General features: G+C 65.2%; 44 protein-coding genes and 1 other RNA gene (1 of these 45 running past the window's edge). 32 read left to right on the top strand and 13 right to left on the bottom strand.

Features of this window, described 5'->3' with window-relative positions:
* Nucleotides 1-161: 161 nt before the first annotated feature.
* Complete coding sequence (locus ACOOHP_RS00210) at nucleotides 162-9,578, top strand: type I secretion C-terminal target domain-containing protein (protein ID WP_420464454.1); 9,417 nt, start codon at nucleotides 162-164, stop codon at nucleotides 9,576-9,578.
* A 115-nt stretch (nucleotides 9,579-9,693) separates the two neighbouring features.
* Nucleotides 9,694-10,050, top strand: a complete 357-nt coding sequence (locus ACOOHP_RS00215; RefSeq protein WP_420464455.1) for a tryptophan synthase subunit beta like protein — start codon at nucleotides 9,694-9,696, stop codon at nucleotides 10,048-10,050.
* A 293-nt stretch (nucleotides 10,051-10,343) separates the two neighbouring features.
* On the opposite strand, the gene ACOOHP_RS00220 is transcribed toward ACOOHP_RS00215, so the two are convergent.
* A complete protein-coding gene (locus ACOOHP_RS00220) occupies nucleotides 10,344-12,275 on the bottom strand; it encodes a bifunctional diguanylate cyclase/phosphodiesterase (RefSeq protein ID WP_420464456.1) in 1,932 nt (643 codons plus the stop codon).
* A 46-nt stretch (nucleotides 12,276-12,321) separates the two neighbouring features.
* The gene (locus ACOOHP_RS00225) at nucleotides 12,322-13,029 is read right to left on the bottom strand and encodes a transglutaminase-like cysteine peptidase (protein WP_420464457.1); all 708 of its coding nucleotides are present in this window, start codon (nucleotides 13,027-13,029) and stop codon (nucleotides 12,322-12,324) included.
* Between the two features lie 417 nt (nucleotides 13,030-13,446).
* Here ACOOHP_RS00225 and ACOOHP_RS00230 point away from each other — a divergent pair, with 417 nt between their 5' ends.
* The 4 genes from ACOOHP_RS00230 (at nucleotide 13,447) to ACOOHP_RS00245 (ending at nucleotide 18,999) form a co-directional block, all read left to right on the top strand.
* On the top strand, nucleotides 13,447-15,309 hold the full coding sequence (locus ACOOHP_RS00230) for a TolC family outer membrane protein (RefSeq protein WP_420464458.1): 1,863 nt from the start codon (nucleotides 13,447-13,449) through the stop codon (nucleotides 15,307-15,309).
* Nucleotides 15,310-15,620: 311 nt separating this feature from the next.
* Nucleotides 15,621-16,964, top strand: coding sequence for an NAD(P)-binding protein (locus tag ACOOHP_RS00235; RefSeq protein ID WP_420464459.1), 1,344 nt, complete (start codon nucleotides 15,621-15,623; stop codon nucleotides 16,962-16,964).
* The gene (locus ACOOHP_RS00240; protein ID WP_420464460.1) at nucleotides 16,961-17,893 is read left to right on the top strand and encodes an SAM-dependent methyltransferase; all 933 of its coding nucleotides are present in this window, start codon (nucleotides 16,961-16,963) and stop codon (nucleotides 17,891-17,893) included. Before ACOOHP_RS00235 ends, ACOOHP_RS00240 begins: the two co-directional genes overlap by 4 nt.
* A gap of 68 nt (nucleotides 17,894-17,961) precedes the next feature.
* Entirely contained in the window at nucleotides 17,962-18,999 is a 1,038-nt protein-coding gene (locus tag ACOOHP_RS00245; RefSeq protein ID WP_420464461.1) for an AraC family transcriptional regulator, read from the top strand.
* A gap of 12 nt (nucleotides 19,000-19,011) precedes the next feature.
* Here the strand turns inward: ACOOHP_RS00245 and ACOOHP_RS00250 are convergent, their stop codons facing one another.
* From ACOOHP_RS00250 to ACOOHP_RS00275, 6 genes are all read right to left on the bottom strand, one after another.
* Nucleotides 19,012-20,466 (bottom strand): pyruvate carboxylase, encoded by a 1,455-nt coding sequence (locus ACOOHP_RS00250; protein ID WP_420464462.1) that lies wholly within the window; start codon nucleotides 20,464-20,466, stop codon nucleotides 19,012-19,014.
* A gap of 139 nt (nucleotides 20,467-20,605) precedes the next feature.
* Complete coding sequence (locus tag ACOOHP_RS00255; RefSeq protein ID WP_420464463.1) at nucleotides 20,606-21,961, bottom strand: acetyl-CoA carboxylase biotin carboxylase subunit; 1,356 nt, start codon at nucleotides 21,959-21,961, stop codon at nucleotides 20,606-20,608.
* Between the two features lie 115 nt (nucleotides 21,962-22,076).
* Nucleotides 22,077-22,556 (bottom strand): acetyl-CoA carboxylase biotin carboxyl carrier protein, encoded by a 480-nt coding sequence (gene accB, locus ACOOHP_RS00260; protein ID WP_420464464.1) that lies wholly within the window; start codon nucleotides 22,554-22,556, stop codon nucleotides 22,077-22,079.
* Nucleotides 22,553-24,076, bottom strand: coding sequence for a pyruvate, phosphate dikinase (locus ACOOHP_RS00265; protein ID WP_420464465.1), 1,524 nt, complete (start codon nucleotides 24,074-24,076; stop codon nucleotides 22,553-22,555). The genes accB and ACOOHP_RS00265 overlap by 4 nt, the downstream gene beginning before the upstream one ends.
* 4 nt (nucleotides 24,077-24,080) lie before the next feature.
* Nucleotides 24,081-24,683, bottom strand: a complete 603-nt coding sequence (locus ACOOHP_RS00270) for a hypothetical protein (protein ID WP_420464466.1) — start codon at nucleotides 24,681-24,683, stop codon at nucleotides 24,081-24,083.
* A gap of 172 nt (nucleotides 24,684-24,855) precedes the next feature.
* Nucleotides 24,856-26,325 carry a class I adenylate-forming enzyme family protein gene (locus ACOOHP_RS00275; RefSeq protein ID WP_420464467.1) on the bottom strand — a complete coding sequence of 490 codons (1,470 nt, stop codon included), beginning with the start codon at nucleotides 26,323-26,325 and terminating at the stop codon, nucleotides 24,856-24,858.
* Nucleotides 26,326-26,514: 189 nt separating this feature from the next.
* Here ACOOHP_RS00275 and ACOOHP_RS00280 point away from each other — a divergent pair, with 189 nt between their 5' ends.
* The 6 genes from ACOOHP_RS00280 (at nucleotide 26,515) to ACOOHP_RS00305 (ending at nucleotide 30,375) form a co-directional block, all read left to right on the top strand.
* Entirely contained in the window at nucleotides 26,515-26,766 is a 252-nt protein-coding gene (locus tag ACOOHP_RS00280; protein WP_420464468.1) for a hypothetical protein, read from the top strand.
* Complete coding sequence (locus ACOOHP_RS00285) at nucleotides 26,763-27,116, top strand: type II toxin-antitoxin system PemK/MazF family toxin (RefSeq protein WP_420464469.1); 354 nt, start codon at nucleotides 26,763-26,765, stop codon at nucleotides 27,114-27,116. The genes ACOOHP_RS00280 and ACOOHP_RS00285 overlap by 4 nt, the downstream gene beginning before the upstream one ends.
* Nucleotides 27,117-27,277: 161 nt before the next feature.
* On the top strand, nucleotides 27,278-28,768 hold the full coding sequence (locus ACOOHP_RS00290) for a flavin-containing monooxygenase (RefSeq protein ID WP_420464470.1): 1,491 nt from the start codon (nucleotides 27,278-27,280) through the stop codon (nucleotides 28,766-28,768).
* 256 nt (nucleotides 28,769-29,024) lie between these two features.
* A complete protein-coding gene (locus tag ACOOHP_RS00295; protein ID WP_420464471.1) occupies nucleotides 29,025-29,285 on the top strand; it encodes a hypothetical protein in 261 nt (86 codons plus the stop codon).
* Between the two features lie 251 nt (nucleotides 29,286-29,536).
* Nucleotides 29,537-29,749: a cold-shock protein gene (locus ACOOHP_RS00300; protein WP_420464472.1), complete on the top strand. Its 213-nt coding sequence runs from the start codon at nucleotides 29,537-29,539 to the stop codon at nucleotides 29,747-29,749.
* A gap of 89 nt (nucleotides 29,750-29,838) precedes the next feature.
* A complete protein-coding gene (locus ACOOHP_RS00305) occupies nucleotides 29,839-30,375 on the top strand; it encodes a hypothetical protein (protein WP_420464473.1) in 537 nt (178 codons plus the stop codon).
* A gap of 135 nt (nucleotides 30,376-30,510) precedes the next feature.
* Here ACOOHP_RS00305 and ACOOHP_RS00310 read toward each other — a convergent pair whose 3' ends face one another.
* Nucleotides 30,511-32,067, bottom strand: a complete 1,557-nt coding sequence (locus ACOOHP_RS00310) for a hypothetical protein (protein WP_420464474.1) — start codon at nucleotides 32,065-32,067, stop codon at nucleotides 30,511-30,513.
* Nucleotides 32,068-32,217: 150 nt separating this feature from the next.
* Complete coding sequence (locus tag ACOOHP_RS00315; RefSeq protein WP_420464475.1) at nucleotides 32,218-32,955, bottom strand: PEP-utilizing enzyme; 738 nt, start codon at nucleotides 32,953-32,955, stop codon at nucleotides 32,218-32,220.
* Nucleotides 32,956-33,076: 121 nt separating this feature from the next.
* Here ACOOHP_RS00315 and ACOOHP_RS00320 point away from each other — a divergent pair, with 121 nt between their 5' ends.
* The 17 genes from ACOOHP_RS00320 (at nucleotide 33,077) to ACOOHP_RS00400 (ending at nucleotide 51,915) form a co-directional block, all read left to right on the top strand.
* Nucleotides 33,077-33,856: a tyrosine-protein phosphatase gene (locus ACOOHP_RS00320; protein ID WP_420464476.1), complete on the top strand. Its 780-nt coding sequence runs from the start codon at nucleotides 33,077-33,079 to the stop codon at nucleotides 33,854-33,856.
* A 134-nt stretch (nucleotides 33,857-33,990) separates the two neighbouring features.
* On the top strand, nucleotides 33,991-34,785 hold the full coding sequence (locus ACOOHP_RS00325; RefSeq protein WP_420464477.1) for a DUF1295 domain-containing protein: 795 nt from the start codon (nucleotides 33,991-33,993) through the stop codon (nucleotides 34,783-34,785).
* 78 nt (nucleotides 34,786-34,863) lie between these two features.
* Nucleotides 34,864-35,907 (top strand): SAM-dependent methyltransferase, encoded by a 1,044-nt coding sequence (locus ACOOHP_RS00330; protein ID WP_420464478.1) that lies wholly within the window; start codon nucleotides 34,864-34,866, stop codon nucleotides 35,905-35,907.
* Nucleotides 35,908-35,975: 68 nt separating this feature from the next.
* Nucleotides 35,976-36,728 carry a hypothetical protein gene (locus ACOOHP_RS00335; RefSeq protein WP_420464479.1) on the top strand — a complete coding sequence of 251 codons (753 nt, stop codon included), beginning with the start codon at nucleotides 35,976-35,978 and terminating at the stop codon, nucleotides 36,726-36,728.
* A gap of 7 nt (nucleotides 36,729-36,735) precedes the next feature.
* Entirely contained in the window at nucleotides 36,736-38,061 is a 1,326-nt protein-coding gene (locus tag ACOOHP_RS00340) for a thioredoxin family protein (RefSeq protein WP_420464480.1), read from the top strand.
* Between the two features lie 136 nt (nucleotides 38,062-38,197).
* Nucleotides 38,198-39,097, top strand: coding sequence for a formyltetrahydrofolate deformylase (gene purU, locus ACOOHP_RS00345; RefSeq protein ID WP_420464481.1), 900 nt, complete (start codon nucleotides 38,198-38,200; stop codon nucleotides 39,095-39,097).
* 27 nt (nucleotides 39,098-39,124) lie between these two features.
* Entirely contained in the window at nucleotides 39,125-40,696 is a 1,572-nt protein-coding gene (locus tag ACOOHP_RS00350) for a hypothetical protein (RefSeq protein WP_420464482.1), read from the top strand.
* A 47-nt stretch (nucleotides 40,697-40,743) separates the two neighbouring features.
* Nucleotides 40,744-43,020 carry a glycosyltransferase family 2 protein gene (locus tag ACOOHP_RS00355; RefSeq protein WP_420464483.1) on the top strand — a complete coding sequence of 759 codons (2,277 nt, stop codon included), beginning with the start codon at nucleotides 40,744-40,746 and terminating at the stop codon, nucleotides 43,018-43,020.
* Nucleotides 43,008-44,183, top strand: a complete 1,176-nt coding sequence (locus ACOOHP_RS00360; RefSeq protein ID WP_420464484.1) for an ABC transporter permease — start codon at nucleotides 43,008-43,010, stop codon at nucleotides 44,181-44,183. Before ACOOHP_RS00355 ends, ACOOHP_RS00360 begins: the two co-directional genes overlap by 13 nt.
* A gap of 7 nt (nucleotides 44,184-44,190) precedes the next feature.
* Nucleotides 44,191-44,856, top strand: coding sequence for an ABC transporter ATP-binding protein (locus ACOOHP_RS00365; protein ID WP_420464485.1), 666 nt, complete (start codon nucleotides 44,191-44,193; stop codon nucleotides 44,854-44,856).
* Complete coding sequence (locus tag ACOOHP_RS00370; RefSeq protein ID WP_420464486.1) at nucleotides 44,853-45,959, top strand: hypothetical protein; 1,107 nt, start codon at nucleotides 44,853-44,855, stop codon at nucleotides 45,957-45,959. The genes ACOOHP_RS00365 and ACOOHP_RS00370 overlap by 4 nt, the downstream gene beginning before the upstream one ends.
* A 2-nt stretch (nucleotides 45,960-45,961) precedes the next feature.
* A complete protein-coding gene (locus ACOOHP_RS00375) occupies nucleotides 45,962-47,782 on the top strand; it encodes a polysaccharide biosynthesis/export family protein (protein WP_420464487.1) in 1,821 nt (606 codons plus the stop codon).
* A gap of 163 nt (nucleotides 47,783-47,945) precedes the next feature.
* Nucleotides 47,946-48,563: a ubiquinol-cytochrome c reductase iron-sulfur subunit gene (petA, locus tag ACOOHP_RS00380; RefSeq protein WP_420464488.1), complete on the top strand. Its 618-nt coding sequence runs from the start codon at nucleotides 47,946-47,948 to the stop codon at nucleotides 48,561-48,563.
* A gap of 16 nt (nucleotides 48,564-48,579) precedes the next feature.
* Nucleotides 48,580-49,830 (top strand): cytochrome b, encoded by a 1,251-nt coding sequence (locus tag ACOOHP_RS00385; RefSeq protein ID WP_420464489.1) that lies wholly within the window; start codon nucleotides 48,580-48,582, stop codon nucleotides 49,828-49,830.
* Nucleotides 49,827-50,597 carry a cytochrome c1 gene (locus tag ACOOHP_RS00390; protein ID WP_420464490.1) on the top strand — a complete coding sequence of 257 codons (771 nt, stop codon included), beginning with the start codon at nucleotides 49,827-49,829 and terminating at the stop codon, nucleotides 50,595-50,597. The genes ACOOHP_RS00385 and ACOOHP_RS00390 overlap by 4 nt, the downstream gene beginning before the upstream one ends.
* A gap of 220 nt (nucleotides 50,598-50,817) precedes the next feature.
* The gene (locus tag ACOOHP_RS00395; RefSeq protein WP_420464491.1) at nucleotides 50,818-51,489 is read left to right on the top strand and encodes a glutathione S-transferase N-terminal domain-containing protein; all 672 of its coding nucleotides are present in this window, start codon (nucleotides 50,818-50,820) and stop codon (nucleotides 51,487-51,489) included.
* Between the two features lie 9 nt (nucleotides 51,490-51,498).
* Entirely contained in the window at nucleotides 51,499-51,915 is a 417-nt protein-coding gene (locus tag ACOOHP_RS00400; RefSeq protein WP_420464492.1) for a ClpXP protease specificity-enhancing factor, read from the top strand.
* Between the two features lie 90 nt (nucleotides 51,916-52,005).
* On the opposite strand, the gene ACOOHP_RS00405 is transcribed toward ACOOHP_RS00400, so the two are convergent.
* The 3 genes from ACOOHP_RS00405 to ACOOHP_RS00415 form a co-directional block, all read right to left on the bottom strand.
* Complete coding sequence (locus tag ACOOHP_RS00405) at nucleotides 52,006-53,484, bottom strand: FAD-binding oxidoreductase (protein WP_420464493.1); 1,479 nt, start codon at nucleotides 53,482-53,484, stop codon at nucleotides 52,006-52,008.
* Between the two features lie 216 nt (nucleotides 53,485-53,700).
* Nucleotides 53,701-54,045: a YraN family protein gene (locus ACOOHP_RS00410; RefSeq protein WP_420464494.1), complete on the bottom strand. Its 345-nt coding sequence runs from the start codon at nucleotides 54,043-54,045 to the stop codon at nucleotides 53,701-53,703.
* 1 nt (nucleotide 54,046) lies between these two features.
* Nucleotides 54,047-55,777 (bottom strand): penicillin-binding protein activator, encoded by a 1,731-nt coding sequence (locus tag ACOOHP_RS00415; RefSeq protein WP_420464495.1) that lies wholly within the window; start codon nucleotides 55,775-55,777, stop codon nucleotides 54,047-54,049.
* A gap of 50 nt (nucleotides 55,778-55,827) precedes the next feature.
* Here ACOOHP_RS00415 and rsmI point away from each other — a divergent pair, with 50 nt between their 5' ends.
* The 3 genes from rsmI to mraZ all read left to right on the top strand — a co-directional run.
* Nucleotides 55,828-56,727, top strand: coding sequence for a 16S rRNA (cytidine(1402)-2'-O)-methyltransferase (gene rsmI / locus ACOOHP_RS00420; RefSeq protein ID WP_420464496.1), 900 nt, complete (start codon nucleotides 55,828-55,830; stop codon nucleotides 56,725-56,727).
* A gap of 10 nt (nucleotides 56,728-56,737) precedes the next feature.
* An RNA gene (gene rnpB, locus ACOOHP_RS00425) (RNase P RNA component class A) lies at nucleotides 56,738-57,118 on the top strand.
* Between the two features lie 308 nt (nucleotides 57,119-57,426).
* Nucleotides 57,427-57,671, top strand: partial view of a division/cell wall cluster transcriptional repressor MraZ gene (gene mraZ / locus ACOOHP_RS00430; protein WP_420464497.1) — the 5' portion only. It continues 196 nt past the right edge of the window; 245 of the gene's 441 nt are visible here — the first part of the coding sequence; the start codon lies at nucleotides 57,427-57,429; its stop codon lies off the right edge, out of view.

Raw genomic sequence — 57,671 nt, forward strand, 5'->3', positions numbered from 1 at the left:
ACACCCCCAATCCGGGCACCAGCGGCGTCGACACCTTCAGCTACACCATCAGCGACGGCAACGGCGGCACCGATACCGCGACGGTCACGGTGATCGTGAATTCGCCTCCGCCACCTCCGCCACCTCCGGCTGCCCCGACGGTCGAGTCGGTGTCCGATGCGATGGCCACGGAAGGTGACGACCTGGTCCACACGGTGACACTGACGGGGACGACGTCGAATCCGACGACGTACGACTTCTCGCTGGTCGGTGTGACGGCGACCGAAGGCGACGACTACACCAACGCGCCGGTCTTCAGCGATGGCGTGATGTACGACGGCGTGGCGGGTCAGATCACCGTGCCGGCGGGTGTCACCAGCTTCACCGTGACCTACCCGACGCTGATGGATGCGATCACCGATCCGGGCGAGACCACGACCGTGACGGTGGGCGGTGAGACGGGCACCGGCACGATCAACGATCCGGCTGCCCCGACGGTCGAGTCGGTGTCCGATGCGATGGCCACGGAAGGTGACGACCTGGTCCACACGGTGACACTGACGGGGACGACGTCGAATCCGACGACGTACGACTTCTCGCTGGTCGGTGTGACGGCGACCGAAGGCGACGACTACACCAACGCGCCGGTCTTCAGCGATGGCGTGATGTACGACGGCGTGGCGGGTCAGATCACCGTGCCGGCGGGTGTCACCAGCTTCACCGTGACCTACCCGACGCTGATGGATGCGATCACCGATCCGGGCGAGACCACGACCGTGACGGTGGGCGGTGAGACGGGCACCGGCACGATCAACGATCCGGCTGCCCCGACGGTCGAGTCGGTGTCCGATGCGATGGCCACGGAAGGTGACGACCTGGTCCACACGGTGACACTGACGGGGACGACGTCGAATCCGACGACGTACGACTTCTCGCTGGTCGGTGTGACGGCGACCGAAGGCGACGACTACACCAACGCGCCGGTCTTCAGCGATGGCGTGATGTACGACGGCGTGGCGGGTCAGATCACCGTGCCGGCGGGTGTCACCAGCTTCACCGTGACCTACCCGACGCTGATGGATGCGATCACCGATCCGGGCGAGACCACGACCGTGACGGTGGGCGGTGAGACGGGCACCGGCACGATCAACGATCCGGCTGCCCCGACGGTCGAGTCGGTGTCCGATGCGATGGCCACGGAAGGTGACGACCTGGTCCACACGGTGACACTGACGGGGACGACGTCGAATCCGACGACGTACGACTTCTCGCTGGTCGGTGTGACGGCGACCGAAGGCGACGACTACACCAACGCGCCGGTCTTCAGCGATGGCGTGATGTACGACGGCGTGGCGGGTCAGATCACCGTGCCGGCGGGTGTCACCAGCTTCACCGTGACCTACCCGACGCTGATGGATGCGATCACCGATCCGGGCGAGACCACGACCGTGACGGTGGGCGGTGAGACGGGCACCGGCACGATCAACGATCCGGCTGCCCCGACGGTCGAGTCGGTGTCCGATGCGATGGCCACGGAAGGTGACGACCTGGTCCACACGGTGACACTGACGGGGACGACGTCGAATCCGACGACGTACGACTTCTCGCTGGTCGGTGTGACGGCGACCGAAGGCGACGACTACACCAACGCGCCGGTCTTCAGCGATGGCGTGATGTACGACGGCGTGGCGGGTCAGATCACCGTGCCGGCGGGTGTCACCAGCTTCACCGTGACCTACCCGACGCTGATGGATGCGATCACCGATCCGGGCGAGACCACGACCGTGACGGTGGGCGGTGAGACGGGCACCGGCACGATCAACGATCCGGCTGCCCCGACGGTCGAGTCGGTGTCCGATGCGATGGCCACGGAAGGTGACGACCTGGTCCACACGGTGACACTGACGGGGACGACGTCGAATCCGACGACGTACGACTTCTCGCTGGTCGGTGTGACGGCGACCGAAGGCGACGACTACACCAACGCGCCGGTCTTCAGCGATGGCGTGATGTACGACGGCGTGGCGGGTCAGATCACCGTGCCGGCGGGTGTCACCAGCTTCACCGTGACCTACCCGACGCTGATGGATGCGATCACCGATCCGGGCGAGACCACGACCGTGACGGTGGGCGGTGAGACGGGCACCGGCACGATCAACGATCCGGCTGCCCCGACGGTCGAGTCGGTGTCCGATGCGATGGCCACGGAAGGTGACGACCTGGTCCACACGGTGACACTGACGGGGACGACGTCGAATCCGACGACGTACGACTTCTCGCTGGTCGGTGTGACGGCGACCGAAGGCGACGACTACACCAACGCGCCGGTCTTCAGCGATGGCGTGATGTACGACGGCGTGGCGGGTCAGATCACCGTGCCGGCGGGTGTCACCAGCTTCACCGTGACCTACCCGACGCTGATGGATGCGATCACCGATCCGGGCGAGACCACGACCGTGACGGTGGGCGGTGAGACGGGCACCGGCACGATCAACGATCCGGCTGCCCCGACGGTCGAGTCGGTGTCCGATGCGATGGCCACGGAAGGTGACGACCTGGTCCACACGGTGACACTGACGGGGACGACGTCGAATCCGACGACGTACGACTTCTCGCTGGTCGGTGTGACGGCGACCGAAGGCGACGACTACACCAACGCGCCGGTCTTCAGCGATGGCGTGATGTACGACGGCGTGGCGGGTCAGATCACCGTGCCGGCGGGTGTCACCAGCTTCACCGTGACCTACCCGACGCTGATGGATGCGATCACCGATCCGGGCGAGACCACGACCGTGACGGTGGGCGGTGAGACGGGCACCGGCACGATCAACGATCCGGCTGCCCCGACGGTCGAGTCGGTGTCCGATGCGATGGCCACGGAAGGTGACGACCTGGTCCACACGGTGACACTGACGGGGACGACGTCGAATCCGACGACGTACGACTTCTCGCTGGTCGGTGTGACGGCGACCGAAGGCGACGACTACACCAACGCGCCGGTCTTCAGCGATGGCGTGATGTACGACGGCGTGGCGGGTCAGATCACCGTGCCGGCGGGTGTCACCAGCTTCACCGTGACCTACCCGACGCTGATGGATGCGATCACCGATCCGGGCGAGACCACGACCGTGACGGTGGGCGGTGAGACGGGCACCGGCACGATCAACGATCCGGCTGCCCCGACGGTCGAGTCGGTGTCCGATGCGATGGCCACGGAAGGTGACGACCTGGTCCACACGGTGACACTGACGGGGACGACGTCGAATCCGACGACGTACGACTTCTCGCTGGTCGGTGTGACGGCGACCGAAGGCGACGACTACACCAACGCGCCGGTCTTCAGCGATGGCGTGATGTACGACGGCGTGGCGGGTCAGATCACCGTGCCGGCGGGTGTCACCAGCTTCACCGTGACCTACCCGACGCTGATGGATGCGATCACCGATCCGGGCGAGACCACGACCGTGACGGTGGGCGGTGAGACGGGCACCGGCACGATCAACGATCCGGCTGCCCCGACGGTCGAGTCGGTGTCCGATGCGATGGCCACGGAAGGTGACGACCTGGTCCACACGGTGACACTGACGGGGACGACGTCGAATCCGACGACGTACGACTTCTCGCTGGTCGGTGTGACGGCGACCGAAGGCGACGACTACACCAACGCGCCGGTCTTCAGCGATGGCGTGATGTACGACGGCGTGGCGGGTCAGATCACCGTGCCGGCGGGTGTCACCAGCTTCACCGTGACCTACCCGACGCTGATGGATGCGATCACCGATCCGGGCGAGACCACGACCGTGACGGTGGGCGGTGAGACGGGCACCGGCACGATCAACGATCCGGCTGCCCCGACGGTCGAGTCGGTGTCCGATGCGATGGCCACGGAAGGTGACGACCTGGTCCACACGGTGACACTGACGGGGACGACGTCGAATCCGACGACGTACGACTTCTCGCTGGTCGGTGTGACGGCGACCGAAGGCGACGACTACACCAACGCGCCGGTCTTCAGCGATGGCGTGATGTACGACGGCGTGGCGGGTCAGATCACCGTGCCGGCGGGTGTCACCAGCTTCACCGTGACCTACCCGACGCTGATGGATGCGATCACCGATCCGGGCGAGACCACGACCGTGACGGTGGGCGGTGAGACGGGCACCGGCACGATCAACGATCCGGCTGCCCCGACGGTCGAGTCGGTGTCCGATGCGATGGCCACGGAAGGTGACGACCTGGTCCACACGGTGACACTGACGGGGACGACGTCGAATCCGACGACGTACGACTTCTCGCTGGTCGGTGTGACGGCGACCGAAGGCGACGACTACACCAACGCGCCGGTCTTCAGCGATGGCGTGATGTACGACGGCGTGGCGGGTCAGATCACCGTGCCGGCGGGTGTCACCAGCTTCACCGTGACCTACCCGACGCTGATGGATGCGATCACCGATCCGGGCGAGACCACGACCGTGACGGTGGGCGGTGAGACGGGCACCGGCACGATCAACGATCCGGCTGCCCCGACGGTCGAGTCGGTGTCCGATGCGATGGCCACGGAAGGTGACGACCTGGTCCACACGGTGACACTGACGGGGACGACGTCGAATCCGACGACGTACGACTTCTCGCTGGTCGGTGTGACGGCGACCGAAGGCGACGACTACACCAACGCGCCGGTCTTCAGCGATGGCGTGATGTACGACGGCGTGGCGGGTCAGATCACCGTGCCGGCGGGTGTCACCAGCTTCACCGTGACCTACCCGACGCTGATGGATGCGATCACCGATCCGGGCGAGACCACGACCGTGACGGTGGGCGGTGAGACGGGCACCGGCACGATCAACGATCCGGCTGCCCCGACGGTCGAGTCGGTGTCCGATGCGATGGCCACGGAAGGTGACGACCTGGTCCACACGGTGACACTGACGGGGACGACGTCGAATCCGACGACGTACGACTTCTCGCTGGTCGGTGTGACGGCGACCGAAGGCGACGACTACACCAACGCGCCGGTCTTCAGCGATGGCGTGATGTACGACGGCGTGGCGGGTCAGATCACCGTGCCGGCGGGTGTCACCAGCTTCACCGTGACCTACCCGACGCTGATGGATGCGATCACCGATCCGGGCGAGACCACGACCGTGACGGTGGGCGGTGAGACGGGCACCGGCACGATCAACGATCCGGCTGCCCCGACGGTCGAGTCGGTGTCCGATGCGATGGCCACGGAAGGTGACGACCTGGTCCACACGGTGACACTGACGGGGACGACGTCGAATCCGACGACGTACGACTTCTCGCTGGTCGGTGTGACGGCGACCGAAGGCGACGACTACACCAACGCGCCGGTCTTCAGCGATGGCGTGATGTACGACGGCGTGGCGGGTCAGATCACCGTGCCGGCGGGTGTCACCAGCTTCACCGTGACCTACCCGACGCTGATGGATGCGATCACCGATCCGGGCGAGACCACGACCGTGACGGTGGGCGGTGAGACGGGCACCGGCACGATCAACGATCCGGCTGCCCCGACGGTCGAGTCGGTGTCCGATGCGATGGCCACGGAAGGTGACGACCTGGTCCACACGGTGACACTGACGGGGACGACGTCGAATCCGACGACGTACGACTTCTCGCTGGTCGGTGTGACGGCGACCGAAGGCGACGACTACACCAACGCGCCGGTCTTCAGCGATGGCGTGATGTACGACGGCGTGGCGGGTCAGATCACCGTGCCGGCGGGTGTCACCAGCTTCACCGTGACCTACCCGACGCTGATGGATGCGATCACCGATCCGGGCGAGACCACGACCGTGACGGTGGGCGGTGAGACGGGCACCGGCACGATCAACGATCCGGCTGCCCCGACGGTCGAGTCGGTGTCCGATGCGATGGCCACGGAAGGTGACGACCTGGTCCACACGGTGACACTGACGGGGACGACGTCGAATCCGACGACGTACGACTTCTCGCTGGTCGGTGTGACGGCGACCGAAGGCGACGACTACACCAACGCGCCGGTCTTCAGCGATGGCGTGATGTACGACGGCGTGGCGGGTCAGATCACCGTGCCGGCGGGTGTCACCAGCTTCACCGTGACCTACCCGACGCTGATGGATGCGATCACCGATCCGGGCGAGACCACGACCGTGACGGTGGGCGGTGAGACGGGCACCGGCACGATCAACGATCCGGCTGCCCCGACGGTCGAGTCGGTGTCCGATGCGATGGCCACGGAAGGTGACGACCTGGTCCACACGGTGACACTGACGGGGACGACGTCGAATCCGACGACGTACGACTTCTCGCTGGTCGGTGTGACGGCGACCGAAGGCGACGACTACACCAACGCGCCGGTCTTCAGCGATGGCGTGATGTACGACGGCGTGGCGGGTCAGATCACCGTGCCGGCGGGTGTCACCAGCTTCACCGTGACCTACCCGACGCTGATGGATGCGATCACCGATCCGGGCGAGACCACGACCGTGACGGTGGGCGGTGAGACGGGCACCGGCACGATCAACGATCCGGCTGCCCCGACGGTCGAGTCGGTGTCCGATGCGATGGCCACGGAAGGTGACGACCTGGTCCACACGGTGACACTGACGGGGACGACGTCGAATCCGACGACGTACGACTTCTCGCTGGTCGGTGTGACGGCGACCGAAGGCGACGACTACACCAACGCGCCGGTCTTCAGCGATGGCGTGATGTACGACGGCGTGGCGGGTCAGATCACCGTGCCGGCGGGTGTCACCAGCTTCACCGTGACCTACCCGACGCTGATGGATGCGATCACCGATCCGGGCGAGACCACGACCGTGACGGTGGGCGGTGAGACGGGCACCGGCACGATCAACGATCCGGCTGCCCCGACGGTCGAGTCGGTGTCCGATGCGATGGCCACGGAAGGTGACGACCTGGTCCACACGGTGACACTGACGGGGACGACGTCGAATCCGACGACGTACGACTTCTCGCTGGTCGGTGTGACGGCGACCGAAGGCGACGACTACACCAACGCGCCGGTCTTCAGCGATGGCGTGATGTACGACGGCGTGGCGGGTCAGATCACCGTGCCGGCGGGTGTCACCAGCTTCACCGTGACCTACCCGACGCTGATGGATGCGATCACCGATCCGGGCGAGACCACGACCGTGACGGTGGGCGGTGAGACGGGCACCGGCACGATCAACGATCCGGCTGCCCCGACGGTCGAGTCGGTGTCCGATGCGATGGCCACGGAAGGTGACGACCTGGTCCACACGGTGACACTGACGGGGACGACGTCGAATCCGACGACGTACGACTTCTCGCTGGTCGGTGTGACGGCGACCGAAGGCGACGACTACACCAACGCGCCGGTCTTCAGCGATGGCGTGATGTACGACGGCGTGGCGGGTCAGATCACCGTGCCGGCGGGTGTCACCAGCTTCACCGTGACCTACCCGACGCTGATGGATGCGATCACCGATCCGGGCGAGACCACGACCGTGACGGTGGGCGGTGAGACGGGCACCGGCACGATCAACGATCCGGCTCCGCCAGTGATCGGCGCCAACCTAACTGCTTTGCTCGACGACGACGCACTGATCGGCGGCAATCCAGGCGGTACAGGCGATGACAGTGATGCTCAGAATGTAGCTGGAACGCTCAGCTTCGATGCAGGGACTGCGGGCGCAACCGTCGCCTTCCTGACCAGCGGCAGTCCGGATGGATTCACCTACGAGCTTGCGGCGAACGGTAACGACCTGCTGATCAATCAGGGAGCGATTACGGTGCTGACGGTGACGCTCGATCCGGCTACGGGCGCCTACACCGTGGCGCAGAACGCGCCGATGCTGCACGCTACGGGCGACAACGAGAACAATGCCGCGTTCGCAGTGACCTATCGAGTGACGGCAGGAAATGGCGCCTCTGCCAACGGCACTCTGAACATCAATGTCGATGACGACAGCCCTGTTCAGTTCGCGGCGGACCCGGGCGCGGTGCTCGATACGGACATCGCTCCGACGGCGTTCAATCTCAATCTTGACCTGGGCGCCGATGGCGCTGGCACGGCTACGTTCGACATCACCAACAACGGAATGATGGCGCGTGACATCGATGGTGCGCTGCTCAAGATCAACGGCGATCAGATTTATCTATTCGGAGACGGGGCTGGCACCCTGACGGGCAGCACCAGCCCGACTAATTCGGGCGGCGTTGTTGCTTTCACGATTGCCCTGGACCCGTTTGCCAATACCTACACGGTGGACTTGAACGGGACCATCAGCAATGGCACCGAGTTCAGTCTTACCGATCTGACCAGTGGCGTTGCAGGTAACGTGCAATTCAGGGGAATTGGATCTAACGCTAGTGTGGAGGCCGTCGACATATTGCTTTCGGGGCGTGGAGGAACCGTCAACACGAACGCCACTTCCATCGGCGTGGGCAACCAGGCGATCGATGCCAACGAGGCCGTGCGTATTGATTTCGTGACCAGCCTTGTAGATCCCGGCGTCGACGTGAGTGGGTTCAACTACGCGGCGCACCAGTCAGCGATTTCATTCAGGCAAGCGATTCCGCAGGTCAGTGGCGGCCCCAGCAACACTGTAGCTATCGTGGTGGCAGCTATCGTTGATCTCACCAACGATCAGACCTTCCCCAACACCCTGGCAACCATCGCTGCCGACCCGAATGAGGAATTGGCGGGAATCACCAAGGTTACGGTGTTGGAAGACGGCATCACTGAGCGGGTGTTCTCGTCTGATGGCACCGTCGGTGGCATCACGGTGGACTTCCGCGTCGACGGTACAGTTTCGATCTCTGGCCTGCAGGAGGGGGATATTTATCAGATTCACTCCAACACGCCCTTCCAGGCCGTTCTGGTTGAGTCCGTTCCGACCAACACTGTCAGCTTTGATCTCGGTCTATTCTCTCTCGAGACCGTCAATGATCGGTCCCCTATCAATCTCGCCTACGATGTGGTGGGCACGGATGCCGACGGCGATTCGGCCAGCGGTACTTTGAGCTTGGCGCTGCTGCCCAACAATGTGGATTCCATCATTGGTGATGCCTCCGGGCAGACGTTGAATGGGGATGCCGATGGAAACAGCCTTGCCGGCCTGCTGGGTAACGATACGATCAATGGCCTTGGCGGCAACGACTTCCTCTTCGGCGGCGCGGGCAATGACACGCTGACGGGTGGGGCTGGCAGCGATACCCTGTACGGCCAGACCGGGAATGACACGCTGACCGGTGGCACGGGCGCCGGTGGTCTGGACACTACCAGCGACCGTTTCGTGTTCCAGCGAGGCGATTCAGGGGTGGATACGATCGCCGACTTCAATCCTGCGACCGCGAGTGCGGGTGGAGATGTGCTCGACCTGCGCGATCTGCTTCAGGGTGAGTCCGGCACCGCAGCCAATCTTGATACCTACTTGAAGTTTGAAACCGTCGGGGCTGACACGAAGATTTCAGTCAGCAGTCAGTCAAACGGGGCTGTAGTGCAGGAGATTGTTCTGCAGAACGTCACCCTGGCCGGCAATTCGGACGCTGAAATCATTCAGAACCTGCTGAATGCTGGCAAGCTGGTCGCCGACGGAAATCCCTGAGGCAGGTCGCCTCTAGCATTTGCGCACACCATGCGCCGTGCAGGGGATCAAGGCTTGAGGCTTTTGAGCCGCGTCTGTTTCAGGCGCGGCTTTCTTATTGCGAACGAGCAAGGATATGAACGACCAAAAGGATGAGGGCGGTCTGGCAGTTTATCTGCGCCGCGACGCAGCGGGGCAGATTGCCTCGGTCAGCCGCCTGCCCTCGCCCGATCACCCGGAGTCCCGCTCGCCGGAGCACGCGGAAGTGGTGTTGTTTCTGCAATCTCTGACGCCGCGCAAGGCGGCCTTGCTGGAATCAGATCTGTCGCTGATTCGAGCGCTGGAGGACCTGATCGATGTGCTGATCCGCAAGGAGGTTCTTCGGCTCACCGACTTGCCGGAAAGTGTGCAGAACAAGCTCATGACGCGTCGCCGTCTGCGTCGGTCCTTGGACAGTCTGAGTCTGCTGGGTCGTGACGACGATACGGTTTAGCTGGCATTCCGGAATCTGCCCGAACGGGCTTGCAGAATCTGCGAGGCGGCATGCCTTACGAGGCGCAGGTGCAAGGCTGGCTGTTCCGTTGATCCTAAAAACGGCAATTGGACACGGATTTCGCGGATAAACACGGATCAAAACACAAACCTGCTGAGAATCGTTGCTTCACCGATTGGGTGCCTTGATCGGCGTTGGCAATTCGCTGATTTTCAATCCGTGTCATCCGTGAAATCCGTGTCGAATGCTTTTTCCAGGTTGATCACGCTGGTCAGGTGAAGCCGCTCCACGAGTTACGGCGCTGTGGACGCTGAGGCTCGCGTGGTTGCCTTTCCAGTGAAGCCGTCCACCCCGAGGTTGCCCAGAATGGGAATGTCCTTGTCGTCATGCACACCTGTGGCGATGGTGGTCATTCCCAACACGTGGGACACCGCGCAAAGGCTGCGCAGGAAAACCTGATGGTGCTCACTTTCGTGGACCCGCTGGACAATGGCGCTGTCGATCTTCAGGTAATCCAGCCCCAGATCGTGTAGGTCGGGGATGCTGGCGAATTGGTGGCCGGCATGCTTGAGCCCGACCCGACAACCCAGGGTCTTGGCGATCTGGCAGAAAAATCTGAACTCCGGAAGGTGCCGCAGGGCGCTGTACTCGGGCACTTCCACCCATAGCTTTGCGGCCGTTGCGGCACGTCCGTGCAACTGCTTCGAGAGCCGGGTGACGAACTCGGTGGAGCAGATCGCGTCGGCGGAGAGATTGATGCTGACCGGCGCATGCAACTTTTCGATCTGAGTCAGTGCAGCACCCAGGACGCGGGCGTCCAGCTCGGGCATCAGGGCGGTCCGCCCGGCCCAGGCGATAAATTGAGCCGCAGGTAACCACTGTCCACCGATATACAGCCTCGCTGGAGATTCGAAGTGCAGCGTCTCGCCAACGGCGTTCACAACCGGAAAGCGACCCAGCTTCACGCCATGAAAGCGCATGGCCTGATCCAGCGTGGTTCGCCAAGTGGCAATGTCAGTCGGCAGTTTGGACGGCTCCGCCGGGGCATCCGCGAGCACAACCGACCTTCCGCTTTGCTCGGCCAGCGCCAGCGCACCGTCCGCGCGCGCCAGTACGCTGGCGCGCGATTCCCCTCGCGCGTAGGTGGTGCAACCCGCCCACACCGGCTCGGTGTCGGCGGGCCCCCGTTCCTCCGACGCCAGCAGCGCGTTGGACAATAGAATTTCGGCCACTGCCATGGCGTCGGATTCTCCCGGTGCCATCGCGGCAAAGTCTGCAGATCCGAGTCTGGCCACAACCCACCGATGCGGCCGGTGCTGTGCTGCGCGCTGAAGTTGATCCCCTACCCGGCGCAGCAATTCGTCAACCGATTCGCGGCCGATCATTCGATTGAGTTCAGCCAGCCCGGAAACCCGCAGAATCACGATGATGCCGGACGCGCTGACGTCGTCCTGCCCCAAGGCGTCCTCCAACGTGGAGATGAAGGTTTCCCGATTGCTCAGGCCGGTGATGGGGTCAATTTGTATTTTCTGCCGAAGTTCCTCGAGCTGCTTGGTTCCGCGCGCCAGCATGGTCTGAACCCGCTCCGACAAGCTGTTCATGGCGCGCACCAATTGCTTGAATTCGAGCGTGACGGGTTCGGCCTGGGTCACGAAACGTCGTTCGCCCATGGCCTCGGCCTGGGCCACAACGCCTTGAAGCGGGCGCAGGATCACACGCAACAGAAGTGATCCCAGGGCGCCAACCAAAAGCGCGGCAACCGAAAACCAGCCCAGCAGCCGGACGCTACCGTTCCAAAGATCGATGTAGGCGAACTGGTCGTGACTTTCCAAGGTCAGCACGCCGTACTGTTTCCAGCCGTCCTGCACATGCGCAGTGCCCGGTGCAGTGTCCAGGTGCATGGCAGAGACAAAGGCGGTTGGGGCGCCCTGCACCGGCGTATCGTTCTGGCGCTCAAATAGGAGCGCTCCCTCTGGATCAGTCAGCCGGATCAGGCGGTAATGGCCGGCGTCGAACTGGGCAGACAGCATCAGTTCGATGGTGACCGGATCCTTGTCCATCTGTGTCATGGTCAGGGCCAGGGCAGTCACGTTGTCAATGTTCTTCACGTTCAACTGATGCGCCAGATAGTCCCTGGCCGCCGTGGTGCTGATGATGAACGTGCCGCCAAAAGCGAGCGTCATCACGACGATCACCGCGAGCCATAACTGGCGAGTCAAAGACATGGCGTCGCACCATTAACCAAGCGCACATCTGGTGACGGGAATCGCTTCATGGCATGCCTTCCTGTTCCAATCTGGCCAGCACCCGCCGCCAGCGAGACAGCCGCTCGGTCGGGTCGCTGGGAGTAAGGGTGGCGCCGGCCCACAAGCCGGCACCGTTGAAGCTAAACACGGGGGTCAGGTCGGTGCGGGCATGCGCCCATTCGATGCTTCCCACCAGGTTGTCGAGAATCTGCGGTTCGGCGTCCGTGCTCGCGTAGTAGCCCAACACCATGTGCGCTACCGAAGTTCGAAGGCCGGGCGAACCCGTTTGGGCCCTGACGTAAATCAGGCGCAAACGAGACTCCGGGACTCCCAGCGCGATCAGGCTGACGTACTTGGCGATGGCGATATCCTCGCAGTCGCCGCGACCGCGACCGAACAGTTCTACCGGCGTGGCCCAGTAGTCCACCTGTCCCCAGGTCTGCTCGTCGCTTTGAAACAGGGTTCTGGCATTGACAAATTCGTTGACCAGAGCGAGTTGTTCTGTCACCGGTTCACGCTTGGCAAAGTCGATCAGTTGAATCCACGCGGATATGGCCTGCAGCCCCGACTGACCGAACCGTTCGGTGGCAGCTTGGCGCAGGCGTTCGCGTTCTTGCGAATTCGATGTCGCTCCGCCCCATCCCAAAACCAAAAAAAACGGAATCGCCATCAATAGCGCGTGCCCGCGCTTGGCTCCCCATGGCAAAAAAAACCGCAGCAGGTTCGCGGCCATCCCTAGCTTGGTAGACCAGCGGTTGGCCAGCCCTTGAACTTAAAAAAGCATTGAGCTAGCCCATGTTCGTCGATCCGGCAAAAGTCGTAATCAAGAAAATTCAGGGCAATAGACCCCGACGTTCGCCTGGATGACAGGCTATTTAGCCCCCCCCCAGAGCTGCATATAGCGGTTCGCTGCACGATGGCGACTCTCAGTTGGCCGACCGATAGGGGGCATGGTGCAAAGCTTATTCCAGAAGCGAAGGAGAGCTACAACCTCGACCGTTCATCGCGGCGGATTCCGCCGCCGGTCATTCGGCGTTAACCGCTTGTCGCCCCTTTTTTTCTGTTGATCTCTCTCGTATTAGACTTCCGCGCTGAGCCGTGCAGGCGCGCGGTCAATAATAAAAACTTTGATTGGTTTGGGAGCACTTGAATGCATCGAATGATCCAGGGTCTTGTCCTCCTGGTAACGGCTGTTGTCGGCCAACAGGCCTGGGCTCAACCGGCCACAACCGCCGCCGAGGCCGCCCAAAAGGCGATCTCCACGAATCCTCAAGTGCAGCAGGCTTGGCATGCTTTCCTGGCGGCCGAGGATGAAGAAAAATCTGCGCGTGGAGGGTTCTTGCCAAAGGTCGATCTAGGGGCGTCGGCGGGTTTTCAACGCTACGACCTCGACCGACTCAATCGCGAAGAAGACTACGAGCCGGTTGGGGTCAACCTGACGATCACCCAACTGCTCTACGACGGTTTTGGAACCAGCCGCAATGTTTCTCGCCTGGACCGCGCCAAGCGCGCCCGGTACTTCGAACTTTTGAACGCTGCAGAGTCCACCGCGCTGGAAGCGGTCAGTGCATACGAAGATGTCCAGCGGTTTCGGGCGCTCGAAGCATTGGCTCAGAGTAACGTGGCCAGGCATCAGGACGTATTCGGCCGGATCAAGGAGCGGGTTGAGGCCGGCGTCGGCCGCGCGGTGGACCAGGAACAGGCAACCGGGCGCCGGGCGCTTGCTGAGTCCAACCTGATCATCGAGCAGAGCAACTTGCACGACGTCAGTGCCCGATATCAGCGGATTGTCGGCGAGTGGCCGGCTCCCAATCTGGCCCCCGCGGGGCACAGCGTTGCCGAACTCCCTTCAGATCTGTCGGCGTCGCTGATGTCGGCTTATGTGCAACATCCTTCGATCGCGGCCGCGTCTGCCAACATTGCGTCCGCCGAGGCCCAGAGGGACAACCGCCGCAGCCTTTATCACCCCAGATTGGACCTGCGTTTGCGCGGCGACTATGGCGACGACCTGGACCGTGAATTCGGCAACAGCACCGACACCCGCGCGGAGGTGGTGCTGACTTACAACCTGTTCAATGGCGGTTCTGATCGCGCAGCTGTCAATCAGGCCGAGGATCTGGTGTCAGTCGCGCGCGACCAACGGGAAGATGCCTGCAGGGACGTGCGTCAAGTTCTGCGCATTGCGCTTAATGACCGCAAACGGATCGGCAGCCAGCTCGAGTATCTGAAAGTCCATAAGGAAACCACTGAGAGAGCGCGTATCGCCTATCTGGACCAGTTCCAGATCGGGCAGCGCAGCCTGCTCGATCTTCTGGATACCGAGAATGAGCATTTCGAGGCGCAGCGCGCCTATGTGAATGGCGAGTACGACTACTCGATTGCCCATGCAAGGGCGCTCACCGGATTGGGGCGCATCCGCCAGACGATTGGTCTCACCCGCGCTGACCTGCCGGATGCCGAAACGCTGAGCGATGAAGATTCATACGCCGGAGTGGGCTGCCCCTCGCAGCCGGCAGATGCCGAGCCGATGATGGTGGTGAGTCGGGCAGCTCCGGTGCCGGCGGCCGCGGTGAACCGGGACCTCGATGGCGACGGGGTGGTCAATGCCAACGACCTTTGCCCCAACACCCCTCCCGATACCAAGGTCGACGGCGCCGGGTGCGCGCATCGTGAGGCTGTAGTTCTCAGCGGCGTGACTTTCGCCCATGACTCCACGGAGTTGACCGGCGGTTCGCAGAGCACTCTTGATAACGCCGCCAGAATTCTGAGCGCGAATCCGCAAGTGCGGGTGCAGATTGCGGGCCACACCGATTCGACCGGAGCACCGGAATACAACCTGAGATTGTCACAGGGCCGGGCCGCCTCGGTGGTGCGCTATCTGGTTGCCAAGGGCGTTACTGCTGATCGATTGGAAGCTCGCGGCTATGGTCTCACCGAGCCGGTTGCCAGTAACGACACGAGCGAGGGCCGTTCGCTGAATCGGCGCGTCGAGTTTCGCGTCCTCGGCGAGTAGGGCGGCGGTCTGCGGTCCACTGACTTTGGAACATTCCCCTTCCCACTCGTGGGAGAGGGCAGGGGAATGTGGTTACTGCCACACGCATGTTGAGCGCGTCGCACACACTTTTTGGCGCAGCCACTTGCGTCGGCCGGAGCGGCTGCGAGACAGGCGTGCCGGGCACCTGGGCGACACGGAGTAGGCAGTTCGGTCGAGCGCCCGTAACGCGGGCAAACAAATTCAGTGCCTGCGGTGGTCGCACCTGACCTCGCGGCGAGTCTTTCGGCTGGGGCTTATTCGCAGACCGTCCCTGCGGTAGGCTTCCGATCATGCGCCCCGAAAATTTTTCCAATGGCACCCCCGCCGAGCCGGCCGAGTCGTCCGGCAAGCCGCGCCTGGCCGTGATCGGTAGCGGCCTCGGAGGCCTGGCGGCGGCCTGGCTGTTGCGGCAGCAGTTCGACGTCACCGTGTTCGAGCAGCATGCGCGCCCCGGCATGGGCGTGTTCACCGTGGATTACACCAGCCGCGGCGCCACCACCCGGATCGACATTCCCACGCGCGTGTTCTGCGAGGGCTATTACCCCCACCTGTTCGCCCTGCTGAAAACCGTCGGCGTGCATATGCACGCCACCGATCATTCCGCTGCCTACGGCGATGCGCGCGGTGAGGTCTTTTTCCATTACGGCAACCTGCGCGTGTTCGGTCGCTCGGTGAGCTATCCCAAGGGGGCGAGCACATTCAGTGCCGATGCACGCTGCATCGGTCTGGACAGCGGGCGCTTCTTTGCCCAGGCACGCAAGGATCTGGCCGCACATCCCGAGCACCTTGCGCAGCAGACGCTGGATCACTACCTGGATGACCACCTCGCCGCCAAGACTTATGGTGCGGCGTTCGTGCAGCAAGTGCTGTTGCCAGCCCTGAGCGTGATCTGCACCTGCGACTACGACAGCGTGCTCGCCTATCCGGCCGATCTCATCCTCGGCTACTTGTGTAGCGGGGTGATGCAGCAGGGCGTGGTGCGTGCCGAGAAAGGCGTGGACGACATCGTGCCGCGCCTGCTCGCCGATGTGCAGCAGGTTTGTGGCCAGGCGGTGGCCCGCGTAGAAGAATCCGTCCGCGGAATGACCGTTACTACCGCCGACGGCGTGGGCCGGCACTTCGAATCAGTGGTCGTCGCCGCGCAGGCGCATCAAGCTGCGGCGATGCTGCACGGCTTCGATCACTACAAGACGCTGCTGGAGCAGGTGCCGTTCGAGGCCTCCAGCATGCTGGTGCACACCGATCATGCGCTGCTACCGCGCACTCGCGTGCCGCTGTCGCCAGTCACCTATCACCTGCCTGATGAGGCCACGCGCCCGGAAGTCACGGTGGATCTGACCAAGGCGTTTCCGACCTACCGCAAGCAGGATTCGGTGTTCCAGACCTGGAATCCGATCCGCCAGCCACGCGCGGAATGCGTGATTGCCGAGGCCCATTTCACGCGCCCGCTGGTCACCATGCAAAGCCGTCAGGCCATGGCCGCCCTGCGCAAGCTGCAGCAGGAAGAAGCGCAACCGACGCTGTGGTTTTGCGGCGCCTATGTGTCTGATCGCGTGCCATTGCTCGAAGCCGCCGCCGCGTCTGCGGTCGATGTCGCCCGGCGGCTGGGCGTCACCATTCCCTGGGATGCGTGACCGTTCCGGAGTTTCACGACCTCGCCGAGGCTGCGCTCAATCACGAATCTGGTGGCTGGACCTGTTGGGGCAATCTGGGCTGCTGGGCGCAGGCCCGTACCTATCCGGACGCCTGCGCCGCGCTGGCTGACGAGCTGGCCACCGCGCTGCAACTGAATCCACGAACCCACTTGATCGACATCGGCTTCGGCAGCGGCGACCAGTTGCTGCATTGGCGCACGCGCTACGGGGTTCGGCACATCGCAGGCCTCAACCTGTCACACAGCCAGACCGATTTCGCGAAACAGCGCCTGGTCGATCACGGTCATGCCGACATCGCTGGATGTATCCGGCAAGGCGACGCAAGCGAACTGCCAACCTGGGTCGCCGCGGCGCCTGTGGCGGCGGACACGATCCTCGCGCTCGACTGCGCGTATCACTTCGGTTCGCGCCAGAACTTCGTCGCCGATGTCGCGCAGGTCTTGCCCGCCGGCGGTCGCCTGGGCATGACCGACATCATTCTCGGGCGGCCCCGACTCAAGCTGCATGAGCACGCAGCGCTGCGCGTCATCAGCCGGCTCAGCCACCTTCCCTGGAATAACCTGCAGTCAGAGGACCGCTATCGCGGCGTCTGGCACGCCGCCGGCTTCGAACTGGAATCCTGGGCCGACATCACCGATCAGGTCTTCGAGCCCTTCGGCGACTGGCTGACACGCTACCAGGCCAGCCTGGACCCTGAGGTCGCGCGGCGCATCCGATGGACCAAGTACAACGCCACTGCCGGCTTTCTGCGCTGGGCCGCACGCAATGGCGTGTTGCGTTACGTTGTTTGCGTGGGCCGCAAGCGCTCAAGGGCGGCCCGTGGCCGCCGTCAGGCCCGTCTACTCGGCGCAGACGGCGGGTACGGCCCGCCCTTGGACCTACCGGCTACGCCAAGGGTTCTTGCGTGATCATGGAGTGCAATGGCGCGCTGAGCGCTTCTACACTCCCGTTCGCGCCGTAAGCCTAAGCGCCTCGCATGCCCAGGATCGCCACCCATACCCGCATCGATGTCGCCCATGGCGTGGTGCCGAGTACCTATGTGCGCCTGCTCTACGAATACCTGGATACACGCGGTGTCGATAGTGCGGCGCTGCTGGGCGAGCCCGCACCCAACCCGGTCGGATCGGCGCCGGGACGGTACCCGGTCGAGCGCTGGCGGCGCCATCTGCAGACCGCGGCGTCGCATCTGCGCGACGTGGACTTCGGATTGCACCTGGGGCAGACCGTCACGCCGCGACATTTCGGCGTCATGGGCTATGTGCTGCTGGCCTGCGGCACCCTGGGCGCGGCCTTGCAGCGCTTGCACCGCTATCAGCGCCTGGTCTACGACGTCAGCCCCATGCGCCTGCACGCTGCGCGCGACGCCGTCACCCTGGAATGGGGCACCGAGCACGGGCGGCCGGGACGACTGGTGGACGAAGCGGCGATCACCGCGCTGGTGCAGTTCGCCCGCGACGTCACCGGTGAGCGCAGTCACGCGGTACTGGCGGTGCATTTCGTCAATGAGCCGCCGCCTTCGCTGGCGCCGTACCGGAAATATTTCGGCGGCGAGGTCTTGTTCGAGCAGACCGCGACCCGCGTTCGACTGCCGGTGTCCTTGCTCGCGCGGCCCTTGCGTCAGCCGGATTCGGCACTGCTGGGTCTGCTCGAAGCGCAGGCGCAAACCCTGCTGGCCGAACTGCCCGAGGCCGGCGATCTGGAACAGGCAGTGCGGCGCGCGGTGGCGGCGTCAGCACGTGAAGGCGAGGTCAGCCTGGATCGTGTCTCCAGCGCCTTGCACACCTCCGCGCGCACCTTGCATCGCCGGCTGGAATCCATCGGCATGAATTTTCGCAACCTGCGCGATGACACCCGCCGGCGTCTGGCCGAACAACATCTCGCCGATCCGGGTATCGCCATTGCGGAGGTGGCGCTGCTGCTCGGTTACTCCGAGCAGAGCGCGTTCACGCGTGCGTTCCGGCGGTGGACGGGGGAGTCGCCGTTGCGCTTTCGCAAGCAGCGCCGGCTCGCCTGAATCGTTCAGGCTTTATTTCGAAAGCGCCATCGACAGCCCCGCCATCTTGAGCTGTACCACCGGCGACTTCGCCATCTTCATCAGCCGCGCGACTTGATCGAGCTCGGGTGAAGACAGCAGCGGGTAACTGGTCTTGACCGGACCCGCCGCGCGCATCTTCTCGATATCGGTCTGCGGCACCAGTGCGCGCAGGATCAGCTCGTCGTCATCGTCGGTGCCGTAGCGCTTGCGCAGCTCTTCGATGGTGGGCTGCTCCGGCGGATTCGACAGGACTTTTTTGGCGCTTGGCGCCGACAGGATCTTGTCGCGCACATTGGCGTCGATGGGCGCCACGGTGTCGCCGTAGTGGCCGGCGGCGTACTGGATCACCTCATCGGGCACGGTCTCGTAGCGCTTGCCGGTGACGATGTTGAGCACGGCCTGGATGCCCACAAGTTGCGAGAACGGCGTCGCCATTCCGGGATAGCCGAGTTCCTGGCGCACCACCGCGGTTTCGCGGAAGACTTCCTCAAGCCGATGGCTCATGCCGTGGCGTTCAAGCTGCGCCTTGAGCGTGCCGGTCATGCCGCCCGGCACCTGGTGACGGATGGCAAGCACGTCGTACTCGTTGTGCTGATTGACCAGAAAACCAGCCGCCTTGCCTACCTTCTCGAAGTGTTCGGCGACCGGTGCCAACAGCTTGGTATCCAGGTTGTGGGTGTGCCCCAGCAACTCCAGGTTATGCGCCATGATTTCCGTCGACGGCACCGAAGGGCCGTTGGCCATGGGGCGGCTGGCGGTATGCAGAATGCTCACGCCCAGCTCCACCGCATCCAGATAGGCCTTGGCGGACTGACCGAGAATATTGTTGGAGTGAAACTCGATCGGCTTGCCACGACAGTTCGCCTTGATCGCAGGGATCAGCGTTTTCATCCGCTCTTTTTCCAGCACGCCGGCGGTGTCGTAGAGCAGGATGGTGTCGATGTCGGGCGAGGCGGAAATGCGGTCGGCCTTGTCGGCGTAGTACGCATCGGTATGTACCGGCGACAGCGCGAACATGATGCTGCCCGCCACCTCGCTGCCGAACTCCTTGGCCACCTTGGCCAGCCGATGCATCTTGTCGATGTTGAACAGCACGTCGTAGATCCAGAAAGACCGGCAGCCGTGGCGGTTCAACTGGCGCATCCAGGCATCCATCAGCGCATCCGGCGTCACCCCGAAAGTAACGCTGGCATTGCTGCGCATGCCGCCGCGGATCGGTGTGCGCGGCATCGACTGCACCAGCAAGTCTAGACCCGCCCAAGGGTCTTCACGACACACGCGCACCATCACTTCAAACATCGAAGAGCCGGTGAGATCGATCACGCGAAAGCCGGTGCGATCCAGCAAGGGCGTCACCGGCAGGGCCATGCCGGCCTGCATGCGCATGCCCCACAGGGACTGCTGGCCGTCGCGCAGGGTTTCGTCTAGGAATTCGATGTGGGCCATGGATGCTCGCCTGTGTATTTTTTTTAAGTAGCGGTTTCACGCAAAGACGCGAAGAAAAGCGCAAAGGCGCCAAGAACAAAATTTCTGCGCCCTTTCCTTTTCCTTTGCGCCTTGGCGAGAAATGGTTACGGTTGGCTGTTTACCGTTTCGCATACGACGGCAGCAGCACCTGCTCCAGCCAGCGTGTCGAAATCCGGTTGTTCTGAAAATCCGCATGCGCGGCGATATGTCGCAGCAGTGGCAGATTGGTGGCGATGCCTTCGATGCAGAAATTGGCCAGCGCGTCGCGCAAGCGCAGCACGGCTTGCTGGCGATCCGCGCCCTGCACGATCAGCTTGGCGATCATGCTGTCGTAGAACGGCGGCACCATCGCACCTTCGAACATCGCGGTGTCCAGGCGCACGCCGTCGCCGCCGGGCGGATGCCAGCGCGTGATGCGGCCGGGACTGGGCGCGAAATTGCGGTCGGGGTCTTCGGCGATCACGCGCACTTCGATGGCGTGGCCGCGCGGCGCGATCTGCGCCTGGGTCAACGGCAGGGGCTGGCCCGCAGCGACGCGCAACTGCATCTGGATCAGATCGACACCGCAGATCATCTCCGACACCGGATGCTCCACCTGGATTCGCGCATTGACCTCGATGAAATAGAACTCGCGACGCTCAACGTCGTAGAGGAATTCCACCGTGCCGGCGTTGCGGTACTGGATCGAGGACAGCAGCCGCACCGCAGATTCGTGAAGTCTGACCCGCACGTCCTGCGGCAGGATCGCGCCGGGCGCTTCTTCCACCATTTTCTGGTAGCGGCGCTGGGACGAGCAGTCACGCTCGCCGAAGTGCAACACGGTGCCATGGCCATCGCCCATCGCCTGCACTTCGATGTGGCGCGCGGTCTGCACGAAGCGCTCTAGAAACAGGGTGCCGTCGCCAAACGCTTCCTGCGCTTCGTGCGAGGCACGCTCGAAACCCTCGCGCAACTGCTGTGCGTCCTGCGCCACCACCATGCCGCGTCCGCCGCCGCCGGCCGAAGCCTTGGTCACCACCGGGTAGCCGACCTGTTCGGCAAACGCCACCGCATCGGCCGCGCTGTCGAGCTTGCCGCTGCCTGGCACCAGCGGCACGCCTGCGGCTTGCGCGAGTTCACGCGCGGCGATCTTGCCGCCTACCTGTTCGATGGACTGCGGCGTGGGCCCGACAAAAGCGATGCCGTGTTCCTCGCACAAGCGCGCCAGCCCTGCACGCTCTGACAAAAAGCCATAGCCGGGATGCAGCGCATCGCAGCCGGTGGACTTGGCCGCGTGCACGATCAGGTTCGGATTCAGATACGAGGCCGAGGCCTTGGCCGGGCCCAGGATCACCGTGCGATCCGCCTCGCGCGCGGCCAGCGAGTCGCGATCTGCAGCAGACGCGGCGAGTACCGATTCGATCCCCAGCGCGCGCGCGGCGCGCACGATGCGCAGTGCGATCTCTCCGCGGTTGGCGACGAGCAGGCGCTTCACGGACTCACCGTAGCCCGGTTTCGCGCAAGCGAAGCCGGGGCCCTCGCCGACAAGCGCCACCCCGGCTTCGCTGCGAGAAACCGGGCTAGGTTGAAGCGCAGGCGATTCATGGCGCTCATGCCGGTTCGATGTACAGCAACACCTGATCGTGCTCGACCATCTCGGCGTCCTGTACTGCGATCTGGCGCACTACGCCAGCGATACCGGCGCGCACCGAGGTGAACAGTTTCATCACCTCGATCAGGCACACCTCGGTGTCGGGCGACACGCTTTGGCCGATCTCCACGTACGGCGCGGCGCCGGGCTTGGGCGAGCGATAGAAGGTGCCGAGATTGGGCGCTTTGATCGCCGTCCAGTTGGCAGGCACCGCTTGTGCTGCCGGCGCGGTCACGGGCGCGGCTGGCGCTGACGGCGACGGAGCGTCGCTGTGCTCGCGTGGGGCAGGGGCAGGCGATGCTGAGTCGTGACGTCGACGCGACGGGTCCTTCGACAGATACAACTCGAATCCGTCTGCGCGCAGATCCAGCTCTTTCCAGTCCGAGCTTTCAAACAACTCCATCAGGGCTTGCACATCGCGGGGTGTGGGTGTGCTCATGCGTGCGGGTTCTCGGCTTTGGGGGCGGCGCGTTGCCAGGCCATGAATTGCGCCAGTTGCGGGTCGCTGTTCTCGTCGGGTCGGATCACCGGCAGGGCCCCGGCGAATACGCGGCCGCTGCTGCCACAGACGGTGACGATCTGGCCGACCAGCGTGCTCAGGCTGCCGGCGCCACAGCCGACCACGCAGGGCCGGCCCAGCGAGCGGCTGACGACGGCGGCGTGCGAAGTGCTGCCGCCCTGTTCGGTGACGATGGCCTTGGCCGCGATCATGCCGTGCAGATCTTCGGGGCTGGTGGTGGGGCGCATCAGCACCACGTCCTCACCGGCGGCGGCGCGACGCTCGGCTTCATCGGAGTCCGCCACGCCGATGCCGATGCCGACACCCGGGCAGGCTGCTTCGCCCTGGGTCAGCGCAGATATCTCAGCTTGTTGCTGCAGGCGCGGATTCATCAGTGCCGCGAGTTGCTCCGGCGTCACCCGGGTCAGCGCGGTGGCGATGTCGATACGTTGCTCGCCGACCAGATCCACCGCGATGCGCAGCGCAGCGGGCGCTGCACGCTTGGCCGCGCGCGACTGCAACAGCCACAGCTTGCCGCGCTCCACCGTGAACTCGATGTCCTGCACGTCACCGTGCTCGTTCTCCAGCGTGCGTGCAGCGGCCAGCAGTTCCTGCAGCGCCTGCGGCACGCTCTGGTTCATCTCTTGTAACGGCCGTGGCGTGAACTTGCCGGAGACCACGTCTTCGCCCTGCGCGCGCGGCAGGTATTCACCATAGGGCTCGGGCGCGCCGTCGAGCGGATTGCGCGTGAACAGTACGCCGGTGCCGGAGGCCTCGTCGAGATTCCCGAACACCATCGCCTGCACCGTCACCGCGGTACCGAGGTCGTCGGGAATCTGGTTGTGCTGGCGATAACGTCGCGCGCGGCGCGAATTCCAGGAATCGAAAACCGCGCGCACCGCGGCCTGCAACTGCTCCACCGCCGTGGCCGGGACCGCCGCGCCGGCGGCACCGGCTATGGCGTCGCGCCACTGTGCAGGGTTCGCCGCGCGATCCAGTTCCGGCGCCGGGGCCTTGAGCACGATGCTGGCGTACAACTCCAGGAAGCGCCGGTGGGTGTCGCGCGCAAAAGCGGGGTCGCCGCATTCGGCCGCCAGCGCCGGTTCGGTGTCGTCGGTGATGCCCAGGTTGAGCACGGTGTCCATCATGCCGGGCATGGAGATGGCGGCACCCGAGCGCACCGAGACCAGCAGCGGTTGTGTACCGGCGCCGAAGCTGCGCCCGGTCTGCGCCTCCAGCCAGGCGATGCCGGTGGCAAGTTCGTCGGCGAGTTCCGGCGGTTCGGCGCCGTGCTGCAGAAAATGCGTACAGGCGCGCGAGGTGACGACAAACGCCGGTGGCACCGGCAGCCCCAGTGCGCGCATGCGCGCCAGCGACCAGGCCTTGCCGCCGATCAGCGATTTTTCCGGCGTGGCGCTGCCATCCAGCGCCACGGTCCAGTTGCCTAGCGACTTCGCCATCACATCATTCCTGGCGGATGCGGCCCATCAGCCGCAGCAGTTCTTCGTGCAGCTCAAACCACACGGTGTGATAGCTGTCGATGCGCGCATCGCTGACCCATTGGATGTCACCGTCCTCGGCTTTTTCCAGCGCCGCCAGCAGATGATCGCGATAGCGCTGCAGGCGCGGCAGTCCGGCTGCCAAGCGTGCGAACACCTTGTCGGCACGTTCGTGCAGATCGCCCAGGCGATCAATCACGCGTTGATCATGCGCTGCGTCGGAGTGGTCGTTGGGCACGCGCTGGCCTGCCATCTCCACCGTCTGCCAGTCGGTGATGAGCTGCTTGAGTTCGACGTTGATGCGCTCGAAACCCTCGTAGGCCGCAACGAAATCCTCGTTCTTGCGCAGGTCGCCGTAATACTTGGAGTAGTCGCCATCCAGCGACATCCGCGCCATCGGCGTGAGCAAGTAGCGGCCCTGGGCTTCGGCCACCTTGCCGCGCTGCACCGCCTGCGTCAGCAGTTCGCTCACGCGCGCCGTCGGCAACCCGACCAGGCCGGCGACGGCCGCCGCGTCGGCGTGCTTCTTGATGGCCAGGCCATGGAGCACGAGGTGCATGTCCTGCATCGACTTCTCCTCTTGGTGTTCTGTGTTTCGCGAATCAGAAAAATAGATGACGCGGATGATGCGGATGAACGCGGATTGAAGCGGATTGAAGCAGATGGGGTGTCGTGATCCGATTTAATCCGCGTCATCCGTGTCCAGAAATATTGCCATCCAGAGCGCAGCCATTGCGTGGTCAATCGCTCTTGGTAGCGCGCGCCACGATGCGATCCCGCACCACGCGGCGCAAGATTTTGTTGGCGGCCGATTTGGGCAGCTCCGGCCAGATCTCGATGCCGCGGGGCAGCTTGAAGCCGGCCAGTCGTTCCTTGGCAAACGCCAGCACCGCGTTGCCATCCACCCCCTCACGGGCGGCGATCACGGCATGCAGGCGATCACCCCATTTTTCGTCGGGCAGGCCGACCACCGCGGCTTCCACCACGCCCGGGTATGCCTGCAGCACGTCCTCGACTTCCCGCGGATAGACGTTGAAGCCGCCGGAAATCAGCATGTCGTTCTTGCGGTCCAGGATGTAATAGAAGCCGTCTTCGTCCGCGCGTCCGACATCGCCGGTGTGCAGCCAGCCGTTGCGAAACGCCTTTTCGGTAGCTTCCGGCCGGTTCCAGTAATAGGCCATGAGCTGCGGTCCGCGGCACACGATTTCGCCCACTTCACCCGGCGGCAGAAAGCGGTCGTCGTCATCGACGATGCCCACTTCCACGAACGAGAACGGCCGCCCGCAGGAGCCGACGCGATCATGATCGCGCGCCGCCAGGAACGTGATGACCATGGGGCTTTCGGCCTGTCCATAGGTCTGCGCGAACACGCGGCCGAAACGGGCCTCGGCGCGCGCCAGCACGCTCGGCGAAATCGGCGAGGCGCCGTAGCAGATCGAGCGTAGCTTGAGTTGTGCGTCGAACGATTCGCTCTGTTCGAGAATCATCGCCAGCATGGTCGGCACCAGGAAACTGTGCGTGGCCTGCTCGCGCGCCGCCAGTTCCAGAAATTGCGCGGGATCGAACTTGGTCATTACCAGCGAACGCACGCCACGCACCAGGCTGGGCAGGAAGAACGCGCCGGACGCGTGCGCAATTGGCGCCGCGTGCAGAAAGGTTTCGCCCGCGGTGAGGTCCGGCACCAGGTCCATCAGGAAGGCGGACAGTTCCGCCAGCTCGCCGCGCGTGGTCAGGGTCACCGCCTTGGCGTTGCCGGTGGTGCCGCCGGTAAATCCCAGCCGATAGGGCGCATCCAGCGCACGGTCCACCGCGCAGGGTGCATCGCTGCCGGTCTGCATCAGGTGGATCAGCCGCTCCAGCGGGATGTCGATCTCGCAGCCCAGCCGCTGGTCCAGGTTGTGGATCAGCCCGCGGGCGCCGCTCTCGCCGAGTTTGTAGCGATGGTTCTCCAGCGTTTCGCGGGTGTTGAGCCCCACCCGCACCAGGCCGTTCTTGGCCAGCGCGTAATACGCGACCAGGCAGTCGATGCCATTGGGTAGCAGCACGCCCACCCGGTCACCGGGCTGCAGGCCCTGGGCCAGCAGTGCGTTACCGAGCTGGTCGGTGAGGCGGTCGAACTCGCGAAAACTGACGTTGCGCGTGCCTTCGGTCAGGCAGGCGGCGTCGCCGAAGTACAGCGCGGCACGACGAATCAGGGCACCGATTTGCATGCGGGAGGGGCCTCCTGCGGCCCGGATTTCCGGCGAATGACGCGGGATTATAGGATTTGATTGTCCTACAAACTATCCGGAACTGCCCGCGGTGGTTTTCCCCGGCTGCTCAGGAGAACGGCCGCACTGGTCGATTCCGGGTGCGCCACCGAGGATGCTACATTTGTCCAACTTTCGGAGAACTAGCCCATGCCTGTCATCGCTTTGCGCCGCGCCGGAGGCTCGGTCACGTTCACCGTCCCGCCGATGTATCTCAAGCAGACGGGGCTCGGCGCCGGCCACCACGTGGACGTCGAGATCAAGGACGACGCATTGACCATCAGGCCCGTTGCCAGGAAGCGGATTTCTCTCGCCCAGATCATTCAGGGCACGCCGAAGTCGGTGGCCAAGTTGCGGTCGCCGGGCTGGGACGAAATGCCGCCGACGGGCCATGAAGCATGACCCCGGATGTAGGGGATGTACTTCACTTGGCTTTTGACCCCGCCAGCGGGCGGGAGATGAAAGGTGACCGCTATTGCCTGGTGGTCACGCCAAAGGCCTTCAACGCACATTTCGGACTGGCCTGGACCCTGCCGATTACGTCCGGCGCGCAGTCGGCGGCGCGCGGCGTCAGTGCTGTGACCTTGATGGGGACAGGCTTGAAGGTCAGCGGCAATGTGCTGTGCCATCAGATCAAGGCGTTGGAATGGGCAGCGCGCAAGGGCAAAAGGATCGACCGCCTGAGCGGCCCGGTGCTGGACGAAATCCTGGACATCTGTACCGGCATCATCGACCCCACGCGACGCCGCTGACCGGGCCGCCGCGCCAGCACCCCTTATCCGCAAGGCCACAGACCGCGGCCCCGCGAGGATAGGAGGATCGTCCCAGCCAACACCCGTGCGCGGTCCATCGGCCAGACGCCGCGTTAGGCTTGCCGCATCGTCATCTCAATAGCGAAAACTCGGAGATCCGCATGACGCAGGAACACTTGGACGTCCTCATCGTGGGAGCCGGCATTTCCGGCATCGGCTCGGCGTATCACCTGCAGGAGCAATGCCCCGGCAAGCGCTACGCCATCCTGGAAGGGCGCGATTCCATCGGCGGCACCTGGGATTTGTTCCGCTATCCCGGCATCCGCTCGGATTCCGACATGTTCACCCTGGGGTTTTCGTTTCATCCGTGGAAGGAGGCCAAGGCCATCGCCGACGGCCCGTCCATCCTGCGCTACCTCAAACAAACCGCGCAGGCTTACGGCATCGACCGCCATATCCGCTTCCAGCACAAGGTCATCGCCGCGTCCTGGTCGTCCGCAGAGGCAAAGTGGACGGTGGACGTCGAGCGCGGCCCGGATCGCGAAAAGGCCCGCCTGACCTGCAATTTTCTGTATAGCTGCAGCGGCTACTACCGCTATGACGCCGGCTACACGCCCGATTTCCCCGGTGCCAGCCAGTTCGAGGGCCAGCTCATCCATCCGCAGCAGTGGCCGGAAAACCTGGACTACGCCGGCAAGCGCGTGGTGGTCATCGGCAGCGGTGCCACTGCCGTCACCCTGGTGCCGTCGATGGCCGATGAGGCCGCACACGTCACCATGCTGCAGCGCTCGCCCAGCTACGTGCTCAGCCTGCCGGCCGAGGACCCGATCGCCAACGCCTTGCGCCGTCTGCTGCCGGAACAGATGGCGCATGGCGCCGCCCGCCTGAAGAACGTGCTGCTCAGCATGCTGATCTACCAGGTCTGCCGGCGCCGGCCGGAGTTCGCCAAGCGCATCATCCGCAAGTACGTGGCGCGCGCGCTGCCGCCGGGTTACCCGGTGGATACGCACTTCAAGCCCACCTACAACCCCTGGGAACAGCGCCTGTGCCTGGTGCCCAACAACGATCTGTTCAAGGCCATCCGCAAGGGTCGCGCCTCGGTGGAAACCGATCACGTCGAATCCTTCACCGCCACCGGCATCCAGCTCAAATCCGGCAAGCACCTGGACGCCGACATCATCGTCAGCGCCACCGGCCTGCAGCTCATCGCCATGGGCGGAGTCAAGATCAGCGTGGACGGCCAGGCGGTCGATCTGTCCAAGCGCTTCAGCTACAAGGGCGTGATGCTCAGCGGCGTGCCCAATGCGGCCGCCAGCATCGGCTACACCAACGCCTCCTGGACGTTGCGAGCAGACCTGATCTCGCGCTACGTCTGCCGTCTGCTCAATCACATGGACAAGCACAGCTACCAAGTGTGTACGCCGGTCAATACCGACAACTCCATGCCCGAACTACCGTTGCTGGACCTGACCTCCGGCTACGTGCAGCGCGCCGCTGCCATGTTCCCCAAGCAGGGCGGCAAGGCGCCTTGGCAGCTCAAGCAGAACTATTTCCTGGATCTGCTGAGCCTGTCCTTCGGGGCCCTGGAAGACGACGCCCTGCGCTATGAGCGCGAGCCTGCGCAAGCGCAGCCGCTACGGGAAGCGGCATAGCTTCGCAGCCGGGTTCGGGCGCGGCGAGAGGGATCGGGTGGCGCGGCCCCGGCCCGGGTACGCGAGCGCGCAATAGCGCGTATGGTGATCCGTTGCCCACTCCTCAACGGATCACATCATGACTACCGAAATCTCCGCTCCGGCCGCTGCGCCCGAGCTACCCGCAGCTCAGGCAATGCCCGCCAGCGCTGTGCCTGCTCCTGCCGTCTCCGCGCCGATACCGGCGTCGACCGGGGCAAAACCCGTATCCGCCGCCGTGCCGCGTGCCATGCCGGTGATGCGCACGCGCAAGCAGATCGCCGCCGCAGCCTCCGTCGAACAGGCCGAAGAGCGAGCACGCTGGAAGCGCGCCCTGCCGACCGCCACTTCCCTGTGGCCCAAGCTGGATCCGGCCCAACTCGCCGGCGTACACGGCAATCTCAACAAGCTCGCCGGCATGATCCAGTTGCGCTACCAGACCACCCGCGAAGTGGCCGATGCCCAGGTCGCGGCATTTCTGGTCAAGACCGCGGCTTGAGGCAGACCGGTCGAAGGGGCCGGCTGGCGCCCGAACGACCGGGGATGCGTTGCCCGATTCGACACGCCGTCCCGGAACGCCTACAGTGCGCCGGCATCGTGTCAAGCTTGTCATCCCCGGTATCGTTCGTCCGCTTTCCCCAAGCGGCTTTAGCGCAATCTCCCTCGGCTCGCTTCCTTGATTCTGTGCAACACGGCGCAGGGTTTGTCCTGTTCGTCGTTTTTAATTTTACTTTTCAAAGGAATGCAGCAATGTCAGATATCTCGACCGGCACCGTGAAGTGGTTCAACGACGCCAAGGGCTTTGGTTTCATCACCCCTGCCGACGGTGGCGAAGATCTTTTCGCACACTTCAAGGAAATTCAGGGCGACGGCTTCAAGTCCCTGACCGAAGGTCAGCGCGTGCAGTACAAGGCCGCTCGCGGCCAGAAGGGCATGCAGGCCACTCAGATCAAGCCGCTCTGAGCCGGCCGGTCCCACGTCTGGCCAGCCCGACCATAGGACCGACCACGATTCCCCGGACCGGCGCGCGCGCCACCGGGGAATCTGACCCCATGTCACCTTCCGCCAGTGCCGTAGGCCGCAGCAAGCGGTCCCCCAGAATCGACGATCGTCGCATTCGCGGCGTGGACGGCAAGACCTACCCCGCCGGGTCCATCCTCGGCACCGACGGTCGCTACTATCCCAAGGGATATTTCCTTGGCAGCGACCAACGCTACCACCCGCCCGGCTATCACCTGGGCGACGACGGGCGCTATCACAGCCCCGATCACGTGCGCTGCCCCGACGGCCAGTACCGGCACCACGAAGATTTTCAGGGCGTCGACGGGCGTTACTACCCGCGCTACTCCTTCATCGGCGACGACGGCCGCTACCATCCGCCCGGCGCCTTCAAGGGCATGGACGGCAAGTACCATCCGCGTGGCGCCTTTCGCGGCCAGGACGGCAAGTACCATAGTGCCGGCGCCTTCCTGGGCACCGACGGCCACTATCACATCGAGCAGGCCGTGCCGATCTCCGGCGGCCGCTATCGGGTTCCCGAAGCGCTGGCCGACCGGGAAAAGCAGGAACGCAAGGGCGTCGACTGCTGAACTGAGGCCAGACCGGGCCGGCGCTGGCGCAGCCCAGCCTGCAAACCCAGCCGGTCCCAAGCTGTCACTGCGCAGGAACTCTGCGCCAACCGCCGCAGCGTTGCTCGCCCAACTGACAGGATCTGCCCGCGTGACTCAGCGGTCCCGCAAGGCCTCCACATCCGCCCTGCGCAGGCCGGCACCCCTGTCCTTGAGCTTGCGCGAATACTGCTGCTCGGCGCGATACATTTCGTTGGCCATCGGCGAGTCGTAGTGGTATTTGACCCAGGTCTCGTCGAGATCGCGGAACTTCGCGGACGCCAGCGCGGGCGTAAAAGCCTTCACGCGGGCGTTGAACTCGGCGTTGGTGAGCACGCCCTGCGAGGTCCGATAGCGGTCGATCTTGTCCGGCAAGGTGCTGGTGCCGGCGTGCAGACCGCCCACCGAGCCAACGTAATCCTTGGCGTCCAACAACGCATACGAGAACGGGGTATAGACGCGCCGTGCCTGATTGCCGTGCACCATCATCAGGTATTCCTGCGCCTGCGAACTCGGCAGGGTCAGGGGTACCAGCATCGCGCCCAGGACTTCGTTGGCGTAATCGTCGTTGAGCAGGCCGCGAAAGCGGTTGGCGCGCTCGTCGATCTTCATCCAGTCGTCGATCTCGTAGCAGCCAGCGAAGTGGGCAAGGTCCTTGACGATCGAGTAGTAGACCAGCGCCCCGCAGTCGAGCAACTGGTCGCGGGTGTAGCCGGACAGGCGCATCCACAGCTTGGTGTTGGCCTGGCGCATTTTTTCGGCCAGTTCTTCGAAGGTCCGGGTGAGTTCTTCGCGACTGCCCATGCCGACCGGCACGTGGGTCTCGGTGAGCGGATCGGAAGTGTAGAGGCCGACACCGCAGATGTTCTCCGACTTGTAGTCCGGCTTGGCCTCGAAGCTGCCCCAGTCGTCCACCAGATAGAAGTGCGTGTCCTTCACCGCGGTGGTGACGGTGAGGCAGTTGTAGGGCATGTCGTCGGCGACGCCGTCGGTCCACGGGTAATCGTTCTGCGACAGGTCGTAGAAATTGCGCACCAGCATCTCGACGTTGTCGGCAATTTTGTACGGGCCGTGCGCGGTCATCGACACGCGGCTTTCGCAGGACACCAGAAAGCCGTATTGCGCCGTGGCGGCCATGAATTTGCCGGCCGCGGTGTGCAGGGCGTCGCCGGCCTCGCACGGGTACATGTCCGCGTGAAAGACCTGAAGCTTGCGCTCGGGATAAATCTGACAGCGATGATTGGCCTCACGCGCCGAGATATGCCCTTCGTTGCGGCGCCAGGACAGGGCGTAGCGCTTCCAGAAATCGCAGACATAGGCGACGTCCTCGATACCGTCCTGCGGACGGATCATGCCCATGTTGATCAGGTGTTCGCGGCCCAGCAGATAAAAGTTGGGCAGACACCAGGCAGTGCCGATGGTCTCGCACTTGGCGCTGACGTTGCGCACGCGATCGGCGATACGCTCGGCTGGCATGTGCCGCTCGATCTTGCGCAGCAGCGTCGGCCAACGATAGAACGCGTTGAGGTAGGACAGCAGGATGTAGGCCGAGACCGGGAATAGTTTGGATTCCTGCACGGTGCGCGTCACGCACAGCCAGTAAGTCTCCTCGCCGTGGTTCTGCAGCAGGTTGTTGGTTTCGAGCAGTTGGGTGTAGCTGAGTTCTTTATGCACGAACGGCGGCTCCATAATTTTTACGCCACGGATCTCACGGATCTCACGGATGGACACAAGCGGGCCTGGATGCGCCCCTGGACTTTGCGTCTATCGGTGTCGCTGCGTGTGCATCCGTGGCAAAAAGGTCTTACCTGAGGGACGTGTGGGTCAGGACAGCTTCCACACGCGTACCGCGCACTCTTCGCCGGTCTGGTACATCTCGCCGGTCCTGGCCGGGCCGCTGGTTTCGATCTCCACCCGATCGCCCTCGCGGATCCCGCTGATCTTGGCGTTCATCAGGCAGGGAATGCCGTACTCGCGGGTCAGAATGCCCAGGTGCGAGCGCACGGTGCCGCCAGCGCAGATCACGCCCTTGAATTTCTCCAGAATCGGTGCGGTGAGGGTGCCGCCGCTGTCGTCGATGATGCCGATGGTGTCGTCGGCGACGCCTTCGGTCAGCGCCTTCATGACCTGCTCGTTGTTGCGGAAATAGCGCGCCACGCCGATGGTGTTGCTGGCGCGCTGCACCACGTTGTCGCCCTGTCCACGCGCTACGCGGCCCTGGGCGTCGGCGGCGGCGACCTTCGCATCCGGATGCTCGAACGAAAACTGCGCCGGGTCGTCGCCGCCGGACAGGGGCTTGTAAGCCTCCGGCCGTTCGGTCTGGGAAATGGTGGCGGAGACGGTGTAGCGGTAGCCGGTCGCCAGCAGCTTTTTCTCGACCTCGGCGATGTCGGCCGCGGTGATCGTGTCGAAGGCGGCGCTGAACACGAATTCGTTCCAGTTGCCGCCGGCTTCATCGAGACGACGCCGCACCAGATCCTTGATTGCGCTGTGGAACGCGTCGACGATCGGCGGGCCTTCGTCGTCGGCGTACTTGTCGGTGTCCACGAACAGTCTGGCCATCGCTCCTCCTGTGTGCGGCTGCAGGACGAATCGTCACGCCCACCCGTGGCGAGCGTTCAATTCGGTATGTTTAGTTCGACGCGATTGTAGAACAATACCGTGAAGCTGCCAGTGAGCCGACATGACCGCCTCAGCCCCTCACCTGCCCGGACCCGTCGACCGAATTCCGTTGCAAGGCGCGATCAATCTGCGCGATCTTGGCGGACACCCGACCCGCGACGGTCGCCGCGTGGCCCCTGGTCGCCTGTATCGGTCCGATGCCTTGTGGGAACTCAGCGACGCCGATGTGGAGCGGCTCGCAGAGCTGGGGCTGCGCACGGTGTGCGACTTCCGCGCGCCGCACGAATGTGCGCGCCGGCAGAATCGCCTGCCGGCGCGCACGCCGCCGCGGACGCTGGAGCTGGGCTTCACGCCGCAGGGCACGCAGGAGAACTGGGACGCCATCAACCGGCGCGCGATCGCTCCGCAGGGGGTGGTTGCCTACATGCACGAGCATTACCGCGCGCTGGCGACGGTACACGTCGAGCACTTCGCGCAGCTGTTCCAGGGCCTGCTGGAGGCAGACGCGCTGCCGCTGCTGTTTCATTGCGCCAGCGGCAAGGATCGCACCGGGTTCGCCGCTGCCATCGTGCTGACCGCGCTGGACGTGCCGCGCGAACACATCGTGGCCGACTACGCGATCAGCGATCGTGCCGCGCATCGGCGCAACCTGGATCATCTGTTCGGGCCGCAGTCCGACCCTGCCTGTCGCGCCGCCGTAGCCGCAGCACATCCCGACTATCTCAATGCCGCCTTCCGGGCGGTGGAAGACGGCTGGGGCAGCACCGATGAATATCTGCGCCGCGCGATGCGGCTGGACGAGAAGGCGCGCGCGCGTCTGCGAGGTCTGCTGTTGATCTGAAGCGATGCTGCCCGGCCCCGTCGCAGCCGTGCGTGCGCCCGGTCGCCTGTCATGGTCTTGTCCGACAGCGATGCCGCCGGCGAATCCACTTTGGCCGGCAGCCCGTAATGGCGCCGGTGTAACGTGTGCGACTTATGACGCCTCTCAACGCTTTCCTGCTCACGGTGGCTATTGTGGTTGCCGCCAAGACCCTCGCCTGGCTGGTGCAGTTGAGCACCCGCAACGGCGGACTGGTGGACTCCGTGTGGGCGTTCACGCTCGGCGGATTGGCCGTGTTCTACGCCTGGGCCGGCGATGCGCCGCTGATCCTGCGCATTGTGGTGGCCCTGATGGGCGGCATCTGGGGCCTGCGCCTGGGCGTGCACCTGTTCATCCGCAACTGGGGCAAGACCGAAGACTGGCGCTACGCGGATTTCCGTCGGAGGTGGGGCGCAAACGCAGACTTCAACATGTTCTGGTTCTTCCAGTTCCAGAATCTGTTCACCCTGATGCTGTCCGCCAGCGCCTTCCTGCCGCTGGTGTATCGCGACGGCGTGCCACCGTTTGCCTGCCTGGTGCTGGCGCTGCTGATCTTCCTGGCCTCCATCGTCGGCGAGGGCATTGCGGATGCCCAGATGGAGCGCTTCCGCAGCAACCCCGACAACCGGGGGCAGGTGTGCCGCGCCGGTCTGTGGCGCTGGTCGCGCCACCCCAATTACTTCTTCGAATGCCTGCACTGGGTGGCCTATGTGCCGCTGGCCTGGGGCATGGACCTGTGGTGGCTCACCCTGGGCGCGCCGCTGGTGATGGCCTTCCTACTGATGAAGATGTCCGGCGTGCCGCTGATGGAAAAGGAAATGATGCAGCGCAAGCCCGGCTATGCCGAGTATGTGCGTACCACCTCGGCGCTGATCCCCTGGCCGCCCCGCAAAGCAGGCTTCGGGCGTTAGGACGCTCGCGGCGCTCGCTTCAGGCTTCAGGCGTCAGCCATGCGCCACACTCTCCAAAATGACTTACGCCAGGAAAATATGGACCTGATTGATCTCTGCGAACGTGGCCTGATTCCTGACGCGCTGTCACGACTGGGCATGCGCCAGCTCATCTCCCGGCGCCTGACCGACGAGGCCAACGGCAATGGCGAGGTGCGCTCGCAGCGCTTCAACCAGTTCCTGTCCGAACTGCGGGCCAGCCCCATCGCCATCGAGGCGCCGGCGGCCAACGAACAGCATTACGAGGTGCCGGCCGAGTTCTTCCACCTGCACCTGGGGCCACGGCTGAAGTATTCGTGCTGTCTTTATCCGAACGGTGACGAGACCCTGGAGCAGGCCGAAGAACTGATGCTGATGCTGTATCTGGAGCGCCTCGGCGTGACGCCGGGCATGCGCGTGCTGGATCTGGGCTGCGGCTGGGGTTCGGTGTCGCTGTGGCTGGCGCAGCGCATGCCGGACTGCGAGGTGGTGGGCCTGTCCAATTCCAACGGCCAGCGCGAATTCATCCTGCAGCGGGCGCGCGAGCGCGGCATCGCCAACCTCAAGATACTCACCGGCAACATCGCCGACTACGAGATGCCGGTCGAGGCGCGCGGCGAGGGCTTCGACCGCGTGATCTCGATCGAGATGTTCGAGCACATGAAGAACTACGGCCTGCTGCTCAACAAGATCGCCGGCTGGATGAAGCCGCAGGCGCGCCTGTTCGTGCACATCTTCGTGCACAAGCTGCTGGCGTATCACTTCGAGCAGAAGGGCCGCAGCGACTGGATGACGCAGTATTTCTTCCGTGGCGGCACCATGCCGTCGGAAAACCTGCTGCTGAACTTTCAGGATGACCTGCGCGTGCTGCAGCAATGGTGGGTCGGTGGCCAGCACTACGAGCGCACCGCCAATCAGTGGCTGGCCGGCATGGATTCGCGCAAGGCCGAGATCATGCCGGTGTTCGCGCAGTGCTATGGCGAGCGCGATGCGGCGGTCTGGTTCCAGCGCTGGCGCATGTTCTACATGGCGGTGGCGGAGCTGTTCGGTTACCGCGGCGGCAACGAGTGGGGTGTGGGGCATTACCTGTTCGAGAAGCGCTGAGGCGGGCGTCATGTGCCGCTGAAATTCGGACGCGGATACGATGTCGTATCTCTGCCCATGACTACCGGATGTCCGCCATGATGCGTGCGCTGCTGGTTTGCTTACTGCTCGCCATGTCCCAGATCAGCCTTGCCGAGGACGGCACCCGTCGCTTCTACGGCTACGCCTACGATCTCGACAGCGACCGCTACATCTACACCGAGGTGCACGAACAGGTCTGGAAGGAGGGTCGCTGGGCCAGCGGAACCATCCGCTACTACGCGCCCGACAACACGCTGTGGGGGGTCAAGAAGCTGGATTTCTCCGCCGACCCCTACATTCCGCTGTACGAGTATTCGCTGCCGGCTCAGGGTTACGCCGAGGGCATCACCGCCATCGACACCAAGGTCACGCTGACCAAGACCAGCGACGGTAAGACCAAGACCGAGCAGGTCGACAAAAAAGACCCCATCACCGGCGATTCCGGCTTCCACAATTTCCTGCTGGCGCATTTCCAGCCGCTGATCGATCGCCAGACCGTGGCCTTCACCTTCATTGCCGCCGGCAATCTGGACAGCTACAAATTTCGCGCCCGGCGCATCGACGACGCCCGCTTCGAGGGCAAGCCCGCAGCACGATTCAAGGTGGAAGCCAATTCCCTGTTGCGGCTGGTGGCACCCGATCTGGAGGTGAGCTACGACCCCGATACCCAGCGCCTGCTGGAGTACCGGGGCCCGTCCAATGTCATCAATCCGGACACCGGCAAGGTCTTTGATGCGCGCATCGCCTACTACAGCGAGCCGCCGGCCGACGCCCCCACCACCCTGCCGCCGCTGCAGTGAGCCGGGCATGCACCGCGCGCTGCTGCTGACCGGACTGTGGTTGCTGAGCGTGGCGACGCAGGGTGCTACCACGGCACCAGATCTGGACGCGGCATTGAAGCTGGCTGCGCAACAGCGCAGCGCGGTGCTGGTGGAGTTCCGCGCACCCTGGTGCTACTCCTGCTACTACATGGCCAAGCACGTCCACACCGGCACCGAGTGGACGCAACTGCAGCAGCGCGCGGTACTGCTGGAATTCGACGCCGACAGCCCGCAAGGGGCGGCGCGCATGCAGCAGTGGAACGTCAAGGCCCTGCCGGCGTATCTGCTGCTGGATGCCGAGGGTGTCGAGATCGGACGCGTGCTCGGCGAACAGACGCGCGCAGACTTCTACGCCGCCATGGACCGTCTGCTGCAGTCCGGCGCCGGCCTGGCGGACTTGCAGACGCAAGCGCGCCAAGGCGGTGCGGCGGGCGCCGAGGCGGCGCTGGCGGCGCTGCAGGCCTTTCAGGCACGTGCCGATGCCGACGGCGGGCTGCAGTGGTTTGAAACCTTGCCGCCGCGACTGCGCCAGATCGACTACCCCCAACGGCCGGCCCTGAAGGCGGCGTTGGCACGCCTGCAATTGATGCAGTCCGCGGCCGTCCCGGACGGCCCGGGCTGTACGGCCGCCGCCGAGCAGGTACTGGACGCCGACCTGGGCTGCGAGCGCCCCTATGAACTGCGCCGCTACCTGGCCTGCCTGGATGCCGCCGCCGACCAGGGCGAGAGCGCGTCGCCGACGCTGTTGCAGGCGCAGCGCGCGCAGATGGAAACCCTGGTGCGCGAGCGTGTGCTCAGCGCGGATCGCGGCGCGGTCTGCGCGGACACCCGCAGCGCGGTGCTGGGCCTGGCCGATCTGCACCAGCGCCTGGGGCAGGCAGACGCGCGCGAGGCGGGTCTGCGCCGCGCCGTGGCGCATCTGCGCGCACAGATTGGCGACGATCTGGGTGCCGATCGCAGCGCGGCCGACAACCTGCGCGTGTTCGTCGAGGCGTTGGAAGATCACGCCGCCTACGATGCGCTGATGCCGCACCTGATCGCGCAGTGGCCGGACGATTACGTCTATCCCTACCGCTATGGCCGGCACTTGCTGGACCGGGGTGAGGCCGAAGCCGCGTTGCCTTACCTGGAGCAGGCCAGCGCGCAAGCCTATGGCGAGAACCGCCTGCGAGTCGCTGAGCTGCAGGTGCGCGCGTTGATGGCGCTGGACCGCGCCGCAGACGCCCGCAAGGTCGCGGCGCAGGCGTTCAAGGCCAATGGTCCGTGGTTCCCGGAACGCGTGGCCGCGGTGAAAGCGGCGCTGAAAAAGTAGCCCGGGTGCAACCCGGGATCCACCCGGTGTCTAACCCGATGTGGGTGCAACACCCGCCCCGGCTTTGCCTCGTCAGACCCGGCGACACGCGCAGTCCAGGACCCGCCGGTTGCCGAAACCGCCCGCGCCGGATGAAATGGCGGGCCTTCCTATTGATCCCACTGCGTTGAGCCCCTCTGCCGACACCACCGCCCGCCTGCTGATCACCTGTCCGGACCGCCCCGGCATCGTGTCGGCGGTGACCACATTTCTGTATCACCACCACGCCAACGTCACCGAGCTGGACCAGCATTCGTCGGACGCCTCGGGTGGTCGTTTCTTCCTGCGCCTGGAATTCCAGACCCCGGATGTGGAATTGTCGCGCGACGCCATGCAGCGCGCCTTTGGCGAAGTGGTGGGGACGCGCTTCGGCATGGACTGGCATATGTCCTTCGCCGCGGACCGGCCGCGCATGGCGATTCTGGTGTCGCGCCACGATCACGCGCTGCTGGAGCTGCTGTGGCGCTGGTCGCGCGGCGAGCTGCGCGCCGACATTCCGATGGTGATCTCCAACCATCCGGACCTGCGCACCGCGGTCGAGGGCTTCGGCGTGCGCTTCGAGCATGTGCCGTTCGCGCAGGACATCCAGGAGCAGGCCGAGGCGCGCATCCTGGAGCTGGTGCAGGGGCAGGCGGACTTCGTGGTGCTGGCGCGCTTTATGCGCATCCTGTCCGGCGATTTCGTGCGTCACTTCCCCAGCCGCATCATCAACATCCATCACTCCTTCCTGCCCGCCTTCGTCGGTGCCGATCCGTACCAGCAGGCCTATGTGAAGGGGGTGAAGATCATAGGCGCCACCGCGCATTACGTGACCGCCGATCTGGATCAGGGCCCCATCATCGAACAGGACGTCGCGCGCGTGGCGCACCACATGTCGGTGGAAGAACTCAAGCGCCTGGGTCGCGACCTGGAACGGCAGGTGCTGGCGCGCGCAGTACGCTGGCAAGTGGAAGACCGCATATTGCTCGACGGCAACAAGACCGTGGTGTTCGATTGAGCACGCGGTGGCCGGACTGATCGGATCATGTCGATCAAATGGTTTTTTGCCCTCAACGACGCGGGTAACGACTACGCCAACTACTGTCTGATGACGCAGGTGGCGGTGCGCTCGGCGCGCCGCCACACCTCACTGGAACCGATCTTCCTGTTCGACGGCGAGCCCTGCGCGCTGACCCGTTGGATGCAGGATCACGGCGTGCGCGTGGTGCATCACCGCACTTCCATGTACGAGCGGCTGGTCGAACATGCCCGCAGCAGCGGCCGCAAGCAGAGCGTGAGCACCGGCGCCGGGGCCTATCTGCGCCTGGACATTCCGGAGCTGTGCGAACAACTGGGCATCGAAGATCGGCACGTGCTCTACACCGACTGCGACGTGATGTTCCGTCGCGACGTGGCGGCGCAACTGCAGGTCCTGGAGCCGGAATTTTTTGCCGCCGCACCGCAGTCCGATCCGTCCAACTACCTGGACATGAACTCCGGGGTGCTGTGGATGAACGTGCCGCGCCTGCGCGAAATGCTGGTTCCGTTTCGCGCGTATATCAACGAGCACATGGACACGCTACGCAAGACCGGCTACGACCAGGCGGCCTTGCGCGCGTTCTATGGTTCGCGCCGCAATGGCAGCTTCGCCTGGGATCGCCTGCCGCTGGAGCTGAACTGGAAACCGCATTGGGGCCGCAACGACCGCGCCGCCATCGTGCACTTCCACGGCCCCAAGCCGACCTCGCGCACCCTGCTCGCGCGCGGGATGGCGCCGTTGCCGCACGCGGCGCTGGCGCGTGACGACTATTACCGCGCCTGCCAGGAATGGGATACCCATGCCGGGGGCCTGCAGCCCTTGCCGGTGGTTGCGGATGCGCCAGCGTCGCGGCGGACTGTCGTGGAAGTCCTGGCCGAAGTTCCCGTCGAGATCGAGGGTTTCGATGAGGCCGCCTACTTGCAGGCCTTCCCGGATGTCGCGCGTGCGGTGGCACAAGGTCGGTACGCCAGCGGGCGCGAGCACTATCGCGTGGCCGGGATCTGGGAGGGACGGCCGGTCGCGCCCGCGATTCACCGGCAGGTTCTGAACCTGATTCCGGAGGCCCGCAGTGCGCCGGGCGCACCGCCGGCCTGGGAACGCGCGGCCTCGCGCTGCTGGGGAGCCCTGGCGGCGGCGCTGGAGCCGGCCTCCGGCACGGCATCGCGATGCCTGCCGCTGATCGGACCGGCGGCCCTGGCCGAACGGATGCAGACCTATTGCGGGCCGACCTGGCAGGTGCGGTGCGCGCGCGGCGTGGCGGACATCGAGGCGGATGCAAAGAATGCAGGCGACGCGCAGAAACCCCGTGTGGCAATCGTGTCCATGAGCGCGGATCAGGTCGATGCAGGACGCAGCGTGGCACTGTTGACGGCACTGCGCGATGTGCTGGCACCGGGTGCGCGGGTGGTGCTCTGGGTCGTGTTGCCGGGACCGCCCAAGGTCCCCGATGCGGGCGTGCTACGCCTGGCGCGTGAGCATTGGAGCCGTGTGTGCCAAGTCCTGAGTGTTCAGCGAAAGGTGGGGGGCGACCGTCACGACCTGGTGGTGCTGAGCATGCCCGCCGCCGCGGTGGCATGAGCGCGCCGACGTCGTCGCCGTGTGGCGGGCCGCAGCCGACGGGATTGGTGTCGAGACGGCTGCGGGCGCTACGCCGCCTGTTGCACCAGGGACGTGAGTCGAGGGACCTGGATGCCGATCTGCGCGCGGTTGCCGATCCGGACGAGGATCAATGTCTGGACCTGGGCCGTCGCGGCCTGCCGGTCGGCCTGTGCCGGCTGCAGGGTCACCTCGCTGCGCCTGCCGACAGCCAGGCCCGGCTGCGGCTGGAGTTTCTGCCTGCGGACAGCACCGAGGCCCGGCATGTGTTGGACGCGATGCTGCCGCGGCCGGGGCGCTTCGAAATCACGGTTTATATCCCGACCTGGTGCACGCGCGTGCGCTGGCAGCTGCGGGACCCGCAGCGGCGGTCCCCGCGGACCGAGGCGGGCGTGGGGACGGAACCGGCGCCGTGCCGGTTCTACGCCCATGTCCATTTGCTGCGGTTGCGCTACCTGGGTCTGGGCGCAACCCTGCGTTTCGTCGCCAGCGATGAGCTGCGTCTGCGGCCCTTGCTGCATTGGCTGGTGTGGTTCTTGACGCAGCGTTGGCGTCGTCGTCCAAAGCTGCATTCCTCAGACCGGTCGCCGCGTAGCTATGCGGCGTTGTGCGCCCGCGCGGAAGCGGATCCGCTGCAGGTGGGGGACGAGGTGCGCGCACATATCGCGCGCATGCCCGAGCGGCCGCTGTTCACCCTGGTACTGGATGCCGCCGATGCCGACGCGGCTTGGGTGCAGGAGACGGTGGACAGCGTGACCGCCCAGCTATGGCCCCACTGGCAGCTTGAGATCCTGGGTGCGATTGCCGCGAAGTTGCCGCTGGCGCAAGGCGAGCGCATTCGAATTCACGCGGCGGGTGCCAGCCCGGCCCGGGTGATCGAGGACGTGACGCAGGGCTACCTCATCCGCCTGCGCGCGGGTGATCGAGTCCGGCCGCTGGCCCTGTACTTTGTGGCGGCCGAGCATCAGCTTCATCCCGAGGCCGTGCTGATCTACACCGACGAGGACGGCCTGAACGCACGAGGCGAGCGGGTCGAACCGCGGCTGAAATCGCAATGGAATCCGGAACTGCTGGAATCGCACGATTACATCGGTGCGCTGGCGGCGCTGCAGATTGCCGCGCTGCGCGGCTGCGGCGGCTGGCGCGAAGAGCTGGGCGGCATGGCGTATTACGACCTGCTGCTGCGCCTGACCCGCAATATGTCGGCCGACCGCATCCGTCATGTGCCGGTGATCGGCTGCTCGCGACCCGCCGCCTGCCTGACCGAGGAGCGGTTGGACGCGACCTGCAGCGCGCTGCAGGCGTACTGGCAGGACCTGCCCGGCTGCGAAGTGAGCGCCGGCCTTGTCCCCGGCCAGCTGCGCGTGCGCAGACCCTTGCCCAAGCCGGCACCGCGCGTGAGCGTGATCGTGCCCACACGCGATGGCGACGCGCACCTGCGCGTGTGCGTGGACAGCCTGCTGCGACTCACCGATTACCCGAACTACGAACTGATCCTGGTCGACAACCAGAGCCGTCACGCCGCGACCCTGGCCTACCTGGAGGTGCTGGCAGGCGATCCGCGCGTGCGCGTGCTGCCGTTCGACGCGGCGTTCAACTTCTCCGCCATCTGCAATCTAGCGGTGACTGCGGCCAGCGGCACGGTGGTGGTGCTGCTCAACGACGACACCGAGGTGTTGTCCGCGGGCTGGTTGCGCGAAATGGTCTCGCTGGCGGTGCGACCGGACGTGGGCGCCGTGGGCGCCAAGCTGTACTTCCCGGACGGCACCCTCCAGCACGGCGGCGTGGCGCTGGGCATCGGCGGGGTAGCGGGGCATGTGCACTGGGGCGCGCCGCGCAATGACGATGGCTATCTGGGGCGGCTCAAGGCGGTGCAGGCGGTCGGTGCCGTCACCGGTGCCTGCCTGGCGGTGAGTCGCGACAAATATCTGGCCGTCGGCGGCATGGACGAGGCGCATCTGCGCGTGGCGCTGAACGATATCGATCTGTGCCTGAAGCTGGCCGAGCGCGGCTGGCGCTGCGTGTGGACGCCCTACGCCGAGCTGGTGCATCACGAATCGAAGTCGCGCGGCCGCGACACCACGCCGGAGAAACGCGCGCTGTTCGCGCGTGAACACGCCACCATGCGCCAGCGCTGGCAGCATCGCCTGGACGCCGATCCCTACTATCATCCCTGGCTGTCGCGTCGCGATCTCGACCTGCGGCTCGAAGACCATCCGGCCCTGCACAGTCCTTGGTGGGACGATGAGCCGGCACTGCAGAAATCCCTCCAAACCTCCTCCGCACCGGTGTCATGGCAGGCCTGAAACCGCTCGAAGGCGCGATCACCGCGATCGGCGGCGAGACGCTGGGTGGCTGGGTCGATCCGGCAGGCCGACCCGAGCCGCTGGTGCTGTTGTTGACGGTCGACGGCGCCGAGCGGACCAGGACGGTCCTGGGGGCGCCGGTGGCTTCGGCCAGCGGCGACCATTCGCGGCGTGCGTTCCGCTTTCATCTGCCGGCCGATGCACCCTTGCAGGCCGGCGATCGCGTCGTGATCTCAGAAGCCGCGAGCGGCGCGGTGCTGCGCGGTTGCCCGTTGGTGTTCGACGGCCCCGCTGCCAAGGCCATCGAGAAGCGCGCTGCCACCGAGCCGACCCCCGAAGAGATCGAGGAGATGCGCGCGTTGATCGCGGCGCTGCCGCGACCCGGACAGCGCACCCAGTGGACCGTGTTCGGCAGTGCGCTCAAGGCCTTCGTGCTGCGCGAACTGCGCGACCGCTTCGGGCGTTCCCGCTCGGCCTTCATCTGGGCGATCCTGCAGCCGATGATTTTCATGGTGGGCCTGACCGCGATCCGCCACGCCCTGGGTCGCGGCCGCGAGGACATCTACGGCGTCAGCGGCATGTATTTCTTCTGGCTGGGCGTGGTGCCGTTCTTCATGTTTCTGCACGGTTTCAACCGCTGCCTGGGCGCCACGCGCAGCTATCGCGGGCTGTACCAGTTTCGCCAGGTGCAACCGTTCGACGTGCTGCTGGTGCGTGTGCTGTTCGAGTTTCTGACCATGATCGTGGTGTTTGCGCTGCTGCTCAGCGGCTTCGTCTGGTTCGGCCAGGACATCTCGGCCGACAACTGGCTGCTGTTCGGCGCCACCGTGGCCACCATGTTCGTGTTTACTCTGGGGATGGGGCTGCTGGCGGATGTCTGCGTGGTGAAGCTGCCGGAATCGCGCCAGGTCATCGGGGTGCTGGAACGCCCGCTGTTCCTGATCTCGGGGGTGTTCTTCACCATCGACCAAGTGCCGCCCGGCGTGCGCGAATGGCTGCTGTGGAACCCACTGCTGCACGGCGTGGACCTGGCGCGTGGCGCCATGCTGCACAAGTACGATCCGCTCGGGAGCTGGATGTATCTGCTGGGATCGGCGCTGGTCGCGATGTTGCTGGGCCTGGCGGCGTACCGGCGTTACCGGCGCGACCTGATCGGGCAATGATGCGGCCATGATCGAACTGGATCACGTCAGCAAGTGGTACGACCTGCCGCGCGGCGGCCGTCACCACGTCTACCGCGATCTGTGTCTGCGCCTGCCGGCCAGAACCAATATCGGCATTCTCGGCCGCAACGGCGCCGGCAAGTCCACTCTGATCCGCATGCTGGCGGGAATCGACCCTCCAAGCGCCGGCAGCATTCGCACCCAGGGCCGGGTGTCGCCGCCGATCGGCGTCAGCGGTGGACTGTCGAGCTGGCTGACCGGGGCGGAGAATGCCAAGTTCGTGTGCCGCATCTTCGGCGACAGCGACGAGGTGATGAGGCAACGCATGGCCTTCGTCAAGGAGTTCGCGCAGCTCGGGGATTTCTTCCAACAGCCGATCCGCACCTATTCGTCCGGCATGCGCGCGCGCTTCGGCTTTGCGGTCAGCATGGCGTTCGATTACGACTACTATCTGGTGGATGAAGTCACCGCGGTCGGCGACGAGCGTTTCCGCCGTCGCGCCAACGCCATGTTCGCATCCAAACGCGGCATGGCCGGGATCCTGCTGGTCAGCCACAACGTCGACAGCCTGCGCGAGCAATGCACGGTCGGCTTGCATATCAGTGGCGGGGTGGTGCGATATTTCGACGACATCAATGAGGCGATCTCCGCCTATCGCAAGGACAATCGATGAGGGACCGCTTGCTGGCTCTGCTGCGCCGTCGCTGGGCCTACGCCGGCATCGTGCTGCTGCCGACGCTGCTGCTGGGCGCCTACTATCTGCTGCTGTCCACCGACCGTTACGTCAGCGATACCCGCCTGATCGTGGAAGGCGACGATCCTGCCGGCATGGCGACCATCGCTCTGGGACTGCTTACGCCCAACGCATCGGGTTCGGCGCTGGACGCCGAGCTGGTCAAGAGTTTCATCCTGAGCCCGGCGATGCTGGATCATCTGCAGGAGACGCTGGATCTGCGCGCGCACTATTCGTCGCCGACGCTCGATCCGTTCTCGCGTATGGCGGCGGACGCGTCGTCCGAGCGCTTCCTCAAGCACTATCTGAATTACGTTGCGGTAGAGATCGACGAGGCCGCGCCCATCATTCGGTTGCGCGTGCAGGCGTTCGACCGCGCCTATGCCCAGCGCCTGTCGGCGGCGATCGCAGAGCGCGCCGAGCGTTTCGTCAACGAGGTGGGGCAGAGCCTGGCGCGCGAGCAGGTCGCCTTCGTGCAGGGCGAGCTGGACAAGACCGATCGGCGCCTGCGCGAGGAGACCGCGCGACTGGTGAATCTGCAGAACCGGAACCGAATGCTCGATCCGGTGCTGGAGAGCCAGGCGGTGGCGCAGATCATCGGCGGCCTGCAACAGGAGCTTTCGCGCGCGCGCACCGAACTGAAAGCCTTGCAGAGCTTCATGAGTCCGACCGCTTCGGAAGTGGTGTCTCAGCGCAAGAAGATTGCCGCCATCCAGAGCCAGATCGAGCAGGAACGCGGCAAGCAGGTCAAGGCCGGCGACACCCAACCGCTCAACGATCTGGTGCTGCAGTTCAAGGAGCGTGAATTGGCGCTACAGGTCGCTACCGACGTCTATCAGGGCAGCCTGCGCAGTCTGGAGGCGGCCAAACTCGATGCCTCACGCAAGGTCAAGCATCTGGTCAGGGTGTCGGGGCCGACGCTGCCGGAGGCCTCGCTGATGCCGCGCCGCTCCTATAACGTGACGACCCTGTTTTTCTTTCTCAATCTGCTTTACCTGATCGGGGGGCTGCTGATCGCCTCGATCCGCGATCACATGGAATGATCATGAAGGTTGCCCTTGCCCATCTGCTCGCCTCGACGCTGCTCGGTGCGGCGAGCCTGTCTGCGGCCTTGGCTCAGCAGGTCGATCCGCGCAATGGCATCCCGTTTCCGGGTCAGGCCGAGAACCAGACCTCGCAGACCCAGAACCAGACCTCGCAGCAAAGCCAGCAGACCGCACCGCGCATGCCGACACCGGAACCGCTGTTCGGCGACCGCGAGCAGCAGAGGCTGCAGTATTCCGATCCGCTGCGGTCCGAGCGCCAGGCCGACACCCGGCAGGCGCCGCCGGTGCCGGAGGCGTTGTACTCGGAAGAATGGCTGAGCCAGAGCGCGGTGTTCGGCAGCAGCCTGTTCCAGGGCCGCTTCGCCCAGGAGTCCTTCCGCGGCTTCAACCCCGATTACCTCATCAGCGTCGGCGATCAGGTCGACGTTCAGCTGTGGGGTGCGGTGGACGGACAGCTGCAACTGCAGGTCGACGCGCAAGGTAATCTGTTCATCCCGCGGGTCGGGCCGGTGCGCGTGGTCAACGTGCGCAACGGCGAGCTCAACGAGCACGTACTGCGCGAGGTGCGCAAGGTGTACCGGGAGGATGTCGGCGTCTACGCCACGCTGGCCAGCGCGGTGCCGGTCAAGGTGTTCGTGTCCGGGTTCGCACGGCGCCCCGGTCTGTACCCGGGTTATGCCTCGGATTCCATCCTCAATTTCATCGACCGCGCCGGCGGCGTCGACCCTGCGTCCGGCAGCTACCTGGACGTGCGGGTGTTGCGCGGCGACAAGCTGGTGACCGCGGTCAATCTCTACGATTTCCTCACCCGCGGCCGCCTGCCGCAGATCCAGCTGCGCGACGGCGACAGCATCTTCATCGGCCCGATCGGTCCCACCGTGCGCATCGAGGGCCTGGTGGCGAGCCCGGCACAGTTCGAGTTCCGCCCGCCGACCAGCATCGCCCAGATGCTGCAGATGGCCGGAATCAGCGGGCGTGCCACCCACGTCAGCCTGACCCGCAACCAGGGCACCAGGCGCGAAGCGGTCTACGTGCCGGTGGGCGATCCGCTGCTGAACGGCCCGGCGGTAACCGGCGACCTCATCGAAGTGGTGGCCGATCGACTGGTCGGCCAGATCGCGGTGACCCTGGAAGGCGAACACGAGGGCGCCGGCCAGTATGTGCTGCCGTACTCGGCCACCCTGGCCGACCTGATCGCGCAGGTGAAATTTTCCGAGCAGTCGCGGCCGGAGAGCCTGCAATTGTTCCGGGTGAGCGTGGCAGCCCGACAAAAGCAGGTGCTCGACGAGATGCTCAACCGCCTGGAGCAGGCGGTCCTGTCGGCGCGGTCGGCGACCCGCGAGGAAGCCGAGCTGCGCACGCGCGAGGCCGAGCTGGTGCTGCAGTTCGTGGAGCGCGCGCGCGACATCGTGCCCAAGGGACAGGTGGTGTTGCCGCGCGACCTGGACCCCAGCACGATCGCGCTGGAGGACGGCGACGTGGTTCGCGTGCCACGCGACAGCCAACTGGTGAACGTGCACGGCGAGGTGTATCTGCCCAACGCTTTTGTCTGGCGCAAGGGCTATCACGTGCGCGATTACATCAATCAGGCGGGGGGGCTGATCCAGCGCTCTTCGGCCGACCGCGTGCTGCTGATCCGCCAGTCGGGGGAGATCGCTTCCGAAAACGGTCAGGGTTTCGTGATGTCGACCCGGGTCGAGCCGGGCGATGAGATCATGATCCTGCCGGCCGTGGACACCAAGCGCTTCCAGTTCGGCAAGGACGTGGTGCAGGTGATCTACCAGATCGCCATCGCCGCCGGCGTGCTGGCACGGCTGTAACCGCACGTTCCGGGCGCCGGCCGGAGAATTGGCCGAGGTCGGTTTCGGGCGCGATCCCGGCAGCTTATAATCGCCGGGTTAGGCGGGGTGCCGAATCCGGGTTGGCGCTCTTACCCAGGTCCCCGCCGGACGTCAATACGATCCTCCAGGGGGCTTGATTCTGATGAGCACGCAAAGCGTGGCCGCCGCCGCGGCGCCGGGTGTGGACCCGGGCCGCCGGCGATTTCTGACACTGGCGACCAGCGGCGTAGGCGCCATCGGCGCCGGCTTCGTGGCCTGGCCCTTTCTGGCTTCGCTCAAACCCAGCGAGCGCGCCAAGGCGCTCGGTGCTCCGGTGACCGTCGACGTGTCGGCCCTGGGCGAAGGGCAGCTGCTGATCGTGGGCTGGCGCGGCAAGCCGGTGTGGATCGTCAAGCGCACACCGGAGATGATCGCCAGCCTGTCCAAGGTCACCGACGAGCTGGCGGATCCGGACAGCGAGCAGCCGCAGCAACCGAGCTACATCACCGGCGCCGAGCGCTCCATCAAGCCGGAGCTGCTGGTCATGATCGGGTCCTGCACGCATCTGGGCTGTTCGCCCAGCTTCCGTCCCAACACGCCGGCGCCCGAGATCGCAGCGGACTGGCAGGGCGGCTTCTATTGCCCCTGCCACGGTTCCAAGTTCGACCTGTCGGGTCGCGTATACGCCGGCGTCCCGGCGCCGATCAATTTGGCCGTTCCGCCGCATCGTTACGACGGTGACAACACCATCGTGATCGGCGAAGACCCGGTCGCGGCCTGAAGGACGAAAACAGAACATGGCTATCGTTCCCAATCCGTACAAGACCACCGGCTTCCTCGGCTGGATCGACGACCGCTTCCCGCTGACCAAGCTGTGGAAGGATCACCTGACCGAGTATTACGCGCCGAAGAACTTCAACTTCTGGTACTACTTCGGCTCGCTGGCGCTGCTGGTGCTGGTCAACCAGCTGCTCACCGGCATCTGGCTGGCCATGCACTACAAGCCGGACGCCGCGCTGGCCTTCGGCTCGGTCGAATACATCATGCGCGACGTGCCCTGGGGCAACATCCTCAGGTACATGCACTCCACCGGCGCCAGCATGTTCTTCGTGGTGGTGTACCTGCACATGTTTCGCGGCCTGATCTACGGCAGCTACAAGAAGCCGCGCGAACTGATCTGGATCTTCGGCTGCCTGATCTTCCTGGTGCTGATGGCCGAAGGCTTCGCCGGTTACGTGCTGCCCTGGGGCCAGATGAGCTACTGGGGTGCCAACGTCATCTTCAATCTGTTCGGCACCATCCCGGTGATCGGGCCCGATCTGGTGGTATGGATTCAGGGCGATTACATCCCGGCCGATGCCACGCTCAACCGCCTGTTCTCGCTGCACGTGGTGCTGCTGCCCTTCGCCCTGGTGGGCCTGGTGGTGGCGCATCTGATCGCATTGCACGAGGTCGGGTCCAACAACCCCGACGGCGTCGAGATCAAGAAGCACAAGAACGAAAACGGCGTTCCGCTGGACGGCATTCCGTTTCACCCTTACTACACGGTCAAGGACATCGTCGGCGTGGTGGTCTTCCTGATCATCTTCGCCAGCCTGATCTGTTTCGCGCCGGACGGCGGTGGTTATCTGCTGGAGAAGCCCAACTTCCAGGAAGCCAACCCGCTGGTCACGCCCGAGCACATCGCGCCAGCCTGGTACTTCGGTGCCTTCTACGCGATGTTGCGCGCCACCCCGTCCATGTTCGGTTCCGCGCTGCCGGGCGTGATCGTGATGTTTGCCGCGGTGCTGATCCTGTTCGTGCTGCCCTGGCTGGACAAGAACCCGATCAAGTCGATCCGCTACAAGGGCATGATCACCAAGGTCACCACGGTGGTGTTCGGCGTCAATTACATGATGCTCAACTACCTCGGGATGCAGGCGCCGACCGATCTGGGCACGCTGCTGTCGCAGATCGGTACGGTGTATTACTTCTACTTCTTCTTCAGCCTGCTGTTCATTCATAAACTCGAAAAATCCAAGCCGGTGCCGGAGAGGGTGACCGCATGAAGCTCCTGTCTCCCATCAGCAAGATGCTGACCTGTTCCCTGCTGATCGCCGGTGCCCTGTTCGGCGGCAGCGTGCTGGCGGCCGGCGGAGGCGCCTTGCCCTACGGCTACGAGGCCGATGTCGGCAACCTGCCGTCGGTGCAGCGCGGCGCCAAATACTTCATGGCGTACTGCTCGGGATGCCATTCGATGCAGTACATGCGCTACAGCCGGGTGGCGCAGGACCTGCAGATTCCCGAAGAAATGCTGCAGGCGAATCTGATGTTCACCAGCGACAAGATCGGCGACACCATCGTCAGCGCCATGCCCAAAGAAAAGGGCAAGGAATGGTTTGGCCAGTTGCCGCCGGACTTGACGCTGGAGACCCGGGCGCGCGGAGAAGACTGGGTCTACAGCTATCTCAAGAGTTTCTACGTCGACCCCGCACGCCCCCTGGGCGTCAACAATCTGGTGCTGGCCGGTGCGTCGATGCCGCATGTGCTGTGGGAACTGCAGGGCTGGCAGGTGCCGGCCACGCACGAGCATGACGAGGGTGGCGAGGACAGCCACGGCGGCCATGACGACCCTTTCGAGATCGTGCAGGCCGGTAGCCTGGAGCCGCGCGACTACGACAAGTTTGTCGGCGATCTGGTCAACTTCATGGCCTATGCCGCCGAGCCGGGCCGGTCTGCCCGACAGGCCCTGGGCGTCAAGGTGCTGGTGTACCTGTTCGTCCTGCTCGGCTTTGCCTTCCTGCTGAAAAAGGAATACTGGCGCGACGTGCACTGATCGCCCCCGCAGATTGATTTGGAAGCCGGCCTCGCGCCGGCTTTTTCTTGGGCGCATCGGCGGTCCGGCACCGCGGTGCGGTCGCTTTCCGCCTTCGGCCGGGCTGCTCCATGGGCACCGTGGCGAATCCCCGCATTCCGGCAACGCCCAGGATTTGCTTGCCGGGGACCGCGCGGTGCACATTGGTGGCCGGCCCGGGACGACGCAGACGAGCGACGCCATGGCATTGCGCAGCAAATCCAAGTACGTGCCGGCGGCCAAGCCGGCATCCAACGCAGGCGTCACGCTTTACTGCACCGACACCGGCACGGCCTGCCACTGGGTCCGTCTGGTGCTGTGCGAAAAAGATGTGCCCGGCGTGCGGGTGCGTGTGCAGCGCCCCGCCGGCTTCGACGAGGACCTGGCCACCATCAATCCGATGCGCAGTCTGCCAACCTTGACCGACCGCGAGACGGTGATCTACCCGGCTCGCTTGATCGCGGAATTTCTCGATGAGCGCTACCCGCATCCGCCGATGATGCCGCCGGAAGCTTCGGCACGCGCACGCCTGCGCATGGCCATGCAGCAACTCGAACAGGAGTGGATGAGCCTGGTCGGCGAAGTCGAAAGCGGCGCCGCTGCGGCAGCGCGTGCTGCGCGCAAGCAATTGGGCGATCGTCTGGCCGCCAGCGCGCGACTGTTTCCTTCGCGCGGATGGTTTCTGGGGCTGGAGTACGGCATCGCCGATTGCGCCTGGGCTGCGCTGCTGTGGCGCCTGGGCTCGCTGAAAATGCAGATGCCCGCAGGCACCGACCCGATCCGCCGTTACGCCGAGCGTGTTTTCGCGCGTCCCGCTTTCGCGACCAGCCTGGTCGACGCGCAACGGCCGGCCGGTCGGGTGCAAAGGCCTTAGAATCGCGGGATGAACCATCGATCCCGCCGGCCCTATCTGATCCGTGCCATCTACGACTGGGCGACCGATAACGGCTTCACTCCGCATCTGCTGGTGGCGGCCGACGTCGAGGGCGTGAACGTGCCGCGCGAATACGTGCAGGAAGGCCGCATCACTCTGAACGTCAGCCCGATGGCGGTGCAGAACCTGGACCTGCAGTCCGACCCGATCTGGTTTTCCGCGCGTTTCTCGGGCCGCGGATTCGAGGTGACCGTGCCGGTCGGCGCGGTGCTGGCGGTGTTTGCGCGCGAGAACGGCGAGGGCATCGTGTTCGGCGATGTCGAGTCGCCGCTGCCGCCCGATACCGTGCCGGAGTCCACCGCCAGTGCCGGCGAGACGCCGCCCAAACCCAAACCGGGCCGCAGTCATCTGCGCGTGGTGAAGTAGCCCGCGCGATCCCGTCGCAACGGCGCGAGGATGTGGAATGCATCTCGCAGCGCGGCGGCAGACAGCCGCCGTCTTTGCGTTCCGCGGCGCCTACACCGGATGCTTGAACCCCGGTTCCCGGCTTGTCCGCGACGGAGCGGTATCGGAGCCTTCCGATGCATCCGGTAGCGTCTTGCCCGGATTGAGGATGCCGGCGGGATCGAACACCACCTTGATCGCCCGCATCAAGGCCAGGCTGGGTGCATCGATTTCCCAATTCACGTAAGCGCGCTTTTCGATGCCCACGCCGTGTTCGCCGGACAGGCTGCCGCCCAAGGACAGCACCAGCTCGAACAGGGCGTGCAGGCAGGCCTCGATGGCCCGCGACTGCGCGCTGTCGAGCGGGTCGGCCAGCAGGTTCACGTGCAGGTTGCCGTTGCCGGCGTGGCCGAAGCTGACGACGCGCAAACCGTGGTCCGTGGACAGTTTGCGCAGGCCGGCCACCAGTGTGGGCAGCTGGGTGACGGGGACCACCACGTCCTCGTTGACCTTGCGCGGTGCCAGCTTGCGCAAAGAGGGCGACAGCGCCTTGCGCGCCGCCCACAGGTCCTCGGATTCGGCGGCGGTGGCGGCCTGCCGCAGCTCCAACAGTCCGGTGGTCCCGGCCGCTGCTGCAACCGCGGCGGTGTCGGCTTCCAGTCCGTCGCCGTCGCCATCGATATCGATCAACAGCAGCGCGCCGGTGCGCTCCGGGATGCCGCAATCGCGCCAGGCTTGCGCCAGCGCCACGGCATCGCCGTCGAAGAACTCGAGTGCGCAGGGCGTGGCGGGCTGGCCCATGATGCGGGTCACCGCGGCGATCGCGCTGGCGACGTCGCTATAGGCCGCGCGCAGGGTGCGCTTGTGCGGCGGGCGCGGCAGCAGTTTGAGGGCGGCCCGCGTGATCAACGCCAGCGTGCCTTCGCTGCCGATCAACAGCCGCGTCAAGTCGTAACCGACTACGCCCTTGGTGGTCAGGCTGCCGCAGCGCAGTCGCTGCCCGGCGCCGGTGACCGCGCTCAGGCCCAGCACGTTCTCGCGCGCGGTTCCGTACTTGACTGCGCGCGGCCCGCCGGCGCCGCAGGCCAGATTGCCGCCGACGGTGGAGTAGTCGGCGCTGGTCGGGTCCGGTGCCCAGAACAGCCCATGCGCTGCCGCGGCGCGCTGGACGTCGCCGTTGAGACAACCCGCCTCGCATTCGATCAGCCGATCACCCGGCGACAGTCGCAGGATGCGGTTCATGCGCTCCATCGACAGCACGATGCCGCCGTCGACCGGCACGCTGGCGCCGGTGGTATTGGTGCCGCGACCGCGCACGGTCAACGGCACGCGCCGATCGCGGCAGGCCTCGACGACGCGCACGACCTCGTCCTCGTCCAGCGCGAACACCACCGCCTGCGGTGCCACCACGCGACGCGAATTGTCGTAGCCGTAGGCCAGGCAATCGGCGGGATCGGTGAGCAGACGGCCGGCAGGCCAGTGCGCAGACAATGCGGCGATGGCGGCGCGGGCGCGATCCAGGCTGTCGGCGGTGTCTTTGGGGCGGTTCATGTCGGTTTGCCGAAAAGCGATTCACGCAAAGGCGCAAGGAAAAGCGCAAAGACACAACGGGTAAACGAGAGGCAAGGAAACCGGCGGCCGGACCCTACAGTTCACTCGTTCCCGGCCGGATTTCGCGAATTGTCCCACGATGCTCTCTGTGCCATTGCGCTGCACTTGGCGTCTTTGCGTGAAATGATTCCGGCCGTCCGGCGGGACCTTCAAAGCTCACACCTGCGCGTCGAACGCCGCCGGTATCCACTCGATCCGGTCCTGTGCGTCCAGGGTCACCACGTCGAAACGGATCGCCATGCGCGCCCAGTCCGGTCTGCGCGCCAGCAGTCCCAGCGTGGCGCGCACGATGCGCGCCTGCTTGCGGCGGTCCACCGATTCGGCGCCGCCGCCGTAGCCTGCGTGGCTGCGCTTGCGCACCTCGACGATTACCAGGACGTCGCGCTCGCGCATGACCAGGTCCAGTTCGCCGCCGGGCGCGCGCAGATTGCGGTCCACCAGGTGCAGGCCGCGCGACAACAGGTAATTCAAGGCGAGGTCTTCGGCCTCGGCGCCTTTCACGTCAGGTGCCGGCAACCGCGCGGCCCTCGACCACGCGGCTGCAGTCGAGCGTGCGAATGACGCGCCCGCCGGGCGCCACTTGCAGGCGGCCGGTGGCACCGGCGAGGTCCTGCATGCGATGCAAGTTGCCACCGAGCATGCCGCGCGCCAGCTCAAAAGCGTCGCGCCCCAGCGCGAACAGCCGCGGCTGCGTGCGCACCGGAAAGGGGAAATTGAGTGCGTCGCGTGCGCGCTGATCGTCCACCGCGCCACCGCCGGACATCACCCAGGGCATGTCGCACAGTTTGAGGCCCTCGAGCTGCTCGTCCACGCGCCCCGAGTGCGCGGCCGAGATCACATAGGTGGTCAGGCTGCCGGCGCGGAAGAACGCGAGCTGCGGCGACAGGGCGCGAATCTCCTCGGCACGCAGCGGCGCAAACAGCAGATTGGCGTCCTGACGCGGCCGCGGCTCGAACTCGCTGGGCACACCCAGCACCTGCGTCAGTTGCTGGTGGCGCGAGCGGCTGCCTTCGAGCCGCAGCAGCTGGCGCATGGCGTCGCCGAAATCCTGCGTGCCGGATTTCACGCGCACGCTGTCGAGCACGCGGCCGCCCTGGCTGACGAAGGTTTCGGTGAACGCCTGCAGCGCACGCGTGCCCCATTCGTTGTCGGGCACCAGCGCCAGTGCCTGGCGGCGGCCACTGGCCAGGGCGTCCACCGCGGCGGCACGCGCTTCGTCTTCGGGCGCCAAGCCGAACTGCAGCGCGCCGGATAGCGGCTGGTCGACGTAATTCAGTGCGATCCACGGACGCGGCGTGCCTTGTCGCGCGATGATCGCCACCGCCGGTTTGGTCAACGGTCCGACGATCAGATCGGCGCCGTCGAGCACGGCGGTCTCCCAGGCCACCAGCGCGGCGCCAGCATCGCCGCGGGTATCGTAAAAGCGCAGGCTTGGCCGCGGTGCGGGGGCGCCGAACCAGGCTGCGGCCATGCCGTCGCGCGCCGCGCTGCCGGCTGCACCCAGGCTTCCGCTCAGCGGTAACAGCACCGCCAAGCGGCCGCCGACCGCGCCAAGGCCGGGTATCGACAGGGCTGGCGGCGCCTGCGCTTGCGCCGAGCCGCCGCCGGGAAATCGCACCTGCGCCATCCACGACGAGGCGGGGTGGCCGGGATTGCGCCGCGACCACGCCGAGATCGCCTCGCCGGTCGGACCCTGCTGCAGCACCCGCGCGGCGTCCAGCCAGCCGCGTACCATGGGCGGCTGCGTGTCAAGCGCGGCGATAGTGCGGCCAGGCAAGGGCGCGGCAAGCAGGCCGCGCCAGATGTCTTCGCGGTTGTCGGCCAGTTCGTCGGGCGAGCGCAGCCAGCGTTCGCGCTCCACCAGCGCCGCGACCGCCTGTGCGGGGTCGCCGTCGAGGAAGTACGCCCGCGCGCGCAGCGACTCCATGCGTGCGGCCAGCGCCGGCACGTGCTGGCTGGTAGGCGGCAGCGCGCGCAGCATGGTGCCCGGCTGGCGCCGGATCAGGCCGATCTCGGCGCGCACCAGTTGAATGCGGGCCAGTTGCATGCCGTCGGCCGAACCGCTCGGGATGCGCGACAGCGCTGCTTCGGCGGCACGATCGTCTCCCTGCGCCACCGCCTGTTCGGCGGTGCCGATCAGCGACAGCACCGCCGCAGCCGTCGGCGGTTGCGCCTGAATCGCGAGCGTCCAGACGCTCAGCCACAGAACGAAAGACCAGCGTGCAAGTGTCATCGCTAAAGTATCGCACGCAGCCTTGCCTGGCCTTCCCAACGGATCATGCTTTGACCTCTGCCTCCGAACACGACGCCGACATCCAGCCGGGCAGCCTCTATGTGGTGGCCACGCCCATCGGCAATCTGGGCGATCTGTCGCCGCGTGCGCGCGCGGTGCTGGCCGGAGTCAGTCGCATCGCAGCCGAAGATACGCGCACCACCGCGGTGTTGCTGCGCCACTGCGGCGTCGATACGCCGATGACCGCCTTGCACGACCATAACGAGGCCCAGGTCGTCGATGGCCTGGTCGCGCGGCTGCAGGCGGGCGAATCGCTGGCGCTGGTGTCGGATGCCGGCACCCCACTGATTTCGGATCCGGGTTTTCAGCTGGTGCGTGCGGCGCGCAACGCCGGCTGCGCGGTGCTGGCGGTACCGGGACCCTGTGCGGCCATCGCGGCCCTGTCCATCGCCGGGCTGCCCAGCGACAGTTTCCTGTTCGTGGGCTTTCTGCCGCCGAAGCCGGCGGCACGGCGGCAACGCATCGCCGAGCTGGCGCACGAACCGCGCACGGTGCTGCTTTACGAATCCAGTCACCGCGTTGTCGACAGTCTGGCCGACCTCGCTGCGGTGCTGGGCGAGCGCCCGCTGATGCTGGGCCGAGAACTCAGCAAGCGTTTCGAGCAGAGCGTGCTGTTACCGGCGACGGCGCTGACGCAGTGGATCGCCGAGGACCCCAATCGGCAGCGCGGCGAGTTCGTGCTGGCTATCTCCCCAGCGCCGGCCGCCGACAGCGACCAGGCCCGGGAAGCCCAACGTCTGCTGCGCGTGCTGCTGGCGGAAATGCCGGCGTCGCGCGCGGCGCGGGCCGTCGCCGCACTGACCGGTTTACGCAAGCAGGTGGTATACGAACTGGCCCTGGGGCTGGGCGGCGCCGACGCCAACGACGCCGACGCTACCGAAGGCGCGTAGAATCCGTCGCAGAGTCGGCTGAACGATCGCCGCCGTGAACCTGCAAGGGCTATCGGGGGAGGAAAGTCCGGGCTCCACAGGGCAGAGTGCCAGGTAACGCCTGGGCGCCGTGAGGCGACGGAAAGTGCAACAGAGAGCAAACCGCCGATGGCCCCTCGCAAGACGGGATCAGGCAAGGGTGAAACGGTGCGGTAAGAGCGCACCGCGAGTCTGGCAACAGACCGGCACGGCAAACCCCACTCGGAGCAAGACCAAATAGGGAAGGGTTGTCCTTCGGGGCAAACGCGTGGCCCACGCGCCTTCCGGGTAGGTTGCTGGAGCGCCGTGGCGACACGGCGCCTAGAGGAATGATCGTTCTCGACAGAACCCGGCTTACAGGCCGACTCGTTTTCTGATTTCGCTGCTGCTGATCATCGGCACCGAACCGGGGCTGCGGGGGCGGGCGGTTTCGCCCGCCCCCGCAGCCCGCAGCGGCGTCCGCGCGCCTGCGATGTCTGCCCCCCACATGAAGAACGCCCGACATCACCCTGTTTTTGGTGAAGTTATTGCTCGTTGTTAAGCCGACGGTAAGCGCTTGTTCAGGCAAGAAATATTGCTCCGATTTGGCTTGTAGGGGGTGACGACGTGGTTTATAGTGCCTCGAAGGGGTTATTTGTGGGCAATTGTGGGGAGTCTGTCCACATTCACTAGGGGCCGAACGTGTTCTCCGGGTCACATCAACTGACCATCGACGACAAGGGTCGCGTGGCGATCCCGGCCCGCTATCGCCAGGAGCTGGCCGATAGCTGCGGTTCGCAGCTGGTCGTCACCCGTGGGCCCAACCCCTGCCTGGAGCTCTACCCGGCGCCCGAGTTCCAGCGTCTGGCCGACGAAATCCAGAACATGGACGACCGCGACAGCGCCGAACTGCTCAAGAGCGTGTTCATCGGCTTTGCCTGCGAAAC

The sequence above is a fragment of the Panacagrimonas sp. genome, from assembly GCF_965216805.1.
GTDB lineage: Bacteria > Pseudomonadota > Gammaproteobacteria > Nevskiales > Nevskiaceae > Panacagrimonas.

Excerpts from the sequence above, each read along its gene's own strand:
- ACOOHP_RS00210 (WP_420464454.1), top strand. The coding sequence starts at position 162 with ATGGCCACGGAAGGTGACGACCTGGTCCACACGGTGACACTGACGGGG.
- ACOOHP_RS00215 (WP_420464455.1), top strand. The coding sequence starts at position 9,694 with ATGAACGACCAAAAGGATGAGGGCGGTCTGGCAGTTTATCTGCGCCGC.
- ACOOHP_RS00220 (WP_420464456.1), bottom strand. The coding sequence starts at position 12,275 with ATGTCTTTGACTCGCCAGTTATGGCTCGCGGTGATCGTCGTGATGACG.
- ACOOHP_RS00225 (WP_420464457.1), bottom strand. The coding sequence starts at position 13,029 with ATGGCCGCGAACCTGCTGCGGTTTTTTTTGCCATGGGGAGCCAAGCGC.
- ACOOHP_RS00230 (WP_420464458.1), top strand. The coding sequence starts at position 13,447 with ATGCATCGAATGATCCAGGGTCTTGTCCTCCTGGTAACGGCTGTTGTC.
- ACOOHP_RS00235 (WP_420464459.1), top strand. The coding sequence starts at position 15,621 with ATGCGCCCCGAAAATTTTTCCAATGGCACCCCCGCCGAGCCGGCCGAG.
- ACOOHP_RS00245 (WP_420464461.1), top strand. The coding sequence starts at position 17,962 with ATGCCCAGGATCGCCACCCATACCCGCATCGATGTCGCCCATGGCGTG.
- ACOOHP_RS00250 (WP_420464462.1), bottom strand. The coding sequence starts at position 20,466 with ATGGCCCACATCGAATTCCTAGACGAAACCCTGCGCGACGGCCAGCAG.
- accB (WP_420464464.1), bottom strand. The coding sequence starts at position 22,556 with ATGAGCACACCCACACCCCGCGATGTGCAAGCCCTGATGGAGTTGTTT.
- ACOOHP_RS00265 (WP_420464465.1), bottom strand. The coding sequence starts at position 24,076 with ATGGCGAAGTCGCTAGGCAACTGGACCGTGGCGCTGGATGGCAGCGCC.
- ACOOHP_RS00270 (WP_420464466.1), bottom strand. The coding sequence starts at position 24,683 with ATGCAGGACATGCACCTCGTGCTCCATGGCCTGGCCATCAAGAAGCAC.
- ACOOHP_RS00275 (WP_420464467.1), bottom strand. The coding sequence starts at position 26,325 with ATGCAAATCGGTGCCCTGATTCGTCGTGCCGCGCTGTACTTCGGCGAC.
- ACOOHP_RS00280 (WP_420464468.1), top strand. The coding sequence starts at position 26,515 with ATGCCTGTCATCGCTTTGCGCCGCGCCGGAGGCTCGGTCACGTTCACC.
- ACOOHP_RS00285 (WP_420464469.1), top strand. The coding sequence starts at position 26,763 with ATGACCCCGGATGTAGGGGATGTACTTCACTTGGCTTTTGACCCCGCC.
- ACOOHP_RS00290 (WP_420464470.1), top strand. The coding sequence starts at position 27,278 with ATGACGCAGGAACACTTGGACGTCCTCATCGTGGGAGCCGGCATTTCC.
- ACOOHP_RS00300 (WP_420464472.1), top strand. The coding sequence starts at position 29,537 with ATGTCAGATATCTCGACCGGCACCGTGAAGTGGTTCAACGACGCCAAG.
- ACOOHP_RS00305 (WP_420464473.1), top strand. The coding sequence starts at position 29,839 with ATGTCACCTTCCGCCAGTGCCGTAGGCCGCAGCAAGCGGTCCCCCAGA.
- ACOOHP_RS00315 (WP_420464475.1), bottom strand. The coding sequence starts at position 32,955 with ATGGCCAGACTGTTCGTGGACACCGACAAGTACGCCGACGACGAAGGC.
- ACOOHP_RS00320 (WP_420464476.1), top strand. The coding sequence starts at position 33,077 with ATGACCGCCTCAGCCCCTCACCTGCCCGGACCCGTCGACCGAATTCCG.
- ACOOHP_RS00325 (WP_420464477.1), top strand. The coding sequence starts at position 33,991 with ATGACGCCTCTCAACGCTTTCCTGCTCACGGTGGCTATTGTGGTTGCC.
- ACOOHP_RS00330 (WP_420464478.1), top strand. The coding sequence starts at position 34,864 with ATGGACCTGATTGATCTCTGCGAACGTGGCCTGATTCCTGACGCGCTG.
- ACOOHP_RS00335 (WP_420464479.1), top strand. The coding sequence starts at position 35,976 with ATGTCCGCCATGATGCGTGCGCTGCTGGTTTGCTTACTGCTCGCCATG.
- ACOOHP_RS00340 (WP_420464480.1), top strand. The coding sequence starts at position 36,736 with ATGCACCGCGCGCTGCTGCTGACCGGACTGTGGTTGCTGAGCGTGGCG.
- purU (WP_420464481.1), top strand. The coding sequence starts at position 38,198 with ATGGCGGGCCTTCCTATTGATCCCACTGCGTTGAGCCCCTCTGCCGAC.
- ACOOHP_RS00350 (WP_420464482.1), top strand. The coding sequence starts at position 39,125 with ATGTCGATCAAATGGTTTTTTGCCCTCAACGACGCGGGTAACGACTAC.
- ACOOHP_RS00360 (WP_420464484.1), top strand. The coding sequence starts at position 43,008 with ATGGCAGGCCTGAAACCGCTCGAAGGCGCGATCACCGCGATCGGCGGC.
- ACOOHP_RS00365 (WP_420464485.1), top strand. The coding sequence starts at position 44,191 with ATGATCGAACTGGATCACGTCAGCAAGTGGTACGACCTGCCGCGCGGC.
- ACOOHP_RS00370 (WP_420464486.1), top strand. The coding sequence starts at position 44,853 with ATGAGGGACCGCTTGCTGGCTCTGCTGCGCCGTCGCTGGGCCTACGCC.
- ACOOHP_RS00375 (WP_420464487.1), top strand. The coding sequence starts at position 45,962 with ATGAAGGTTGCCCTTGCCCATCTGCTCGCCTCGACGCTGCTCGGTGCG.
- petA (WP_420464488.1), top strand. The coding sequence starts at position 47,946 with ATGAGCACGCAAAGCGTGGCCGCCGCCGCGGCGCCGGGTGTGGACCCG.
- ACOOHP_RS00385 (WP_420464489.1), top strand. The coding sequence starts at position 48,580 with ATGGCTATCGTTCCCAATCCGTACAAGACCACCGGCTTCCTCGGCTGG.
- ACOOHP_RS00390 (WP_420464490.1), top strand. The coding sequence starts at position 49,827 with ATGAAGCTCCTGTCTCCCATCAGCAAGATGCTGACCTGTTCCCTGCTG.
- ACOOHP_RS00395 (WP_420464491.1), top strand. The coding sequence starts at position 50,818 with ATGGCATTGCGCAGCAAATCCAAGTACGTGCCGGCGGCCAAGCCGGCA.
- ACOOHP_RS00400 (WP_420464492.1), top strand. The coding sequence starts at position 51,499 with ATGAACCATCGATCCCGCCGGCCCTATCTGATCCGTGCCATCTACGAC.
- ACOOHP_RS00405 (WP_420464493.1), bottom strand. The coding sequence starts at position 53,484 with ATGAACCGCCCCAAAGACACCGCCGACAGCCTGGATCGCGCCCGCGCC.
- ACOOHP_RS00415 (WP_420464495.1), bottom strand. The coding sequence starts at position 55,777 with ATGACACTTGCACGCTGGTCTTTCGTTCTGTGGCTGAGCGTCTGGACG.